The organism is Hymenobacter busanensis (assembly GCF_008727865.1).
Taxonomy (GTDB): Bacteria; Bacteroidota; Bacteroidia; order Cytophagales; family Hymenobacteraceae; genus Solirubrum; species Solirubrum busanense.
Genome location: NZ_VTWU01000008.1, coordinates 1 through 56,674, shown reverse-complemented (window position 1 = coordinate 56,674; position 56,674 = coordinate 1). Strand labels below are relative to the sequence as shown.

Here is a 56,674-nt window from a genome sequence, read left to right as displayed (position 1 = left end):
CCACCATTCAGAAGCTCGCCGATGAAACCGCCACCCTGCGCAAGCAGCTGGAGCAGGCCGAAACCCAGCAGCTCGGGCAGCTGAAGGACCAACTGGCCGGCCAGGTTAAAGCGTTGAATGGCGTGAATTTCCTGGCCGCCAAAGTACCCGCCCGCTCGGCCGACGCCCTGAAAACGTTGGCCTTCGGCCTGCGCCAGGTGGTCGAAAACCTCGTGCTGGTGCTCGGCGCCGAAGTCGACGGGAAGCCGCAGTTGGCCGTGATGCTCGACGACGAGCTGGCGAAAGGAGGGAAGCTCAACGCCACCCAGCTGATCCGGGAGCTGGCCAAGGAAATCCAGGGCGGCGGCGGCGGGCAGCCGTTCTTTGCCACGGCCGGCGGCAAAAACGCGGCGGGCTTGGATGCCGCCATCGGCAAGGCCGAAGGGCTGGTGAGCGGGCTGTTGGGGTAGAACACGTGGCCTTGGAGCTTGCGTCGGCAGCACCGTAACCTTGTACCGTGGGTTACGGTGCTGCCGACGTTTTTTAAGAAGTGGGTCAATTCCCGCAATATTCTGTGGTTCTTTTGCGGTAGGGCAGATGCCTCGTGTTCAACAACTTATCTGTTTGTAAAAATGAAATTAGTTTTGTGCTTCGTAGTGGGTGCCTGCGCGTTAACTGTTGCGGCTACTGCGCAACGTCCGTTGCCGAGTGGGCCGGAGCGCACATTTTCCCTCGACTATTGCTATCAGGAAGCTGCACAGGGGCAAGCCGAGTTGGGTTTTGTTTGCCGACGCTACCGCCTTTCCGCCGGTGGGCAAATTGACAGCATCTACAGTTTGGAAGGCAAGCAGTTGCGGCGGGTGGTGCGCACTACGTGGCGGCCAACGGGCGATACACTCATTGCCGAAACGCACTGGCGGCCCGATGGTAGCCGCGTTCGGTACCAGGAAGCCCTGGGGCGCAAGCTGCACGGGCCGGAACGACTCTACAACGCCGACGGCAAACTGATGCGTCAGACGGTGTATGCGTTTGGGGCACCGAAGGACAGTTCCTGCTACGATGCCCAGGGCCAACCCATAGCCTGTGTAGGTCCCGGTTACTCGGAGCAAATGCCTCGCTACACGGGGGAGTTTAGCGACATGATGCGGTTTTTGGGCAAGAACATCCGGTACCCTACTTTGGCAATGCGCCGGCGGGCGCAAGGCAAGGTGGTGGTGGGTTTCATCGTCGACGAAACGGGCCAGCTGCGCGATGTACGGGTAAAGCAGGGCGTGGCGCCCGACCTCGACGCCGAAGCGGTGCGTGTCATCCGGCTGATGCCGCGCTGGCAGCCCGCTGTGCAGCAGGGCGAACCGGTGCCAGTGCGCTTTGCGGTGCCCGTTACGTTTACCTTGCGTTGAACGTGGCTCGGTAGGGCGGTAGGTTTTGCCCGGGAAATTTTCCTCGATTTCTGCGCGGGGGATTATCTTTCGTTTGCATGGCTCAGATTTCGCCCCACCCGGCTCCGCGCACGATTTCGGAAGTGGTAACGGCCCTGGCCGCCATTGTGCGGCAGTGCGAACAGACGCGCCACCGCGCCGGCTACTTTGCGGCCCTGTACCGGCGCATGACGGTGGCCGTGGCCGAAGGCATTCGGGCCGGCGCGTTTGACGACGGGCCGCGCATGGAGCGGCTGGATCTGGTGTTTGCCGGGCGTTACCTGAGCGCCTGGCAGGCCTACGGGCAGCAAGCTGCGTGCACCGCGTCCTGGAAATACGCCTTCGACGGCTGCCGCGCCCAGCCGCTCATCGTGTTGCAGCAGCTTCTGTTGGGTATCAACACCCACATCAACCTCGACTTGGCCATTGCGGCGGCTACCGTGGCGCCCGGGCCGCGCATTCACGCCCTCGAAGCCGATTTCAACCGCATCAACGCCGTCATCAGCTCCCTGTTCGACGACGTGCAGCAGTGCCTGGAGCAGGTGTGGTTTCCGATGCGCTGGCTGCGGCGCGTGGCCGCCACCCAGCAAACCGACGTGCTGAATTTTAGCATCGGAGCGGCCCGCAAAACGGCCTGGGCCAACGCCGTGCTGCTGGCCCAGATGAGTCCGGCCCAGCAGCAGGCCCACATCGTGGCCATGGACGCCGCTGTGCTGAACGTGGCCCGCCGCATCAGCAACCCCGGGCCGTGGTCGGCGGCACTGCTGCGGCTGATTCGGGCGACGGAATACGACGACGTGGCCCGCACCATTCGGCTGATTGACACCACGCAAGTGGGCTGAAGCCTGCTGCGCCGGCCGCGGCACCCGCGGCGGTGGCAGGCAGTTGCGGGCAGTCCAGTATCTTTCGGGCATGATGAACGCGCTACGTTTTGGGGCGGCGTGCAGCCGCCAAGGGCTCTGGCTGGGAATGCTGCTGATCGGCTCGGCTGCCCAGGCCCAGGTAAAAGTTGTGTCCTCGCTCGAGCAGCTCGACGGGCAGCAGGCGGCCGTGCGCTACCTCGACCGGTATTTGGTGCCGCTGCCCTCGGCCCAGGGCGCCTACGCCTACGACGTGATGCGTCGCGCCGACAGCCTGGGCGTGAAGTGGCGCGTGCGGCGCTATACCGTGCAAGGCCACCAGCAGCTGCTCGACGCGGGCTACAGCAGCGACTTGCCTTTTGGCTCCCTGCACGCCCGCAGCCGCGAGTGGTACCCCAACGGCACGCCGCGCGAAGACGTGAGCTACCGCCTCGGCAAGCCCGACGGCCCCATGAAAACCTTTTACGCCTCGGGCAAGCCGCGCCGCGACCAGCAGAACAAAGCCGGCGTGGTGGTCAAAAGCGAATGTTTCGGACCTACAGGTGCCGCGCTCGATGAGTGCCCCGTGTACCGCACCGCCGCCAAGCTGGCGGGCAAAGGCGCCGGGCAGGCCATCGTGTTTCAGGCCTTGCAGAAGCCCTTCACGCAGTTCATTCCGAAAGGCTACGCCCGCGCCACCGACGGCGTGGTGCACGTGGCATTCGGCGTCGACAGCCTGGGCAATGTGCACGACCCGCGCGTGCTGACCACCGACGACGCGGCCCTGAACGCCGCTGCGCTGGAGGCCGTGCGCCGCCTGCCGCGCCTCGCGCCGGCTACCGAAGAAGGCCAGCCCGTGCCGAGCGTGATGGAAGGCAGCTTCTTTTACTACCCCACGCGCCGCGCCGCTGCCGCTTCCAACGACTAGCCTTCCGAACGAAACCGAAATGCTCCAGCCGTTGGCCGGCTGATTTGCGTTGCGTTTGGCGGCACCAACGGCGTATCCCAAAGCATTAGCGGCCCCGCTGCCGGCAAAAAGCGCGCGGGCTGCTAACTTGCACCCTCAATGCCGGCGCGGCCTGAACGCGGCGCCGACGGCTTATCCTATGGACGAAAACATCAAATCGAAATACCAGCCCGTCATCGGCCTCGAAGTGCACGCACAGCTGCTCACGCGCAGCAAAATGTACTCGGCCGACGAAAACGAATACGGCGCGCTGCCCAACTCCAACCTCTCGGTCATCACCCTTGGGCACCCCGGCACGCTGCCGCGCATCAACCGCACGGCCGTGGAGTACGCCATCAAGATGGGCCTGGCCACCAACTGCCAGATTACGCGCGACAACCTCTTTGCGCGCAAAAACTACTTTTACCCCGACCTGCCCAAGGGCTACCAGATTACGCAGGACAAAACGCCGCTCTGCACCAAGGGCCACGTGGAAATTCGCCTCGCCGATGGCACCGTGAAGCCCATCGGCATCACGCGCATTCACATGGAGGAAGACGCGGGCAAGTCGATGCACCTGGCGGGAGAGACCGAAACGCTGGTCGACTTGAACCGCGCCGGTGTGCCCCTCATCGAAATCGTGTCGGAGCCCGACATCCGCAACGCCGACGAAGCCTACGCCTACCTGACCGAAATCAAGAAGCTGGTGCAGTACCTCGACATCTGCGACGGCAACATGGAAGAGGGTTCGTTGCGCTGCGACGCCAACATTTCCGTCATGCTCCGGGGTGCGGAGAAGTTCGGCACCAAGGTGGAGGTGAAGAACATGAACTCCTTCCGCAACGTGCAGCGCGCCATCGAGCACGAAATCGAGCGGCAGATTGCCCTGCTCGAAGCAGGCGAGGAGGTCATCAGCCAGACCCGCGGCTTCGACGCCGCCACCGGCACCACGCAGGCGCAGCGCACGAAGGAAACGATGAACGACTACCGGTATTTCCCGGAGCCGGATTTGCCCCCGGTCATTGTGGATGATGCGTGGCTGCACCGCGTGCAGGCCGAGCTGCCGGCCCTGCCGCAGCAGCTCTACGCCCGCTTTACCGGCGAGCTGGGCCTCTCGGACTACGACGCCTCGGTGCTGACCGCGGAGAAGGACATTGCCTTGTTTTTCGACGAGCTGACGCGCCTGACGCCTGGAAGCGCCAAAGCCGCCGCCAACTGGATGCAGGGCCCGGTGAAGTCGTTTCTGAACGAGCGCGCCTACACCATGAGCGAATTCCCGCTCACGGCGCAGCACCTGGCCGACATCATTGGCCTCATCGACGCGGGCAAGGTCAACCATTCGGTGGCCTCCAAGCAGCTGTTCCCGCATCTGCTCGACAACCCGAGCCAATCGGCCAGCGAAGCCGCCGAACAGCTGGGTCTCCTGCAGCAAGCCGATTCGGGCGAGCTGGAAGGCTTGATTCAGCAGGTGCTCGACGCTAATCCGGCCAAAGTAGCCGAATACCGCGCCGGCAAAAAGTCGCTGACGGGCATGTTTATGGGCGAGCTGATGAAGCTCACCAAGGGTAAAGCCGACCCTAAGCTGGCCAACCAGCTGCTGCGCGACAAACTGGAGCAGGCCTAGCGCCCAGGCGGTGCAACCGCGCCGGCTGCAACCGGGACTTTGGAAAAATCACTGCCGGGCTTATAGTCGGGCGGTGATTTTTCGTTTTCTTACCACCTCAACCAACCGTAGCTATGTTCCTGAAACCGTATTCTGCTCTGGCCCTGGCGGCCCTGCTGACCACGCCCGCTCTGGCCCAGCGCAGTGCCAAAGCGTCGAAAGCAGCCAGCAAATCCAATGTTGAAATCAGCGGCAAGCTGCAGAACGCGCCGGCTGGTACCAAGGTGTACATCGTCGACCAGAACGCCGGCCGCTCCACGCGCCTCGATTCGGCAACGGTGGACGCAGGCGGGGCGTTTACGTTGCGCGGGCGCGTTGAGGATGCCGCAATCTATTATTTGGCCGTCGACAAGCAGAAAGAGTCGATGGGCTTGCCGCTCGCGGCCGGGGCGAAGCTGCAAGTAACCGGCGACGCCACCAAGCTGGCACAAACCGGCGCCGTGCGCGGCTCGGCCGAAGCCGATACCTACTTAACCTTCCAACAGGCCCGCATGCGTAGCATGATGCAAATGCGCGAACTGTCGACGGCTTACCGCGACGCCAAGGATGAAACCGCCAAGGCCGCCATCGAGAAGCAGGGCGAAGCCTTGGATGCCGCCATGGCCGTTACCACCAAGCGGCTGGCGCGGCAAACGTCGTTTCTGGCACCCTACGCGGCCCTCACCTTGCTCGGCGACGAAGCCCAGGCTGCTTTTCTTGACTCGGTAACGGCTATTTACCAGAAAGTGCAGCCCGCTTCGCGCTACACCAAAACCCTGCTGGAGCACCAGGCCAAGCAAAAGGCCACCGCCGTGGGCGCCCTAGCACCCGATATTCAGCTGGCTGGGGCCGATGGCAAAATCATTCCGCTCAGTAGCCTGCGGGGCAAATACGTGATGGTGGACTTCTGGGCGTCGTGGTGCGGCCCGTGCCGGCAGGAAAACCCCAACGTGGTGAAGCTCTACAACGCCTACAAAAGCAAAGGCTTCGAGATTTACGGTGTGTCGCTGGACCAGGACAAGGGCAAGTGGGAAAAAGCCATTGCCGCCGACGGCCTGACCTGGACCCACGTTTCGGACCTGAAAGGCTGGCAGAGCGCGGCCGGGCAGCAGTACGGCATCCGGGCCATTCCAGCTACGGTGCTCATCGACCCGCAGGGCCGCATCATTGCCAAAAACCTGCGCGGCGAAGAGCTGGAGAAGAAAGTGGCGTCGCTGCTGAACTAGCCTGTTCACCGAACACAACTTCTGCAAAACCCGCCGGGCGTTTGGTCGCCGGCGGGTTTTGTGCTTGTTTCGGGGCCGCAAGCCCCGGTTCGGTTGCTGGCGGCGTCTCGCGTTGCTACTGTTTCATTTCTTCCGCGCGCATGCTCATTCCCATGCTCCATTCGTTTCTCTGCCTCGCCCTGTTAGCCGGCTCGGGTATACGTGTTGTTCCCGACAACCCCACCAACAACCCCTACGAGCTGCGCGGCCACGTGCGCGACATGCCCGCCGGCACCAAGCTGTACGTGAGCCAATACCGCAACCTGCACCACCTGCGGCTCGATTCGGCCGTGGTGGATGCGGCGGGACAGTTTGTCCTGCGGGGGCAGGTGCCCGAACCGGGCATCTATAGCCTGGGCGTCAGTGGCCGCCGCGAAATTGTGAGCCTGCCCCTTGCGCCGGGTGCGCAGCTGCGCTACGAAGCGGCCAGCGCCGAGCGGTGGGCGGCCGGGCAATTGAGTGGTACAGTCGACGTGGCATTCTGGAGGGAGTTTATCGAGTATGTTCCGTACTTGTTTGAGCAGCACAAGGCCGACGACCGGCGCTTGCGCAGGTTGCGCGGCCTGATTCGGCAGAATGCCGGGTCGTTCGTGGGGCCCTACGTGGTGAAAAACTACCTAGCCCGGCAGGAAAGCCAGCAGGCGTTTGTCGATTCGATGACGGCCGAGTACGTGCGCCGCCTGCCCGAATTATCGGCTACCAAGGTCTTGGCCGAGAATCGCACCAAAGTAGTGCCGGTGAACAAAGCCGACTTGGCGCCCGACATCAACCTGCCGGCTCCTAACGGCCAGCCGGTGGCCCTGAGCAGCCTGCGCGGCAAGGTGGTGCTGGTCGATTTCTGGGCCTCGTGGTGCGGGCCCTGCCGCGCCGAAAACCCCGCCCTGGTCAGGCTCTACCAGCAGTATCAGCCCAAAGGACTGGAAATCTACAGCGTGTCGCTCGACGACTCGGCTGCCAAGTGGCAGAAGGCCATTGCCACCGACGGCTTGCCGTGGGTGCACGTCTCGGACCTGAAAGGCTGGCAGAGCGTGGCCGGGCAGGCCTACAACGTAACGGCCGTGCCCTACAGCGTGCTGCTCGACCGCGAAGGCCGCGTGGTGGCCAAGGGCTTGCGCGGGCCGGCGCTGGAAAAGCAAGTGGCCAAGCTGCTGAGCGGAAGGTAGCCGGGAACCAAGCCGGTGGTTTCGGGTTTTGCAGAACGGCCGGGGGCGGCTTCCGCATTCGCGGCCAAAGTGCCAACTTGCAGGTAGAAAATTCCGTCCTTGCCGGGCCAATACGTTTGCCGTTGGCTCGTTACTCTCGCAGATGAAATACCCTATGCTCAGTCTCATGCTGGCCGCCGCCGTATTTGGCGCCACCCACACGTCCTGCTCCGAAGCCTCGTCGTCCGAAACCGCGGCCGCTGGCGGCAAAGGCGGTTTTGAAATCAGCGGGCAGCTGCGCAACGCGGCGCCCGGCACCAAGGTGTACCTCTCCGAACTGATGGATACCCAGTTTGTGACCCGCGACACCGCTACCACCGATGCGCAAGGCCGGTTCACGTTTACGGGTACGGCCTCGGAAGTCGCACTCTACCAAGTGAAAATCAACGAGCCAAACCAAGTGCTGGTGGCCCTCGACAACAAAACCAAGCTGCAGCTGACCGGCGACGCCCAACAGTTCAGCCGCGACTACACCGTGAAGGGCTCCAAGGACTCGGAGATGCTCCAGCAGGTGACGCGCGCCATGGTGCAGTCGAAAGCCACGGAAGCGTCGCTGAACGCCCGCTACCAGGCCAACGGGCAGGCCGGCCGCCTCGATTCGCTGAAAATTCTGGAGCGGCAGTATTTTGCCTCGCAGGCCAGCCACACCGCTGGCATCAAGAAGCTGATTCTGCAAAACCCCAAGTCGGTGGTGTCGGCCTTTGTGCTGACCAACGTGGTAAACCCCGACGAGAACTTCGGTTTTGCCGACTCGGTAGCCACCGGCCTGAAGAAGTCCAACCCCAACTCGCGCTACACCAAAGCCTTGGTGCAGAAGCTGGAGCCCCTGCGCAAAACCGCCCTCGGCTCGGTAGCGCCCGACATCAACCTGACCACGCCGGAAGGCAAAACAGTGGCCTTGAGCAGCCTGCGCGGGCAGTACGTCCTGCTCGATTTCTGGGCCTCTTGGTGCGGCCCCTGCCGGCAGGAAAACCCCAATGTGGTTCGCACTTTCAACAAGTACAAGGACCGGAAATTCACTGTCTACGGCGTGTCGCTGGACCAGGACAAGGGCAAGTGGGAAAAAGCCATTGCCGCCGACGGCCTGACCTGGACCCACGTTTCGGACCTTAAAGGCTGGCAGTCGGCCGCCGGCCAGGCCTACGGCGTGCAATCTATTCCGATGAACTTCTTGCTCGATCCACAGGGAAAAATCATTGCCAAAAACCTGCGCGGCGACGCCCTGGACGCCCGCTTGGCCAAGACCATCAAGTAGCGTTTTCCTTCGCTGCCACCGCCGAGCCCGCCGCAATCCGGCGGGCTCGGTGCGTTTAAGCCCAGCGCGAACGAAGCCGACTCAAACCGCCGGTTTATCTTTGGGGCCAGCTGACAAATACGGCTGACGTGCATGAAAAACCTGCTGTGGTCGGCCGTTCTGCGGAGTGTTTTATTGCTGCTGCCGGTAGCGGCGTGCCAGCGTGGCACGGCCCCGACGACCCGCGCCGGCGCTACCGGGTTTAGCGTTCAGGGCCGGCTAACTTCGGCCGTGCCCGGTACGGTGATTAGCCTCAAATCGTTGGCCAATGCGCCGGTGGTCCTCGATTCGGCCTTGGTCGATGAGAAGGGCCGGTTTGAGCTGCGCGGCCAAGTGCCCGATACCGCCCTGTACCGCTTTGCGGCCCGCACGCCCGGTGCTCCTGCCGATTCTGTCCGTACCCTCACCTTGGTAATTGGCAACGGCTCGGCGCAGCAGATTGCGGGCGACCTACGCCGCTCGGCGGCCACCTATGTGGTGCGAGGATATGCCGAAACCGACCAACTGCAGGAGCTGCAAGTTCTGATTCGGCAGCAGGAGCGGCGCGTGCAGGGGCTGGAGCGCCGCTTGGTGGCGGCAAACTCACACCCCGACACCATGCAGGTGGTGCAGCGGCGGTATTACCAAACCAAAACCCTTTTCCGCCGCGGAGTGCGGCAGTTTGTGCGCGCCCGCCCCGCTTCGCTCGCCGCTGCCTACGCCACCGCCCACCTGCTCGATTACAGCATCGACCTCGCGTTTATCGATTCCATGCGTACGCGTTACGAGCAGTTGCGGCCCCATTCGCCCTACACCAAATACATTGGTGCCAAGATGCGGCTCGACGCCTCCAAGGTAGTGCGGGAGCTGGGCTCCGAGGATTTCGTGCTGCCCGGCGTCGACGGCCGCCCCGTGGCGTTGTCATCGCTCAAGGGGCAGCCGGTGCTGGTGTATTTCTGGTGGCCGGCGCAGCGGCAGTTCCGCACCGAAGCCAAGCAGGTGCACCAGATGTGCGCCGAATACGCCAAGCAGGGCCTGCGCCTGTACAGCGTGTGCCTAGAGCCCGAGCGGGCCGCATGGCAAGAAATAATTGCCGAAGACAGCTTGACGGGCGTGCTCACCTGGGACCCCAACGGCAAGGCCTCGTACGCGCGTTTTCCGCTCCGCAGCATTCCCGCTTCCCTGTTGCTCGATGCGCAGGGCCGCGTCATCGGGCAGGATTTGCGCGGCGAATCCCTGTTTGAAAGTCTAATCGACTTGTTTGACTAACCCGACCAGGTGCGGCTCTAACCCAAAAACATGCGTTGGAGCGCCTGCCAGAGCTGTTTTTTGCGGCCGTTGTCGTACTCAATGATTTCCACTTCGGCCGCCGGCAGGTAGGCTACGTCACCGAGGCGCACGGGTTCGTAGGGCTGGGTGCGCTTGGTGGCTACGTCGAGCAAATTCTTGCCGAAGCCGATAACCTGGGTGGCGGCCAAGCCGCGCGCCCGCAGCTCCTCCACGGCCACCGGGTAGGGGCTGCGCACGTTCACCACCACGCATTCCTCCATCACCTGCCCAATGGCTTTGAGCATGTTGTTGAGGAATACGTTGCGTTGCAGCTTGATCAGGTTTTCGGGCTCCACGCGCACCAGCAGCACAATCCCGCGAGGGTTGCTGCCCAAGGTGTCGAAGGGCACCGGGGCGCGCGTAGCCGGCGGTGCTGGCGCGGGCGCTGCAGCGGCTGCAACAGGCGTAACTGGTTGGGCTGCCGCTGTCGGAGCAGGTGCTGCTTGGGCCTGGGCCGCCAGACGCGCCGCTTTCAAGTCAGCCAACGACGGTAGACGGCTTGGGGCAGGGCTGCCGGCTGGTTCGTCGGCTAGGGCCGCTACAACTGGCGGAACCGGCGCAACGGGCGGTGCCGGTGGTGGCGCAGGTGCAGCCACTTGTGTAACGGCTGCCTGGGGTGCTGGGGAGACGGGGGCCGCGTGGGGCTCGTTCACCACGTACAGCGGCGTGCCGGTGTAGAGCTGTTGGTAGAAGGCAAGCGTTGCGTCGTCCACGAGGAAGAAAGAAGGCTAAACAAAGGAGAAACCGGGCGCGGCAGCAGTCCGAAAGACCAAGGCCCGCTGGCTACCGCCGCGCTACCCGAAGATAAGCGCCCGGTTACGCTATGTCAAACAGGGCTTTCAGCTCCGAGGCTTCGTTGGGCTTCATGCGGCCGGCCAGCACCAGGCGCAGCTGGCGGCGGCGCAGGGCCCCGTCGTAGTGCTTGATTTCCTCCTCGGTTTCGGCCACGGCTTCGGGCACGTCGATGGGCCGGCCCGACTGGTCGACGGCCACGAAGGTGAAGTAGGCTTCGTTGGATTTGACCTTGGTGCCGCTCGGAATGTCCTCGGCCCACACGTCGATGTGCACTTCCATGCTGGAGCTGAAGGAGCGCGTCACTTTGGCTTCCAGCGTCACCACATTGCCCAGCCGAATGCCTTCGCGAAACGACACGTTATCGACCGAGGCCGTGACGACGATACGGTTGGAGTGGCGCTGGGCCGCAATGGCGGCGGCAATGTCCATCAGGTGCATCATGCGGCCGCCCATCAGGTTGTTGAGCGTGTTGGTGTCGTTGGGCAGCACCAGCTCGGTCATCCGAACGAAAGACTCTTGGACGGGTTTCTGTTTGCGCATCACAGGTAAAGGCGTAGGGCTGAAAATCGGCCGCAAAGATAGGGCGCGGCATTTCCCGGTTGCGCATGGCCTGGTATCGGCAGACGACATCAAACAACAACGCCCCGGTACCGAAGCACCGGGGCGTTGCTAGCATGAAGACGCAAACGGCTTATTGCACGACTACTCGGGTGGTGTAACGCTGCTGGCCCAGGGTGAGCTGCACGACGTACACGCCGGCGCTCAGGTGCTTGCCAGCGGCCTGCAACGGAATCTGCTGCTGGCCGGCGCCAAAGTGCTGCGCCTTGGTGGTCAGCACCGAGCGGCCCAGCAAATCGAGCACTTGCACCTGGGCCGTGGTGGGCTGGTCGAGGCGGAAATGCACGGCTGTTTCCTGGGAAAGCGGGTTGGGGAACACGCCGATGTTGCGCGTGGCCATGTCGGCGGCGTGTGTGGCCGCTACCGTGGGGTCGGCTACGCGGAAGTTGTCGAGGTACAAAAAGTTGCCGCCGTTGCTGGTCACGTCGATGCGCACAATCAAGCGCGTCGCGCTTTGCAAAGCCGTGGGAATAGCCAGCGACGTAACGGCCCACTGCGAGGCCTGCGGGAAGAACGAGCCGACCACGTAAGCGCCGCCGTTGCTCACGAGCGACGCGGCGTTGACGGTAGCCGGGCTGGTCCAGCTCTGGCCGCAGTCGCCGCTGAAATAAATGCGTAGCTGATCGGCCGAGGCCGAGTTGCGGCGGGCATACGCGCGGTCGAAGGCTACCTCGTAGGTGCCGCTGGTGGGCGTAGCTGCCAAGTTGATGATGGGCGAGTAGAGCGTAGTGATGGTGCCGTCGGGCAGGCTGTTGGAGCCGAGCGAGAGGCGAATCGACGAGTCGTCGGTGCCGCCTTGGAGCGGCGAGCCGATGCCCGAGATGCGCGCCCATTTGCTGGCCGCGGGCACGTTACTTTCCACGCGCCAGCTCTTGTCGGGGTCCGTGGGGTTGGTCGGCCAGGTTGGGTTAGCAAAGGTTTCCACGTAGGGGGCGCTGAAAGCGGCAGCGGCACCCAGCACGCGCACTACCTGCTGGCGCGTTTCGGTGGTGGAAGCGCCGGCGGCCGTTGTCACGGTCAGGGTCACGTCGTACACGCCGGGCGTGTTGTAGGTAACCGATGCGGTGCGGGTGGAGGCGCTGGAGGGCGTGCCGCCGGGGAAGCTCCACTGGTATTGGGCACCCGTCAGGTCGGCGTTGTAGGAGTAATCGGTGAACGATACCGAGCCGCCCTGACAGATGGTGTTGACGGAAGCGCGGAATGCAATGGTGGGAGTGCAAGGCACCGGCACATAACCGTCGTTGGTGCCCGTGGCCACCAGGTTGGCCTGCGACACCAGCGTAGCGCGGCAGGGCAGGTTCAGGGCCGAGCGCATCACCGCTTTCTGGCCTTCGGTGAACATCTTGATGCAGGAGGCATAGTCCATGTAGTTCTGCACGTTGGCCAGCACGCCGCAGGGGGCGCTGGTGAGCGGGCAGCCGCTGCCACCAGCCGGTGCGCCCACGCCCGTGGTGTTGGGCGTGTCGGCAATGCCGTCGTCGAGGCCGCAGTTGGAGGCCAGGCCGGGGGTGTTGCTACCGCCCCACACGTGCGGCAGCCCAAAGTGGTGGCCCATTTCGTGGGTGAGCGAGCGGGCGCAGAAGTTGGAGCCGCACGAGCGGCCGATGCTGGCAAACTGGGTGTTCAGAATTACGATGCCGTCGTAGAGGCCGCCGCCGCAGGGCAGGATGGCGTAGCCGCCGGCGCCGTTGGCGCGGTCTGTCACCCAAATGTTCACGTAGCGGTTTTGGTCCCAGCGAATCACGTCCTTCACGCTGTTGTCGCCCACGGTGGTTTGCGTGGAGTAGGTGCGCGTGATGCCGGTGGTGCAGTTGCCGTTGGGGTCTTTCCGGGCTAGTCGGAACTGGAAGCCCACGCGGGCATAAATCGGCTGGAACGCGGCAATGACGTCGGCCGTGTCGCGGTTCAGCTTGTTGAAGTCCTCGTTCAGGATGCGGATGGCATCGTACACCTGGGCGTCGGAAATGTTGTTGGCGCCGCCGGTATGAATGATGTGCACCACCACCGGCACGGTCACGTCGGGCAGGGCACGCAAGCGGGCTTGCTCGGCCGGTGCCATTTCGGCTACGCTGCGCAAAAAGCGGCGGTATTCGGCCTCCGCGCCGGGGTGGCGCTGCCACTCGGCCTGCTGCACGCTGTCGAAAGAGCAGCGGAAACCAAAGGTGTGCTCGGGGTGAGCCTGGCGCTGGGCCTGCGCCTGACCGGCCGACCACCAGGCGCTAACGGCCAACAGCAGCGCGGGTAAAAGTTTGCGTAGCATGAAGTGAAATAAGGTGAAAAAGCAACTGAAAGGCAAGTGGGTAACCTGCGAACCAACACGGCATCAGGAAGGTGCGGGTTTGGCTGCCCAATTTACGCCAGACAGCCCGGCTATTCAAGCCAGCCGAAACTAACCGGCCCAACCGGCCGCGCCGCGCAGGGGCACAAACCGAAATTCCTCGAAGGTCTCCTGCGCAAAGCCCTCGGCCGACTCGCGCGTGACGCGCACCATGCGCTGCACCTGCTCGTCGCCGACGGGCACCACCAGCCGGCCGCCGAGGCAGAGCTGGCGCAAGAGGGGGCGGGGCAGGGCCGGAGCGGCGGCCGTTACCAGAATGCGGTCGAAAGGGGCGTGGGCGGGCAGGCCCACCGAGCCGTCGCCGCAAAACAGCTGCGCGCCGCGGTACTGAAACTGCTCCAGCAGGCGCTGGCGGGTACGCTCAAACAGCACGCGGTTGTATTCGATGGTCCACACCTCCACGCCCAAGGCCAGCAGCACCGCGCACTGGTAGCCCGAGCCGGTGCCCACCTCCAGCACCCGCTGGCCGGGGCTCAGGTGCAGCAGCTCGGTTTGGTAGGCCACCGTGTAGGGCTGCGAAATCGTCTGGCCCTCGCCAATGGGAAAGGCCTTGTCCTGGTAGGCGTGCGACTCGAAGGCGCGCTCGAAAAACAGGTGGCGCGGCACCGCACCGATGGCCGCCAGCACCCGCTCGTCGCCAATGCCCTTGCGCCGCAGCTCCTCAACGAGGGCGCGGCGCTGGCCGCGGTGGCGGTAGGTATCGAGGGCAGCAGCGTGCATACTTCGGCTAAGCGGCGGGCGTTTCCGGTTCTGGAATCATGCCCTACCTTTGCGCCCGACCTCGCGGCGGGCCTTTTCGGTCGCGAAGCTACGGCGGCGGTACGATTTTCGCTTGCCCCGGCGTTTATTCCGCGCTTCTATTTTCCTTCCTTGATCCGAAACCTGCAAAAGCTCAAGCTGCTGGCCGCCGACTTTGGCGCGGCGTTGTTGGCTTGGGGCACGTTTTTTCTGCTGCGCAAGTACCTGCTGAGCGAAATCAACGCCGGCTACCGCTTCACCGGCGACCAGCTGTTCACGCTCACCGGCTCGGCGCTGATGATTGCCGCTTTCTGGGTAATTCTCTACGCCCTTATCGGCGAGTACCGCGACATTTTCCGCAAGTCGCGGGTGGCCGAAATCATTCGGCTGGCTCGTATTTCGGTGCTTGGTGCGGTCGTCATCTTCTTCGCCCTGCTGCTCGACGACCAGGGCGTGAGCAACTACCGGCTCTATTACAAGACGATTTCGGCCTACTTCCTGTTGCACTTCACCATCACGGCGGTGCTGCGCACGTGGGCCGTCACCAGCATTCAGGGCCTGGTGCGCCGGCGCATTATCTACTTCAACACGCTCATTGTGGGGGCCAGCACCCTGGCCCGCGACACCTACCGCGAACTGGAGCGCAGCAACCGGCACCTGGGCCTTAACATCGTGGGTTTTGCGCCGGTGGGCGATGTGGTCGACCCCGACCTGGCCACCGAGCTGCCGCAGCGCGGTTCTTTCGAGCGGCTGCCGGCCCTGGTGCGGGCCCTCAAAATCGAGCAGGTAGTCATTGCCCTCGAACCCAGTGAACATCAGATGATTCAGCAGGTGCTCGACCGGCTGGAGGGCACGCCCACCCGCGTGAGCGTGCTGCCCGACGTGTACCAGATTCTGCTGGGCTCGGTGAAGGTCAACCACCTGTTCGGTACGCCGCTCATCGAAATCAAGCACGACCTGCTCCCGGTGTGGCAGGAGGTGGTCAAGCGCGTGATTGACGTGGTGGGCTCGGCCGTGTTTCTGCTGCTGGCCTGGCCGGTGTACGCCTTCACGGCCATCATGGTGCGGCTCTCGTCGCCGGGGCCGATTTTCTTTGCCCAGGAGCGCATCGGCATTCACGGGCAGCCGTTCAAAATCTACAAGTTCCGCTCGATGTTTGTCGATGCCGAGCGCCTTGGGCCGGCCCTGTCGAGCAAAAACGACCCGCGTATCACGCGCTGGGGCCGCTTCATGCGCAAAGTGCGCCTCGACGAGCTGCCGCAGTTCTGGAACGTGCTCAAGGGCGACATGAGCTTGGTGGGCCCGCGCCCCGAGCGGCAGTTCTTCATTGACCAGATTACCAAAGTGGCGCCCCACTACCGCCATTTGCACCGCGTGCGCCCCGGCATCACCTCGCTCGGGCAGGTGAAATACGGCTACGCCGAAACCGTCGACGAGATGGTGCAGCGCCTCAAATACGACATCCTCTACATCGAAAACATGAGCCTGGCCATGGACTTTCGGGTGATGCTCTACACGATTAAAATCATCGTGGAAGGAAGAGGTAAGTAATGTGAAGGAATGTGCTTGAATGTGGCCGTTCTAGATACGTTAAGAAACGGCCCGTCAAACATTTTGGCATTCAATCACATTAAGCACATTCATCATATTCCGCACATTAAAAAGATGTTCACCGGCATCATCGAAGCCCTCGGCACCATCACGGCGGTGCGCACGGAAGGCACCAACCGCCATTTTACGGTGCAGTCGCCGTTTTTCAGCGAGCTGCAGATCGACCAGAGCGTATCGCACGACGGCGTGTGCCTGACGGTGGTGGCGCTGGACGCGGCCGCCGGCACGCATACCGTCACGGCCATAGCCGAGACGCTGCAGAAAACCAACCTGGGCAGCTGGGCCGAAGGCCGGCAAGTGAACCTGGAGCGCTGCCTGGCCGCCAACGGCCGCTTCGACGGCCACATTGTGCAGGGCCACGTGGATCTGGCGGCCGTGTGCGAGTCGGTAGAAGACCAGAACGGCTCGTGGCTGTACCGCTTCCGCCACGAAACCGGCCCCGGCCGCGTGACGGTCGAAAAAGGCTCCATCTGCATCAACGGCGTGAGCCTGACCTGCTTCAACAGCACCGACGACGGTTTTTCCGTAGCCATCATCCCTTATACCTACGAGCACACCACCTTCCAGCACCTGCGCCCCGGCGACGCGGTGAATTTGGAGTTTGACATCGTAGGCAAGTACGTGGCGAAATTGCTAGGGCGGTAAGACATTCGTTTTCTAAGGGATAGAACACTGATTAAGTTGAACAAGCAGTACTGAATGATGAATATGGATTACCTAGAGAGGTATCAAGAATTTTGGAATTGGTTTGCAGAGAATGCAAACCGTTTTCATACAATAGTCAAAGACCAAAGAAATATAGAACAAGAGTTTTTTCCTGAATTGGCAGAAAATCTGAGCAAGGTCAGGGAAAATTTTTTCTATTTGGTTGGAATGTACGATGACGACACCGTTGAACTGATAATTACAGTTGATGGAGCCATTGAAAACATCGTGTTTGCGGAAGAGCTAATTAATGCTGCTCCTCAACTCTTAGGATGGAGGTTTGTTGCGCTTAAACAAGCTACGGATATCAGTGATGTGTCAATCAATATTGGTAATTACTGTTTTGATAGCAATTCTATTCAATTTGTTCCGAGAATAGAACCCAGCTATCCTGATGACATAGACTTGAACATTGTCTTCGATTCCCAGTCCGGTGAGGACTCAAACGCTATTAGTGTAGGCGTTTCGCTCTTTCTGGAAAATTATCTGGGTGAGCTTCAGCTGGCTACTCAAGTAGACAGCTTTACGGTATTAAATCGTTCAGAATTATCGAAAGAGCCAGTTCCAATCAGCAAGCTGGATAGCTACTTGACTTGGCGACAGGCTGAGTTTGTGGAGAAATACGAAGGGGTATGGCATGATTCTGAAAATGACAGCTATGCTGCCTTCGAGGGGAAATTGAGCGAAAAAAAAGCGTTGATAGCTGTGCTCAATACGGACTTGTTGGATTGGGATAGAAAAGCATCACACTCTTGGATAGCGGTGTTAGAATTGCATTTTGATGGTGAACAGCGAAACGGCATGCCGGATGAGGAAACATATGCATTGCTTGAGGAAATTGAGGATAAGCTGCTAGCCCAACTAGTAGACCATGAAGGATACCTGAATGTAGGACGACAAACTGCTGATGGCGTGCGGGAAATATATTTTGCGTGTAAGGAGTTCAGACAGCCTTCCAAAGCTTTCGATCAAATCCGGCAGGTGTATTCTGAGCAGTTTGAAGTAGACTACTATATCTACCAAGATAAATATTGGCGTCTTTTTGATCGGTTTGGCAGGTAATACCTGTTAATGGCTAAAATAAATTATCCACCCATATATGAGGGTATTACGTAAAGAGAAATCTAAACTAAAGGCCTCACCATCATGTCGAAACGCGAATTAAACGAACCCACGCCCGGCGACAAGCGCTACGTGCGCCGCGACGAGCAAGGCCGCTACACCAGCTCCGTCGACCTGCACCGCTCCCTTTCGCAGGACGACAAGCACAACTCCCACGTCACCAGCAAGCCCGGCCAGGGCGACCGGGGCGACGGGCACACCGGCAACCGAAAGCCCAGCCGATAGTCGATATTCGCCAAATAAAAAAGCCCTGTAGCACATGCTGCAGGGCTTTTTTGATGTTGCTAAGGGGCCACGGTTCGAGCCGGCCACCAGCGGGCTTCGCCTTGCCGGTAGAGCCAGTAGCACAACCAGCCCAGCGCCGCGCCCAGCGTGGTGCCGGCCAATACATCGGAAGGGTAGTGGGCCGCCAGGTAGATGCGGCTGTAGCTGAGCACGGCCGCCCACACCAGCAGCAGCACTTTCACCGGCCAGAACCGGCGCGGCAGCACCAGGCACAGAAACACGGCCATCGAAAACGAGTTGGCCGCGTGCGAGGAAATGAACCCGAACTTGCCGCCGCAGCCGTGCACCAGGTTTAGCGTTTCCGAGAGTTCGGGGTCGTGGCAGGGGCGCAGCCGGGCGAAATAGGGCTTGAAGAAGCGGCTCGACACCGAATCGGCCAGGGCCACGCTCAGGCCCAGCAACGGCAGCAGCAAGTAGGCTCGCCGGCCGAAATAATAGATCAGGGCCACGATGATGACCAAGTAGGCCGGAAACCACACGAAGCGGTCCGACATGAAAATCATGAACCGGTCGAGGGCGGGCGTGGCGGTGTTATTGGCCGTTACCAGCAGCCAACGGTCCAGGTTCTGCAGCGAATCAATCAAGCGCGGGGAGGGGATTTTCCAGCCAATTTACGCCCTTCCGCAGCCACTGCAGGGTGCGGGCTTCAGCCGAGCCGGGCGCGGGCTGCTGGTTGTAGTGCCACTCGCAGCGCGGCGGCAAACTCATCAGGATGCTTTCGGTGCGGCCGCCGGTTTCCAGCCCAAACCGGGTGCCGCGGTCGATGGCCAGGTTAAACTCGGCGTAGCGGGCCCGGCGCAGCAAGTGCCACTGCACCTCGCGCTCGGTAAACGGGCGGTCGGCGTTTTCGCGCAGCAGCTCGCAGTAGGTCGGCCCGAAAGCGTCGCCCACGGCCTGTACAAAGGCAAACAACTCCTCACGCGAGCCGTCTTTGCCCACGGTGAGGCGGTCGAAGAAAATGCCGCCGATACCGCGCGTTTCCTTGCGGTGGGTAATGAAAAAATAACTGTCGGCCCAGGCTTTGAAGCGCGGGTAGTAAGTAGAGTCGAAGCGCTGGCACACGGCATACAATTGCTCGTGAAACCAGCGGGCCTGCGCCTCGTCCACGTAAATCGGCGTCAGGTCGATGCCGCCGCCGAACCACGCCTCGCCGTTGCCGGCCTCGAAATAGCGCACGTTCATGTGGGCAATGGGTACCATGGGGCTGCGCGGGTGCTGCACCACCGACACGCCCGTGGCAAAGTAGTTGGGGTCGGGCATGAGCAGCTGCTTGGCCGCGCGTTCGTCCATCTGGCCCCACACGGCCGAGAAGTTTACGCCGCCTTTCTCCAGAATGCGCCCGTCCTGAATCACGTTCGAGAGCCCGCCGCCGCCGGAGTGGTGTTGCCAGGCATCGGGCTGAAAGCGGGCACCGCCATCGGTGGCTTCCAGCTGCTGAATGAGGCGCTGCTGAAAGCCGCGCATCCAGGATTCTACGTCGTGCCGGAAGGCGGTAACAGGGGCAGAGGGTTCGGGCATGGCCGCAAAAATAAGCCACAGCCGACGAAGCCCACGCGTTTGGCTGGCCGAGTCGGACCAAATCTGCCGGGCGGGCGGGCTACCGAGCCGGGCAAGGTGCAGCGGCATCTGGCCCCGATGGCGTAATTTCGCATTCCCGCTCCACCGCTTTCCCTCCCGAATGCAAGCCTCTGCCACCCTGGAAACCCCCGAAGCTGCTTTTACGCCGGCCCCGGCCGCGCACCCCGACCGTGCCACGCTGTTGCGCGCCTACCGCCTGATGCACACCTCGGCGGAAATGGCCCGGCTCTACGAAGAAAACAAGGCCGTGACGGCCAAGTACGTGCACGCCTCGGCCCGCGGCCACGAAGCCATTCAGCTGGCCGCCGCCTTTCAACTGCGCGAAACCGACTACTGTGCCCCGTATTACCGCGACGACGCTTTCCTGCTCGGTCTCGGCCTGACGCCCTACGAGCTGATGCTGCAGCTCATGGCCAAGCGCGACGACCCGTTTTCGGGCGGCCGCACGTACTACTCGCACCCCTCGTTGCGCCGGCCGGGCATTCCCGTAATTCCGCACCAGAGCTCGGCCACGGGCATGCAGGCCATTCCGGCCACCGGCATGGCCCACGGCGTGAAATACCTGGAAAGCCAAAACCAGCTGCCCAGCGCCGCGCAGCAGCCGGTGGTGGTGTGCTCCATCGGCGACGGGGCCATGACCGAGGGGGAAGTGGCCGAGGCCTTGCAAATGGCCGTGCTGCACCAGCTGCCCATCATTTACCTGGTGCAAGACAACGAGTGGGGCATTTCGGCCACGGGCCGCGAGATGCGCGCCATGAACGCCTACGAGTTTGCGGCCGGTTTCAAAGGCCTGCACCGCCTGCAGTGCGACGGCGCCGATTTTGTGGATAGCTACGCCACCATGACGGCCGCCACGCAGTACGTGCGCGAGCGGCGCGGTCCGGTGCTGGTGCACGCGCGTTGTCCGCTGCTGGGCCACCACACCAGCGGCGTGCGCCGCGAGTGGTACCGCGGCGACAACCTGACTGAGCATCAAACCAACGACCCGCTGCCGCGCCTGCACCAGCAGCTGCTCACCGAAAGCTTCGAGGAAGGCGAACTGGGCTACGCCGCTGCCGCGGCCCAGGCCACGGTGCAGGAAGACTACCAACGTGCCCTGGCCGCGCCCAATCCCGACCCCGCCACCTTCGCCGACCACGAGTTTGCCGCGCCTGTGGTAACCCAGGAAGCCGGCCAACGCAGTCCCGCCGGTGCCGACAAAGCCCTGATGGTGGACGCGGCCCTGCACGCCGTCGACGATATTCTGCAGGAGTTTCCCGAGGCCTTATTCTACGGCCAGGACGTGGGCGGCGAGTTGGGCGGCGTGTTCCGCGAAGCTGCGCTGCTGGCCAAAAAGTACGGCGACGCCCGGGTGTTCAACACGCCCATTCAGGAGGCCTACATCGTGGGCAGCACGGCCGGGATGTCGGCCGTGGGCGCCAAGGCCATTGTCGAAATACAGTTTGCCGACTACATCTGGCCCGCCCTCAACCAGCTGGTAGAAGAGCTTAGCAAGTCCTGCTACCTGAGCATGGGCAAGTTTCCAGTGCAAAGCCTGATTCGGGTGCCCATTGGGGCATACGGCGGCGGCGGGCCGTACCATTCGGGCTCCATCGAAAGCACGCTGCTCACCATTCGGGGCATTAAGGTGGTGTATCCGTCGAACGCGGCCGATATGAAAGGCCTGATGCGGGCGGCCTTCCTCGACCCCAACCCGGTGGTGATGCTGGAGCACAAGGGCCTGTACTGGAGCAAAGTGCCCGGCACCGAAGACGCCAAAACCGTGGAGCCGGAAGCGGGGTACGTGGTGCCGCTTGGCAAGGCCAACGTGGTGCAGGAAGCTGCGGCCGACAAGTTGGCCGAGGGCGACACCTGCGTGGTGGTGACCTACGGCATGGGCGTGTACTGGGCCAAAACGGCCAGCAAGCAGCTGCCCGGCCAGGTCGAAATTCTGGATTTGCGCACCCTCAACCCGCTCGATTGGGAGGCCGTAATGGCCGCCACGCAGCGGCACGGCAAGGTGCTCATCCTCACCGAAGAGCCGCTGATGAACTCGTTTGCCGAGTCGTTGGCGGGCCGCATTCAGCGCCATTGCTTTCAGCAGCTCGATGCGCCGGTGTTTACCCTAGGTGCCGTTAACCTGCCGGCCATTGCCCTCAACGTGGAGCTGGAAAAGCAAATGCTGCCCTCGGCGGATAAAGTGCTGACGGCCTTGCAGGAACTGCTGGCCTACTAAACCAGTCCTCGGTTCCGCGAGGTAGTTCCGCCGTCGGCCAAAAAAAGCCCGCTCTTTTTACAAGAGCGGGCTTTTTTAATGTTTAGAGACCAATAGGTTAGAATGGGTAGCCGATGCCCACGTTCAGGGCGGGCGTGTTCAGCCAGGGCTTGGCGTTGCTGGAGAAGAAAGCGAAGTTGCGGAGCGCCCACCGGTCCTGCGTCACGGCGGTCGGGTCGTACACCTTCCAGGCGAAGTCGAGGCGAACGATGAGGAACGTGAAATCGAAGCGCAGACCGGCGCCGGCGCCCACAGCAAACTCGCGGTAGAAGCGCGTGGGGCTGAAGCGGGCCGAGCCGTTGGTGAAGCCGGTGGTGTCGCGGCGGGCGTCTTTCTGCAGCGTCCACACGTTGCCAAAGTCGGTGAAGAGCGCGCCGCGGATGTAGTCGTAGACCGGAAAACGGTACTCCACGCTGCCTTCCAGCAGCAACTCGCCCGGCTGCTCGATGTTTTCGTCGCGAATGGGCAGGCCGCGGCTGTCTTTTTGCAAGACCCCGTCTTTGTAGAGGTAGGTCGGGTATGAGCCAATGCCCAGGCGGCGCGGGCGCCAGGCCCGTACGCTGGAGCCGCCGCCGGCAAAGAAGTATTTGTCGTAGGGAATCAGGTAGGCACTGGACGTTTGTCCGTCGCGGGTTACTTCGGTGGGCGTAAGGGCCTGCACCAGGCCGCCGTTGAGGCGCCAGGCCAGAAACTGGTTTGGCGTGAGCTTGTGGTAGCGGCGGTAGTCGGCGCTGAAGCGGGCGTAGTCGAGCACCAGCAGGTTGCCGATGAGCGTTTCGATTCGCTCGTTGCGGTCGGTGCCAATGAGGGTGCGGGTACCGGGGCGGGTGTAGAACTGCCGAAACGGCGCGCCCATTTCCGCAAACAGGCGCAGGTACTGGGCGTCGAGCGTCTGCACGAAATCGTTGGAGTTGTAGAGCGACGTGGCGTTGACGCTCGGAATCAGCAGCCGGTCGAAGGAGCGGAGCAGGGCGCCGGAGTTCGACTGGTTCAGCAGCGTGGTGCGGAAGGCTTCGCTGATGTTGGGCGTATTTACCAGGCTGATGTTGAGCGGCGTGAGGACGTATTGGTGCAACACACTGCGCTGCCAGATGTAGTCGTAGGTGCCTTCGAGCGTGGTGCGGGTGTACTCGGGCCGGTTGACGTAGGTGTAGCTGGTGGTGATGCGCGTGCGCGGGCTGTAGCGCGTGAAGAGCCGGTTGGTGCGCCACGGCACTAGAAACTGCGGTAACGACAAGCTGGCGTTGGCCCCAAGCTGCAGCGTGTATACCGACTCCGGATTCTGGTTGTTGCCGCCGCTGCTGGCTTTGTACTGGCCTTCCAAACCGGCGCGCACGCCCAGATCCAGCACTTCGGCGCCGCCAAAGGCGTTGCGCACCCGCAGGCGGAAGTTGCCGAACGGACCAGCTTTTTCGGCCACGAATGTGCCGCCCAGTTCGTCGGTCAGCTGCAGTCGTTTTTGGGGCGAGGCCAGCACCGTGGCGTCCAGAATAGCTGCCGCGGTGTCGGTAGGCAGGCGCACTTTCTGGTAGTTCACGCCCGTGAAGCGAAACACGTCCAGCTCGGCCAGCTGCCGCTGCGTGATGATGGAATTGGCGAGGCTGTACGGGTCGCCGGGGCGCACGGCCACCTTGCGGTCCAGAATGCGGGTGCTGAAGCGGTGGTCGTAGGCCAGGAAGTTGATGCCGTTGCGCCGCACGGTGTCGCGCTGCACGCCAAAGCGGTTCACGCCCGCGTCGGTAATCACGCTCACGTTGCGCACGGTGTAGGCGCGGTGGGCGGTCTGCTCGGGCGGGTTTTCCACCATCACCAGCAGCCGCACGGTGGCCGGGGCAAAGCTGGTATCGGCTTCCAGGGTGATGTACTGCTGGCGAAAATCGTAGTAGCCGCGGTTTTTCAGCATGTTTTCCAGCCGCGTCCGCTCGCGCCCAATCAACTCTTCGTCGTAGGGCTGGCCCACGCGAATCAGCGCCTGGGCAGTATCGGCCCGAATAAGGCGGGCCACCGTGGTATCGGCCACGTCGTAATTGAGCTGGGTGACGCGGAACTGCGGGCCTTCCTGCACGTTGTAGATAACAGCGGCCCGGCGGCAGCCCAGGGTGTCGTTTTTGGCGCTTTTGCCCAGCTTGCTCAGCAGGCTGGTGGGGCAGTCGGTGGTATCGACGGCCGACACCCGGGAGCGGAAAAAGCCCTTGGAGCGCAGGAAAATGCCAATCTGCGTTTCGGTCACGCGCGTCAGGGCCGAGTCGTAGATGACGGGCGGGTCGCCGAGGCGCATGATGGCGTTGCCCTTGTCGAGGGCGGCCTGCAGGCGCTGGATGCGCCGCTCGCGCTTCTGCAGCAGCCGGCCCACGGCCACCGAGTCGGTGCCGGCGGCTCGAATGCGCCGGTTGAAGTCGGCGCGGGTGGTGTCGAGCTTGCGCTGGAGGCGCTGGGGGTCGTAGAAGGTGTAGCCGAGGTCGTAAATTGCCAGCTTCGGCAGCGGGAAGTTGTCGTTGGGGCGTTGGCGAAACAGCTCCTGTACCCGTTCCTGGTCGGCTTCCTTTAGGCCCTCGAGCTGTACTTTCGTGAGCAGCCGCTGGCGCGGGCCCAGCAGGTGCAGCGGGGAGCAAGCCGCTGCGGCCAGCAGCAGGCCCGCCGTCAAACACTTCAGCACCAGCCGATAAAGCCGCGCCCATTCACTCGTCATTACCGAAACAGATGGTCTCAAAAGCCGTTGCGAAATACGTGCAGTCCTTGCATCAAAAGAAATACCGGCAGCGCCACGGGGCCTTTCTGGTGGAAGGGGCCAAAAACGTGCGGGAGCTGCTAAGTTCGGCACTGACGGTGGAACGCTTGCTGTATACGGCGGAGTTTGCGGCGGAAAACGACGTGAGCCGCGTGCCCGCCGACCTGGCCACGCCCGACGAGCTAACCCGCCTCGGCACGCTTCAGACCAACGACGCAGCGCTGGCCGTGGTGCGCATCCCCGACGAAACGCCGCTCGATGCCCGCCCCTGCCAGCTGCTGCTGGCCCTCGACCAAGTGCGCGACCCCGGCAACGTGGGCACGCTCATTCGCCTGGCCGATTGGTACGGCCTCGGCGGCGTGGTGTTGTCGGAAACCTGCGCCGATGCCTGGAACGCCAAGACGGTGGCGGCCACCATGGGCTCCTTTACGCGGGTGCCCGTGTGGCAGCGCGACCTGCCCGCCTGGCTGGCTGGCCTGCCCTCGGCGCTGCCCGTGTACGGCGCCGACCTGCACGGCGACAACGTGCACCGGCTTCGTTTGCAGCCCACCGGTGTCCTGGTGATGGGCAGCGAGTCGCACGGCCTGACGCCCGAGGTGGAGGCCCACCTCACGCAACGCCTGCACATTCCCGGCCGCGGCGGCGCCGAAAGCCTGAACGTGGCCCTTTCCGCCGCCATCCTGCTCGATAATTTTTTTCGGAACGAGTAGAAGGAAGAGCCAAATGGCTGGATGGATAAATGGCTGGCCGTTCTGGAGTTTTCCAGAACGGCCAGCCATTTATCCATCCAGCCATTCAACAAATCAGCCTAAATGTCGCTGAAGGTGATGCCGAAGCTCACGACCTGGGCTTTGGGGCCGCGGTTTTCCTTGAACAGGTCGTTCATGTTGTACTTGGCAAACAGGTCGAAGCCGCGGATGCCGAGGGTGCCCTGCACCCCGTACTGGAAGTCCTCTAGGTTGTAGCTGCCGCGGTCTTTGTCTTTGTGGGTGCGGCCGTCCTGCTCGTACTTCACCTTGGTGTGTGCGCCAATGCGGTAGCCGACAAAGCCCCCGGCCCCGATGCGCATAATCTCGTCGTGCTTCTCGTTGCGGAACTTCAGGGTGAAGCCCACCGGCAGGTTCAGGTTGGTGGTGGCCAGCTTGCTTTTCTCGTACTGCACGTCGCCACCGGCGGCAATGTTGGTGCGCTGGTCGGTCTGCACGAAGCGGCGGTTGCCCTCCAGCATGTAGTTGTTGAAGGCTACTTCCGGGCCGAGGTGGAAGTACAGCGGGCTGTTTTTGCCGGCGCGGGCCCAGAAATTCCAGTTCAGGCTGATGTAGCGCGAACCGAACGGCCGCAGATCAAACGCCTGCTCCTGGCCGGAGGTGGGGTCGAGGTAGGGCTTGCGGTTCACCAGTGCGTTCAGGCCCAGGTCCACGCCGAAGTCGGAGCCGGTGAGCTTGTCGCGCTTCACCTGGCGGCGCACCTGCTTGAGGGAGTCGCGCTTGGTGTCGTCGTCATCGTCGTTGTTCCACTTGATGGACACGTGCTCTTTGCCAGTATCGATTTCTTGGTCCGACTCCACCTTGATGCCCATTTTGCCCATCATCACCTCCACGCGGTCGGTTTTGGTTTGGCCGCCGCGCACCGTCACGCGCACTTGCTCGGGCGCGGCCTGGCTGCTGGGTTTGTCTTTGGCGGGGTAAAATTCCATTGTCACCTGCCCGTTGCTGGACTTGCTGCCGGCAGCTTCGGCCTGGCTGATGTAGCCCGAGAGCATAATCATCAGCGAGTCGAGCTTGTATTCCTTCAGCTCGCGCAGCTGCTTTTTGTCGCGGGCCACAATGGTCATCGACACCTGGTTGGGCAGCTTCACCAGAATGGTGTCGTCGTTGCCGGCAGCGGGGGCGTAGGGGCGGGCCGAGGCAGCGGCACCGGAAAGCAGGAGCGCGGCGGTGGCGGCGCAGAAGAAAGCGGGTTTCATAAACGTAGGAAGCAGAAAGTCGGAGGAAGGGAGAGGGCGGAACCGGGCCGGAAGGCCGCTGGCTACAGCGAAATGGTTTTGGAAAGCGTGTGGCTGCCGATGCGCGCTTGCACCGTGAGGCCGGGGTTGGCCGGTAAGCCTACTTCAGTCAGGTTAGGTTTCTCGCCGCGCACCACGCGGCCTACTTGTTTCACTACCCCCAGCAACCGGCTCCGGCGCGTCAGCTCCGGTTCGGTGGTAGCCACGGCGGCTACCGCGGGCAGCTCCGGCGACTCGCGCACTTCCACCTCAATGGTACCTTGAGGCGCCCGGCCCGCTCCAGCAGCGGCCAGGGCTTGTCCGCCCACCACCGGTGCTGGAACCGGCGTAGCTGACGAAGGAAGTTGCGAAGTCGTTGCCGAGCCCGTAGGCACGGCGGCTACCATTTCCGGCTGCGCTGGGGAGCGGGGCGCCGACGGCTGCTCCGGAGCAACCACCGGGCGCGCCGTGCGGGCGGCCATCCGGATGGCTTCCCGCTGACGAGCAGCTGGCGTGGGGGTGAAAGAATCGGGGTTGGCTGGGTAGGTAGGAGCGGTTTCGGCAGCCGCGTCGGCGGGTACTGCCGGAGTAGTAGCAGAGTTGGGGTGCGGGGCCGAAGCCAGCAGTTCGGGCGAATTGGGGCCGGCAGGCTGAGCTGCTGGGGTGTGGGCCGGAGCTGCCGGTTGCGTGGCTGAAGCCAGCTCGCCGGTGGCTGCGCTGCCCTGCGGGGTGCTGGGGCGCCACAGCAGCCAGCCCGTGCCGGCTACCAGCAGCAGCGTAACGGCCGCCGCCACCGCGTACATCCAGAAACCGCCGCGGCGTTTCCGCTCTTCGGGCTCCAGGCGATCCTGCAGGTCGTACCACAGGCCGGGAGGCGGGGGCGTTACGTGCTGCTCCAGCTGGTCCCGAAACAGCTTATCAATATCTTCCGGTCGCATAATATTCTTTCGGTGAGGAGGTGGAACTGGCCTGGGTGCTGGCGGAGCCGAGGCGGCGCTGGAGCATGGCCCGGGCCTTGCTGAGCTGTGACTTGCTGGTGCCCTCCGAAATGCCCAGCAGCTCGGCTATTTCGGGGTGGTTGTAACCTTCTACGGCGTAGAGGTTGAACACTGTGCGGTAGCCGGCCGGCAGTTCGCTCAGCAGCTGCATGAGGTCGGCCGCGGCCAGGTTGCTTTCCGCGTCGGCCTGGGTGGCGGGCACGTCGGTCACCATGTCGTCGATGGCCAGGTGCAGGGGCTCCTTGCGGCGCAGCTGTCCGAGGGCTTCGTTGACCATGATGCGCCGGATCCAGCCTTCAAACGAGCCTTCGTGGCGGTACTGGTCGAGGGCCCGAAACACTTTCGTAAACCCCGTCAGCATGGCTTCTTCGGCGTCGGCGCGCTGGCGCAGGTAGCGCAGGCACACGGTCAGCATCAGCCCGGCAAACCGCTCGTAGAGCTGTTTTTGTGCCCGGACGCTGCCTTGCCGGCAGGCACTGATGAGGTCGACGTCGTTCACAGCTCGGAAAGGTAGAAGTAGGGCAGTAGTAGTGGTGTTTGGAGGGGTAGATGGAAACGTGCGGAGCAGCGTTGCCTGCCAACCAGGAAAAAGTTGCAAGGAATTTAAACCTTTGGTTTAATGTCTTGTAAATCAATGATAAAACAATGTTGCGTCACTAGGCTAAACTGCGAAAACCAGGCAGCTATCCAAAGCAAAAAGCCCCTGCAACTCCGGTTGCAGGGGCTTTTTGCCGAGAACAAGCGCTAGTAATTGCCAATCGAGAGCATTACCAGCGTGCAGGCTTCCTCGGTGCGGATGCCTTGCTGCTGGGCGCGGCGCTCCAGCTCGTCGTTTTCGGTGCCGGGGTTGAAGATGATGCGCTTCGGCTTCAGATCGAGAATGTAGTCGTACCAGGCGGGCTGGTTTTGCGGGCCCACATACAGCGTCACGGTGTCCACGTCTTCCACGGTCGGTTTGTCGGTGGCAATGTCGATGCCGGCTACGGCGCCTTTGCGGATGCCGACCGGCACTACCTCGTGACCGTGGGCCTTGAGGCGGTGCACGGCTTGGTAGGCGTAACGCGAAGGATTATCGGAAGCGCCGATGACGACGGTTTTTTTGCTGGCCATTGCGAATCAAAATGAAGTGGAGGGTCCTATAATACGCAATGGCGCCGGCAAAGGCTGTAGGGGTATCGGCTGGGCGACAGGCTAGGAATGCTGGCCCCCCGTGCTGAGCCGCGCCAACGCCCAGGCCCCGATGGCCATAACCACGTCGCGCACGGCCACATCGAGGTAGTGGCCGCTGGCCAGCAAGGAGGCGGCAACGGCCAGCAGCCACGCCATAACCACCCAAGCCCCGATGCGCGGACGGAAAAGCACCAGCACACCGGCCACTATTTCGATGAGGCCTACCAGGTGCATAAACGTGCCGGCCGAAAACGGCAGCGCGTGCACCAGGGCCGGATTCAGGTATGCCGACCAGTCGGTGAGCAGGTGCGTGAATTTGTCGAGGCCGGCCACGATGGGCACCAGCCCGTAAGTCAGGCGCAGCACCTGCGGTACCGATACCGTGGCCGGCGACGTGGCGGTCTGGTTCAGTTCGATTTGCGAAAGCATGGCAGTGAGGGGTTGAGGTGAACAATGGAATCTTGCTCATTGGATACCGTTGCCCGAAATCGGTTACACCGGCCGCCTATCTTCGAGTGCTGTAACCTTTGGCGGCCTTGTGCATCTAATTCCCACCAAGGCTGCCCAATCCCGGGCGCTTTGCCGTCACTGTTTGCTGCTATGTCGACCACCGTTTTGCCTTACGCGCCGCTGCCCGATGCCGAAGTCATCCGGCGGGTGCTGGCCGGCGAAAAACAACTCTACGAGTTGCTGCTGCGGCGCTACAACCAACGCCTGTACCGCGTGGGCCTGGGCCTGCTGCACGATGCCGATGCCGTGGAAGAAACCATGCAGGCCGCTTGGGTGAAGGCCTACGAGCAGCTGGCCAGCTTTGAGGGCCGCGCCGGCTTTGCCACCTGGGTTACGCGCATCCTCATCAACGAATGCCTGCTGCGCCAGCGCCGCCAGCGGCATTACGCTACCCTGGGCGTTGGCGCCGAAGAAGATGCTGACGACCATCCGGCTTTGCCTATCGAAGACCGAACCCCGTTGCAACTCGTGCTCAACGACGAGCTGCGCGCGGCGCTGGAAACCGCCGTGGCCGCCTTGCCGGCTGGCTACCGCAGCGTGTTTGTGCTGCGTGCGGTGGAAGGCCTGAGCGTGGTCGAAACCGCCGAATACCTTCGCCTGACCGAAACCAACGTGAAAGTTCGCCTCGCCAGAGCGCGTGAGCGGCTGCGCCAGCAATTGCAATGCTTCGACCCGCAGCGCACGTTCGCCTACCTCGGCCCGCGTTGCGACCGGATGGTGCACCTGGTACTGCGCGAGCTGTAGCGCGAAGGGTGCAATTCGCGCTACAGCCGTCTTTTTAGCGACTCAGCTGAACCGCAATGGCCTCGGCGCACCGCTCGCCGTCCATGGCCGCCGAGACGATGCCGCCCGCAAAGCCCGCGCCTTCGCCGCAGGGGTACAGCCCCGCCACTTCGGGGTGTTGCAGCGTGGCCGGGTCGCGCGGAATGCGCACCGGCGCCGAAGTACGGCTTTCCACGCCCACAATCTGGGCTGCGTTGGTGGTGTAGCCGGGAATCTTGCGCCCAAACGCCTGAAAGCCCTGCCGCAGCCGGTTGGCCAGGTTCGGGCCCAGCACCTCATCCATCGGCAATGAGGTGAGGCCGGGTTGGTAGGAGGTTTCCAGCAAACTGCGCGAGGTTTTGCGCTGCATGAAGTCGCCGAGCAGCTGCGCCGGGGCCAGTTGGGTGTTGCCGGCTAGCTGGCAGGCCCGCTGCTCGATTTCCTGCTGCAGCTTGAGGCCGGCCAGCACGCCGTGCCGCTTCAAGTCCATGTCCTCGGGCTCGATGGCCACCACAATGCCGGAGTTGGCAAAGCGCGAGTCGCGGCGGCTCGGGCTCATGCCGTTCACCACCACTTCGCCCTGCGCCGTGGCGGCTGGCACAATAAAGCCACCGGGGCACATGCAGAAAGAAAACACGCCGCGCTGGCCGCCGGGCCCGTCGGTTTGCTGCACCAGGGCGTAGGAGGCCGCCGGCAGCTGGCCGCGGTCGGTGCGGTGGTACTGGGCCTGGTCGATGAGGCTTTGCTGGTGCTCCACGCGCACACCCAGGGCAAAGGGCTTGGCTTCAATGCGCACTTTCTGGCGCAGCAGCAGCTCGTAAATATCCCGCGCCGAGTGGCCCGTGGCCAGAATCACCGCGTCGGCTTCGATGCTGGTGCCATCGGCCAACACGGCGCCCCGGGCACGGCCGCCGTCGAGCAGCAACTCGGTCATGCGCGCCTCAAAGCGCACCTCGCCGCCGTGGTCGACGATGCTCTGGCGCAGGGCCTGTACCACCGTGGGCAGTTTGTTGGTGCCGATGTGCGGGTGAGCGTCCACCAGAATTTCGGGCGTGGCGCCGTGCTGCACCAGCAGCCGCAGCACCCGCTGCACGTCGCCGCGCTTTTTGGAGCGGGTGTAGAGCTTCCCGTCGGAATAGGTGCCCGCGCCGCCCTCGCCGAAGCAGTAGTTGGAATCGGGGTCGACGATGTGCTCCTTGTTGAGCGCCGCCAAGTCGCGCCGGCGGCTGCGCACGTCCTTGCCGCGCTCCAGCACCACCGGCCGAATGCCCAGCTCAATGCAGCGCAAGGCCGCAAACAACCCAGCCGGCCCCGCGCCCACAATCACGGCGCTCTGTTTGGCCTGGCTGACATCTTGGTACTGCACCCACGGCCCAAACAGCTCCCGCGGCGGCGGCGTGCGGTAAATATCGGCCCGCAGGCGCACGCCCACGTTGCGGCCCCGTGCGTCGATGGAGCGGCGCAGCAAGTGCACAAAATCGGCTTGGCCGGGTTTCAGGCCCGCGGCCTGCAGCAGGGCCCGGTAGCGGGCCAACTCGTCGTACGCCTCGGCGGGCGCCAGCACGAGTTCAACTTCGTATTTATCCATAAAGTGGGCGGCAGGGAGTTAGGCCTGCAAGCCGGGTAGGGTTCAGACCGCAAAATTACGGCGGGAGTTCCGGATGTGGGTACTTGACACCGAAGGCAGCCGCTTTCTCATGAGTGGCGGGCAATGAAAAAGCGGCCGTAGCTGGAGAGCTACGGCCGCTTTTCGGTGTCTCAGAAGGCTTCGGGTAAAGCCTTAGGTGAGGATATTAGCCGAGACGTCGGCCTGCTTGTTGCGCAATTCGGCCAGTCGTTCGTTGTACTTGGCTGCGCCTTGGTTTTTCGGGTCGCGGCGCTGGGCTAGGCGGAAATACTCGCGGGCGGCCTTGGCGTCGCCCTGCAGGCTCAGGCAGGCGCTGAAACCGTAATACACGTTGCAGTTGGTCGAATCGAGCAGCCAGGCCTGGTTGAAGCGCTTGATGGATACCGCCGGATCCTGCTGGGCCAGGTGCTGCCACCCCAGCTCCACGCTCACTTCGGAGGCGGCGTGGGCGTCGCGGCGGTACTTGCGCAGCTCCGAGGCTATGAAGTCCTGGTCAATTTTCTGAAGGGCTTTCGACTTGGCCTTGCCGCCGTAGCGCGGCAGCGTATTGATGGGCCGGGGCCCGTCGTGGTTGCCGTAGGAGGCCGCGGGCAAACCCAGCAGCAGGCACAGGCCCGCGAAGGAGGCTACAACGAGATGCTTCATGGCAGGGAGTCGAAAACCAAAAATAGCCAGTCGAACCACAAGAACGACTGGCTACCCCGGATTATTTTTTAACACCGGCCGCCGCAGCGGCTACTTCTTCCAGCACTTGGTCGACCCAGCTTTTGCCCCAGTCTTCGAGTTCCTGCTCGGTCCAGAGCTGCGGGTAGAAGATGCGCTTCTGAAACTTGGGTGGCAGGTACTTGCGCCAGTTGGTGCCGCCGGTGGCCGGTACGGCGTCGCCGGCCTGGCGCTCCAGGTAGCGCACCGCCGACTTGTAGTGCATCAGCGGCCAGTTGATGTTCACGTTCACGTCGAGCTGCTTGAGCTGGCGCAGCAGGCGCGGGTGGCGCCGGTCGTCGACGGGCAGGCGCTCCACCACGGCCCACACGTTGCGCTGGCGGAACTGGGCGGCGTGGTCGATGAGTTTTTGGTGGTATTTCTCCTCAAACTGCAGCAGGGTGAGGGTTTTGGCACCGTCGTGCTCCTGGGTGGCGCCGGCCTTCCAGTAAATGCAGCCCATCAGCTCCTCGTGGTCGTCCGACTCGCCCAGCAACCGGTGCTTCTCCTTGTCGAGCAGGTTGTCGAGGGAAGTCGAGGCAATTTCAATCATGCGGTACTGCACGCTCTGAAAGCCCGAGGCCGGCATCAGCGACAGGCGGAACTGCAGAAACTGCTGCCGGTCCATGCCGTCGACCATCACATCGAACGAGTCGATCAGGTTTTCGAAGTAGCGGTTGATGCGGCCCAGGCGCAGCACCAGCTCGCCCAGCGTGGGGTTTTGCAGGTTGCCGATCTGTTCGTATTCCACCAGGCAGAGCTTGAAGTACAGCTCCGTAATCTGGTGGTACATGATGAAAATCTGCTCGTCGGGAATCTTGGTCAGCGGCCGTTGCAGCGAAAGCAGCGTATCCAGCTCAATGTAGTCCCAGTAGTTGACGTAGTCGGCGTGGTACAGGCCTTCGAGGTAGGCGGCCAGATCCTGGCCGTCGGCAGCGTATTTCTCCTGCAAACGCCGCAGCTGGGTGAGGACCGCGGGAGAGAATTCGTCGTGATTCGACATTGGGGTGGGTGGGGAAATCTGGGGGAGGGGTTACAAAGAACGAAAAAGCCGGGAAAAAGACAGCCATTCGGGGCAACCTATTCGGCAAGCCGCGCATCTACCGGGCAGCCGAGCGTGCGGCAAAGTACGCTGCGCGCGTTTGGGCCGTTGTTTTTGATTGCTGAGCCAGTACCTTTAGCCCATCTTATGGCCGAAAAAAGCAGCATATTCGACATGATTGGGCCGGTGATGATTGGGCCCAGCTCCTCGCACACGGCCGGGGTGGTGCGCATCGCGCGCGCCGCCATCCGCGTGCTGGGTTCGCAGCCCACCCACGCCACCATCACGTTCTACAATTCCTTTGCCCGCACCTACGAAGGCCACGGCTCCGACCGCGCCATCGTGGCCGGGCTGCTCGATTACCCCACCGACGACAAGCGCATCCGCGAGTCGTTCGACCACGCCAAAGAAGCGGGGCTGAACTTCACGTTTCAGGGGGTGGGCAACGCCTCTACCATGCACCCGAACACCATCCGGCTGGAGCTGCGCGACGAGCGCGCCGGCACGCAGGTGGAGGTGATTGGGCAAAGCCGGGGCGGCGGCGTGATTCGCATCGTGGAGGTCGACGGGTTTCCGTGCGACTTCTCGGCGGCGCTGCACACGCTCATCATCGATGCCGACGATGTGAAAGGCTCCATTGCCTTCATTGCCGACGTCATTGCCCACGACGACTGCAACATTGCCACCATGAACGTGAGCCGCCAGGGCAAAAACCAGGTGGCCCGCCAATTCATCGAAATCGACTCTCCGCTGACCGAGCTGAGCCTGCAATACCTGCGCCACCTGCGCTGGGTGCACCAGGTGCGCTACATCCCGGCCATCGACTAACGCCGGCCGCTGCAGCGGCCGGCACAAGCGGCCGCTGCGGGTTCCTGTCTCTTTTTTCTGCTCGAAAAACACCCTTAGCCCGATGACTACTCTTGCCTCGTTTTTGTCGCGCCACACAGCGGGTCCGGCAGGTGCGCTGCTGCTCGCCTCGCTGGGGCTGGCTTTGCCCGCGGCGGCCCAGACTACGCCAGCGGCCCCGCCCGCCGCGGCCGTGCCCCAGGCGGCTCCTTCCGGGCCGTGGTCGTTGCAGCAGGCCGTCGACTACGCCCTGAAAAACAACCTGCAGGTGCGCCAGTCGCAACTGACGTCGGAGCTGAGCGACGCCACGCTGCGCCAGAGCCGGGCGGGCTTGCTGCCCACGGCCAACGCCAACGCCTCGCAGAACTGGAACTTTGGTACTTCCATCGACCCGCTGACCAACGAGTTTAAAACGAGCACCATTCGCTCGAACAACTTCTCGTTGTCGGGCCAGGTGAACCTGTTTTCGGGGTTTCAGGTGCGCAACACCATCAAGCGCGACGCCCTCGACTACCAGGCCAGCCTGAACGACATCGAAAAAGCCCGCAACGACCTGAGCTTGAACGTGGCCTCGGCCTACCTGCAGGTGCTGCTGGCCGATGAGCTGCTGCGCACCAACCAGCTGCGCGTGAATTCTACCCAGCAGCAGGTAGAGCGCACCCAGAAGCTGCTGCGGGCCGGCTCGGTGGCCGAAAGCAACCTGCTCGACAGCCAGGCCCAACTTGCCTCCGACGAACTGAACGTGGTAACGGCCCAGAACCAGCGCAACCTGGCCCTGCTGCAGCTGGCGCAGCTGCTCAACCTCGACGCGGCCGGCAGCAGCAATGTAGCCATCGTCACGCCGCAACTGCCCGACCCCGACGAGGTGCCGCTCGAAAACGACCTGAACGGCATTTACGAAACGGCCCAGGGCCGCCTGCCCGAAATCAAGGCCGCCGACCTGCGGGTGCAAAGCTCCATGCGCGGCGTGGAAGTAGCCCGTGGCGCCTACTACCCGCGGCTGAGCTTTGGAGCGGGCATTTTTACCGGCTATTCGTCGGCGCGCTCGTCGTTTATTCCCACCGGCGAAGTCGATTTCAGTTACGCGCCGGTGTTCATCTACAACCCCGCCGCGCCTACCACGCCGCCCATTCCCACACAGTACGTGACCGGGGTGGCGCAGCCGCGCTTTGAAACCAAGCCCACCGCCTTTTCCAACCAGCTGGGCGACAACCTGGGCAAGCAGCTGCAGTTCAACCTCAACATTCCCATTCTAAACGGCTTTCAGGCCCGCACCAACGTGCAGCGGTCCGAAATCAACGTGAAGCGGGCCGAACTGAACCGCGAACAAGCCCGCCTGACGCTGCGCCAGAGCATTCAGCAGGCCTACGCCGATGCCCTGGCCGCCCAGCGCCGCTACGCCTCCAGCAAGCGGCAGGTAGAAGCCTTGGCCACGGCCCAGCGCAACGCCGAAATCCGCTTCAACAACGGCCTGATGAACGGCACCGACTACAACATTGCCAAGAACAACCTGAACGCGGCCGAGTCGACCATGATTCAGGCCAAGTACGAGTACTTGTTCCGCAGCAAGGTGCTGGATTTCTACCAAGGCAAGCCGTTGGCGCTGTAAGCTGATTGTCAGTGCGAAAACGACAGTTTTTCTCCTTTTAGGCCGGCTGCCACGAAACCGTTGCTGAAACGGCGCACGTGGCAGCCGTCTTTTTTACTTCTTTTGCTCCGCCGGCGCTCCTGCCGGTCATTGCTGACCCTTCTTTGTAGGTACTATGCGCAACAACCGTCTGTTGTTTATTCTGCTCGGCGTGCTGGCGTTGCTGCTCGCCGGTTTTGTGGTGGCCAAAAAGCAGGGCTGGGTGGGCAAGCCCGCCGGTGTGGAGGTGCTGGCTGAAAAAGCCGGCCCGGCCAGCATCGTGGAGAAGGTGAGTGCCTCGGGCAAAGTGCAGCCCGAAACGGAGGTAAAAATCTCGCCGGACGTATCGGGCGAAATAACCGAGCTGTACGTGCGCGAAGGCGACTCCGTGCGCAAAGGCCAGTTGCTGCTGCGCATTCGGCCCGATAACTACCAGGCCATGGTCAGCCAGCAGTCGGCCGTGGTGGGCACGCAGCAGGCCAACGTGGGCCAAAGCCAGGCGCGCCTGCAGCAGCTCATTGCCTCGGCCAAGCAAACCGAGCTGACGTACCGCCGCAACGCCTCGCTCTACAAGCAGAAGGTGATTTCACAGGCCGAATATGAGCAGGCCAAAGCCGCTTACGACGCTTCACAGGAAGAAATCAACTCGGCCAAGGCCAGCATTCGGGCCGCTCAGAGCTCGGTGCGCTCGGCCCAGGCCGGCCTCGAAGAAGCCCGCAAGAACCTCAACAAAACCACCATCTACGCCCCCGTGAGCGGCACGGTGAGCAAGCTGAACGTAGAGAAAGGCGAACGAGTGGTGGGTACTTCCCAAATGGCCGGTACCGAAATCATGCGCATTGCCAACCTCAACTCGATGGAAGTGCGCGTGAACGTGAACGAAAACCAGATTGTGAACGTGAACCTGGGCGACTCGGCCGACGTGGAGGTGGACTCTTACACGAGCAAGGGCGAGAAGTTTCGCGGCATCGTCACCAGCATTGCCAACAGCGCCAAGGATGCCCTGACGGCCGAAGCCGTAACCGAGTTTGAGGTGCGCGTGCGCCTGCTGCCCGAGTCGTACCGCCAGCTGGTGCGCAACGTGGCCGGCCGCACCATCGTGCCGTTCCGCCCGGGCATGACGGCCTCCGTCGACATCATTACCGACCGCCGCACGGGCGTGTTGGCCGTGCCGCTGAACGCGGTGACGACGCGCACCGACAGCGTGATGCTGGCCGATAAGGAAAAGCAAAAAGGCGGCGTGAAGGTGCGCGTGGGCGGCCGCGGTGGTTCGGGCCCCAGCGAGGAGCAGGCCAAACCTAAGGGCGACGTGCAGGAAGTCGTGTTCGTGATTCGCAACAGCAAGGCCGTGCTGGTGCCCGTGAAAACCGGCATCAACGATTTGGAGCACATCCAGATTCTGGAAGGCATCAAGGCCGGCGACGAAGTGGTGAGCGGGCCCTACGGCGTGGTATCGAATGCGCGGCGCCTGAAAGACGGCAGCCTGGTAGTGGTGAAAGACGCTAAGAGCCTGAACCGCGCCGCCTTGAAGGAAGACGCGGCCGACGACAACGACTAAGCCAAACGCCACTGCAACCGGCAAGAGGAGAGGCCGGGGCTGCTTGCAGCCCCGGCCTCTCGCTTTTTTTGCCTAAACTCGGCCGCCGGGCGGCCTGCGGGCCACGTTGCCCGTTGAGCGCCGCCTTTTCTTTTCTGCTTCCCTGCCGCACCTCCGGTGCGGTTGCTGACCTTTTCCCCGTGGATAAAATAGCCATGATTGGCGGCGGCTCGTGGGCCACCGCGCTTGCCAAGATTCTCTCCGAAAACGGCGCCCGCGTGAGCTGGTGGATGCGCAACAAAGCCGACGTGGAGCACCTGCGCAGCACCCGCCACAACGCCCGCTACCTCTCGTCGGTGCAGTTCGACCTCACCCGCGTCACGCCTTCTACCGACATCGGGGAGGTGGTGAAGGACGCCGATTGGGTGGTGCTGGCCGTGCCCGCAGCTTTCGTGAAGGAAGCCCTCGACAAGCTCGACCGCGACGCGTTCAAGAACAAGCGCATCATTTCGGCCATCAAGGGCATGATTCCGGGGCGCAACGAGCTGGTGACCGACTACGCCATGGAGCGGTTTAAAGTAACCCGCGACCGGGTAGGGGTAGTGGCCGGCCCCTGCCACGCCGAGGAAGTGGCGCTGGAAAAGCAGAGCTACCTCACCATCGGCTCGCCCGACCTGGCCCTGGCCGAGGATTTCTGCCAGCGCCTGCGCAACCGCTACGTGAAGGCGCACCCGGCTGCCGACCTCGACGGCATCGAGTACTGCGCCGTCATGAAAAACATCATTGCCCTGACCGCCGGCGTGGCCCACGGCCTCGGGTACGGCGACAACTTCCAGGCCGTGCTGGTGGCCAATGCCGTGCAGGAAATCCGCCGTTTCCTCTACGCCCTCAGTCCCCAGCCCCGCGACCTGTCGGCCTCGGCTTACCTCGGCGACTTGCTGGTGACGGCCTACTCGCAGTTTTCGCGCAACCGCACCTTCGGCAACATGGTGGGCCGGGGCTACTCGGTGAAGTCGGCGCAGATGGAGATGAACATGATTGCCGAGGGCTACTATGCCGTCAAGAGCATTTACGAGCTAAACAAAGACCTGCGCGTGAACATGCCCATCACCACGGCCGCCTACCACGTGCTCTACGAGAAGATTTCGCCGGCCGTGGAGTTGGAAATTTTGAAGGAGAAGTTTAGATGAGTGGCCGCTGGGTCGTTGGGCTGTGGTACTGCTCCCTTGGCGCTGCGGTGGCGGCTTTTGGGGCCATTGTCGTCAGTTATATCTGGTTCGACGGCGCCCTGTGGCTGCGCGGGGCGGAACTGCAAGGCTGGACCATATACCCGCCGCTTTCGGCCTTGCCGCAGGCCATTCCTGAATCGGAGAACAGCAATCCGTTCAGCTTTATGATGTACGTGGGTACGTTGTCGGCTTCTGCAGCGGCGGGTGTCTTCTCGCTGCTGTTTTGGGCGGTGGCTTTCAGAGGACGGCTGGCATTACGTGAAGCGGGCTTTTCGCCGGCACTGGCGTGGTTGCCGCTGCTGCTGCTTGGGCCCACAGTGTTGCACGGGGCCAGTGTTGTATACCGGCAGTATGGGAATGCAACCAAAGCAGACCAACTCACCTCGGAGCGGCAGGTGGGCAACGTATACGAAGTGTTTGGCACCGGGCCGATGCCCGATTCGGTAGCCCGCAACGGGGCCAACCCAACTTTCCCGATGCCAACCGACAGCTTGCACACAAGATGATGCGGACGGCGCTGTCAGCCGTTTTTGCGTATTAGCTTCCTCTCTCCATTTAAACACGAGCTAGCTCTATGGCCACCTGGGACTACCACAATTTCGACAACGACGCGGCGGCTGACTTCGCCGAGGATTTTCGCCAACGCCCCAACGAAGCCGTGCTCTACGAAGCCCTGGCCACGGCCGCCGAGGAAGAAGGCCAGTTGGAAGCTGCCGAGGCCAGCCAAGCCCTGGCCGCTGCCGAGCTGGTGGCCGCCGTCATCGGCAAGCCCGCTGCCGACATGCCCGTGGGCCTGCTACCGGCCACAACCCAACTCGATGCCGACGGGCAGGAAGACCTGCAGGAGCTGGCCATTGAAGCCGTGCAGGCGGTGCTGCGCAAGTCGGAGCTGCAGGAGTTGTGGGCCGAAAACGAGAATTACGCCGCCTGGCAACAGCTGCAGCAGAACCTGCTGACGCGGTTGGGGCTGGAAGAATAACCTTATGCCCTGGCTGCTTCTGGCACTGCTTACCGCCCTGAGCCTTGCCTTCTACAACTTCTTCATCAAGCTGGCTGCCGACCACGTGCCGGCAGCCGTGGGGGCCGTGGTATTGCAGCTGGTGGCCGCCGCGCTGGGTGGGGTGTGGCTCGTGCGCCTCAAGCTGCAGGGCCAGCCGCTGCCCATTAGCAGCCAAGGGCTGTGGCTGGCGGCGTTGGCCGGGCTAGGCGTGGGGCTGGCCGAAATTCTCACCTTTGTGGTCTTCAGCCGTGGGGTGCCGTCGTCGGTGGGGACGCCGGTAATTGTGGGAGGCTCGGTGCTGCTGACGGCCGTGCTGGGGCTGGTGGTGTTGCGCGAAACCCTGACGCTGCCGCAAGTGCTGGGCTTGCTGCTGATTGTGGGCGGCATTGCGTTGCTGGCCCGCGGCCATTAATGTCTTCCAACAAAGTAAATAGCCCGCTGCAGCCCGCCCTCCAGCGGGCTTTTTTACGGCTCTACTGCAGGGCACCTTCCTCGCTCACATACTTATGCGAGGCGCAATACATCGTTGTGTGATTGTGCTGAGCGAATCCCAGGTGGTTCTTTGTACTGCTGCTGCTTGCCGACGCAACAGGAGCCAATGAGCGGCCAACGGGCCGCTATGGACAAGGTCGCGTCAGCCGCAGCTATTACCCACCAATCGATTGGTAGTATGAACAATCTTCACTGGATAGCCAACGGCCTTGTGGTAGTGGCCGGCTTACTGACCGCTCAGCCCAAAGCTGCAACTGCCCACACCGAGTGGTCGGTGCCGCAACTACAACCAGACGTATGGTGGCATCCCAATTCGGATGCGCTGCGCCGCTCGACGGCCTATGCGGCGCGCGACGCGGCCCGCAAAGTGCCCGAAGGAGCCCGCGCCTCGGCCGTGCGGGCCATTGGCCGCTTGGTACGGGCCTACGCCGAATCCAGCGAAACCAAAACGCCTCACCGGTACCGCCTGCTGGGCCGCACCGGCCTACTCGGCTAAGAACATTCCCATAGGACAAGCGAAGCAAATTATTCTTCCGCTTCGCAATCGATTTTCTGTCTTGGTGAGCTGGGTTCAGCCTTTTTCTTGCGTTGAGTCGGCGACACCGTAGCAACGGGTAGTACCGGGCACCCGTATCTTCGGGGCGCGCAAGCAGGTCGTCCCCTCGGGCCTGTTCGTGCGTTTGCGCCACCGCCAGAAGGGCCGCTGGTGCGTCGATTGTGCCACCCAAAGCCGTTGTTGGCGGTTTTGCAGAAGGAGGGAAGCTATGATTTCTATGACTACCGCAGCCGCACCGGCTGCGCCCCGCACGCACCGTTTAGCGGTAGCGGCCTGGTTTTTCCTGCAAGGACTGATCTTTTCCAGTTGGGCTTCGCGCATTCCCGCCATCCAGCAGCGCATGGGCTTTTCCGACGCCACGCTGGGCCTCCTGCTGCTGGCTATTCCGCTGGGCCAACTGCCGTCGTTGCCGCTCACGGGCTGGCTGATTCACAAATACGGCAGCCGCCACACCGCCATTGCCGGGGCCGCGCTCTACAGCCTGTCGCTGGTGGGGCTGGGCTGGGCCGAGGGGCCGTGGCTGCTGGTGCCGTGTCTGGTGGCGTTTGGCTTCGCCAGCAACCTGATGAACATTTCCATCAACACGCAGGCCGTGGGCGTGGAGGCGCTGTACGAGAAACCCATCATGGCCTCGTTTCACGGCGTTTGGAGCTTGGCCGGCTTCACCGGTGCCCTCATCGGCACGGCCATGATTGGCTGGGGCGTATTGCCGGAGTTCCACTTTCTGCTGATTACGGGCTTGGTTGCGGCGGGCGCCCTGCTTACTTCCGGTGCTCTGTTGCCCCACGCCGCAGCCGACGATGAAGAACAGCCCGCCTTTGTGATGCCCGACCGCACCCTGCTGGGTCTGGGAGCCATTGCCTTTTGCGCCCTCATTTGCGAAGGCGCCATGTTCGACTGGAGCGGCGTCTACTTCAAGAAAGTAGTGCACGCCGAAAAAGCCTGGGTGGGCGCTGGCTACACGGCCTTTATGAGCACCATGGCTTTGGGCCGCTTCGGCGCCGACCGCCTTACGGCCCGCTTGGGGTCAAAGCGGGTGATTCAGCTGAGCGGCATGCTCACGGCTTTTGGCCTGCTGGTGGCGGTGCTGTTTCCCACGCTCATCACGGCCGTGCTGGGCTTTATGCTGGTGGGCTTCGGCACGTCGTCGGTGGTGCCGCTGGTGTACAGCGCGGCCGGCCGTTCTACGGTGATGCCGGCGGGTATGGCACTGGCGGCCGTGTCGACCATCGGTTTTCTGGGTTTTCTGGTTGGCCCCCCGATCATCGGGATAGTGGCCGGCGCTACCAGCCTGCGCGTTTCCTACGCGCTTATTGCGGTGATGGGCGTGTGCGTGGCGGCGGTGGCTTCGCGCGTGAAGCTGTGAGGAGGTAAGTAGCTGGCAGTACGGCTTGTTATTGTCTGGCGGGTTGAGTAGCATAGCCGGCCGTTCCAGCGGGCTGCGCGCACTGCCTAATTGTCTAGTGGAGAATAATTCTCCGAAAGGCAAACAGAAGTCGGGGCTTGTTGGTATAGCTTACGTCACCATTTCAACCAGCCCGCCTATGACTCCCAACCCCCAAAATCCCCAGGACCACGGCTCGAACGGCCACAACGGTCACCCAAACGGCAACGGCCACACGCCCGCCGACGGCACCGGCACGGCCGTAACGGGCTCCGGCTCGTCGCGCGACCCGCGCACGGCCGAGGGCGAGAATGCCCAAACGCTGACCACCCGGCAGGGCCACCCGCTCACCAACAACCAGAACATCCGGACGCTGGGCAACCGCGGCCCGGCTACGTTGGAAAACTACGCCTTCATTGAGAAAATCAGCCACTTCGACCGGGAGCGGATTCCCGAGCGCGTGGTGCACGCCCGCGGGGCCGGGGCCCACGGCGTATTCGAAGCCTACGGCACGGTAGGCGGGGAGCCGATTGCGAAGTACACCCGGGCCAAACTGTTTCAGCAGAAAGGCAAGCAGACGCCGGTATTCGTGCGCTTCTCCACGGTGGGCCACGGCGGCCACTCGCCCGAAACCCTGCGCGACCCGCGCGGCTTTGCGGTGAAGTTCTACACCGAGGACGGCAACTGGGATTTGGTGGGCAACAACCTCAAGGTGTTCTTCATCCGCGACGCCATGAAGTTCCCCGACCTGATTCACTCCCAGAAGCCCGACCCGGTAACCAACCGCCAGAGCGGGGAGCGGATTTTTGACTTCATCTGCAACACGCCGGAGGCCATGCACATGGTGGCGTTCCTGTTTTCGCCGTGGGGCATTCCGGCCAACTACCGCCAGATGCAGGGCTCGGGCGTGAACACCTACAAGTGGGTGAATGCCCAAGGCGAAGCCGTACTGGTGAAATACCACTGGGAGCCGCTGCAAGGCATAAAAAACCTCACGGCGCAGGAAGCCGAGGCTATTCAGGCCAAAAACTTCAACCACGCCACCCAGGACCTGTTCGACAACATCAAGGCCGGCAACTTCCCCGAGTGGGAACTGTGCGTGCAGATTATGTCGGATGATGAGCACCCCGAGCTGGACTTCGACCCGCTTGACGACACCAAGATTTGGCCGCAGGATCAGTTCCCGTTCCTGCCCGTGGGCAAGATGACCCTGAACCGCAACCCCGAAAACTACTTCGCCGAGGTGGAGCAGGCGGCCTTCGGTACCGGCGTGCTGGTCGATGGCCTCGATTTCTCCGACGACAAGATGCTGCAGGGTCGTACGTTCTCGTACTCCGACACGCAACGCTACCGCGTGGGCACCAACTACCTGCAACTGCCTATTAACGCCCCCAAAAAGCACGTGGCCACCAACCAGCGCGACGGGCAAATGGCCTACCACGTCGACTCGGCGCCCGATCAGAACCTGCACATCAACTACGAACCCAGCAGCCTGAACGGCTTGAAAGAGGCGCCCCGCTCGGCTCCCGACCACATGCCACAATACACGGGCCGCGTGATGCGCCAGACCATCGACCGGCAGAACAACTTCAAGCAGGCCGGCGAGCGGTACCGCCTGCACGAAGACTGGGAGCGAAACGACCTCATCAACAACATGGTGGGTGCCCTGGCCGATGCCGACCGCCGCGTGAGCGACAAAATGGTGGAGCTGTGCACCAACTGCGACCCAGACTGGGGCAAGCGCCTTGCCGACGGCCTGCAAGCTGCCCGCAGCGGCAAGCAGAGCGAAGGAGGCAATCAGCAGAACGAAGCCAAACAGGAAGCAGCCGTGGCCCAGGCCGAAGCGCAAAGCCACGAAGCCAAGCCGTATTAGTACGCTTTGTTTAAGTAGTAAAAAGGCCGGTAGCAGCGTCTACCGGCCTTTTTTTGTGGGCGCCCATTTGGCCCAGGCAGGCTTCAGCAATAACGATGACAGCAACTGCCCACGCAGAAATTTTTAGGATATACTGCCACATGAATATGTTATAGAATTAATGTTTTTCGTGCAATACATTCAGGTCGGTTAGCCGGCCGCTTGGGCCTTGGTGCGTCGGGTCTTGTACATCCGCTTGGGGTTGCATGGATAACAGGCACGGCGATGTAGCGTAAAGTTCTGCCGAAACGTGATGGTTCAACCTCTACTGTACTGCGATGAAAGCCCTGTTCGTATTCCTGATTTGCGTAGTCGGTGCGGTAGTGCCAGGGAGGAGTCAGGTGCACTGGGAAACAGCCCGGGCGCTCAACCAAGTGGCTGTAACCAGCGTGGCGGCTGATCCAGCCAGCGGCGACACCTACGTCACGGGCAGCTTTTCCACGCAGATCAGTTTTACCTCGCCTTATCCCGGCGGGAAAAAGACTATGGTGCCGGTGGGCCGGGCAGACCTGTTTGTGGCCCGGCTGGATGCGGCCGGCAATCTGATTTGGGTGCGCCAGGTAGGCGGAGCCGGCGCCTCGGCGTATGGGTCGCGTATTGCATTCGACGGCATCGGCAGTGTGTATGTGGTGGGGTCCTTCACCGGCACCCTCACGGTCAATACCGGCGCCGCCAGTACCGTGGCATCCCCGATTTTCGCGGCGGTGCTCGTTCTGCGCTGCTCCGCTAGCTCCGGTACCACCCTCTGGAGCCGTGGCATTGGCAACGACCTGGATTACTCAGAAGGGAAATCCATTGCCATGAAACCGGGCGCTTCCATATTTTACATCGGCGGGCGTTTGGGCGGTGGCAGCACCATCGATTTCGGGCCGGTTCGGGTTTCGCCGGGACGGCGGACGGGCTTTGTGGCCGCTTACAACGTGGTTGGGGAGGCGCAGTGGGTCACGTTGGGCAACCACGACGGCGGCGTGTACGGCTCGCGAGTAAACGAAGTCGCCGTCGACGATGCCGGGAATTGCTTTGCCACCGGGTTTTTCAGCTCGGCGCTGGAGCTTGGCGGGTTGCGGCTGCCGGATAGCAACTCGCCCAGCCAAACGTTTGTGGCGCGCTTGCAGGCTGCTACCGGAGTTGCCAGCTGGCTGAAAGCCAGTAAAAAACCAAGCCTCGCGTTCGGGACCAACGATGTGTCGATGGGCACCGGCCTGGCCGTGTATGGCAAGGAATGCTACCTCGCGGGCACGTTCAAAGGCAATGAAATTTTTGACGGAACAGCCCTATTTGCCGGCACGACGATGACTGGTTACGTGGCGCGTCTGAACGCCGGCAGCGGCTCGCAGACGTGGATTCAGCCGGTGGGGAATGTCAGCACTGCTTTTGGCTACACCAATACCGGGGTGACGTTGGCCGCCAATGTCAACCGCGTGGTTGCTGCATGGGGCACAGAAACAGTTTCGCGTTATTCGGTGCTGGCTGCATTTTCTCCCGCCGGCGCGCTGCAGTGGCGCCTCGCCTCCGGCGGTCCGGGTAGCAATGGGGCTTCGGATGTGGCTTTGCTGGGCGACCAGGCCGTGTACTGGACCGGTAATTTTGAGTCGAGCGGGGTGTTTGGGCCGTTCACCCTCACCGGGCCGGCCAGCCCGGTCAGCGGGTTCTGGGCCCGCCTCACACTTGATCCGCTCCGAACCAGCAGCCCCAGGCTACCGGCCGCACCACTGGCTTTGTTCCCCAATCCCGTGGTAGACGAACTACACGTTACGGGCGCAGGATCGGCCACTGATCCTGTCAGGTTGACGGTGTACTCGGCTTTGGGCAAGCCCGTGCTGCTGCACGAATTGAACGAAACCGACTACAAGCTGAACGTGCGGAGCTGGCCACGGGGCACGTACTGGGTTGCTCTAGAAAGCAACTCAATGCACGAACTCCGGCAAATTCACTTGAAATAAGGTGGAGGCGGCAGCCTAGAGCGCTTGCACTCCAAAGCCCAGCTTTTCCAGCTCGGCGTACACGCGGTGTACCGGCAGCCCCATCACGTTGAAATACGAGCCTTCCAACCGCGTCACCGCCACCAGCCCAATCCAATCTTGGGCACCGTAAGCGCCGGCTTTGTCGAATGGCCGGTACTGCTGCACGTAGTAGCGGATTTCGGTTTCGCTGAGCGGGCGGAAATGCACCCGGGTCTGGTCGGAAAACACCACTTGCTGGCCCTCGCCGGTGAGCAGGCACACGCCGGTGTAAACGTCGTGGGCGCGGCCTTGCAGGAGCGTGAGCATGCGCACGGCGTCGGTTTCGTCGGTAGGCTTGTTGAGCACCTGCTCGTCGAGGCACACTATGGTGTCGGCGGTGAGCAGTACGTCGCCAGGCAGCAGCTCGGTGCGGTAGGCGCTGGCTTTGTGGGCGGCCAGGTACTCGGCCACGTCGGCGCGGTGCAGGTCCGGTGGGTAGCTTTCGTCCACATCCTTCAGGCGCACTTCGTAGGGCAGGCCGAGGTCGGTGAGCAGCTGACGCCGCCGCGGGGAATTAGAGGCCAGCAGTAAACGGGGCATACGGCACGGGTTCGTCGTCGCGGATGCTGGTGAAAAGCAGGCCGCCGAGCGTTTTGGGGTAGAAGAAGGTGGACTTGGGCGGCATCACGGCGCCCGACTGGCACACGCGCTCTACTTCGTCCATGGTCACTTCGTTGGTAATAAAGGCGGCACGCGCCTCGCCCGAGTCCACGCGCTGCAGGCATTCGGGGAAGTTGCGCACGTAGGTAATGCCCGTCCATTGCCGCTGGGCATCGGGCCCCACAATGCCCAGGGCGCGCTCCAGCACGAAGTAGTGCAGCACCGTCAGGTCCAGCGCCTTCACTTCGGGCGTGGTGTTCCAGGCAAGCTGCTCGTGCACCTCGGGCCGCAGCCGCAGCTTGTAGGGCTGGCCGCCGAGGTAGAGCCCAAAGGCCCAGGGCTTGCCGGCAATGATTTCGGGCATGGAAAACGCATCGTCGAGCGGCCGGATGGTGAAGTACGGCTCCAGGCGCGCGAGCAGCTCGGCATCGGTCAGGTTGCCGGGCAGCTCCAGCAGCAGGCGGTGCGTGGGCAGAATGCGCAGGTCGTCGGCCGCCGCGTTGGTCAGGTACATCAGGTGATAGTTCCAGGCTTCGTGCCCGGTGGCCTGCGGGTTGGCCGCCAGGCGGGCCTGCCGGTAGGCCAGCGAGCCTTCGTAGCGGTGGTGGCCGTCGGCCAAAATGACCTGCCGCTGGCTGAGCACCGCTTGAAAACGCTGGATAACGGCGGCGTCCTGAATCACGGCCAGCACGTCGCGGGCGCCCTGGTAGTCTTCCTCGGTTTGGCAGAGCGGGTCCTGAATGGCTTCGTCGCAGTAGCGCTCCAGCTCAAAGTCCTCGTCGCGGTACAAGCCGTGGGTGGCGCTGGTTTGGAACTGGGTGCGGGCCAGCAGCTCGGCGCGGTCGTTCACAGCGGTGGGCAGCGTGTTTTCGTGACGCAACACCACGCGCTCCTGCCAATCGTAGGCCCGAATGTGGCACATGAAGCCTTTGCGGCAGTATTCGTGGTGGCTGCCCGGCAGCCGGAAATACTGGTAATACACGTAAATGCCCGCCAGCGCGTCCTGCTCCAGCACGCCCGTTTGTTCCCATTCGGTGAGGCGGCGCAGGGCCTCGCCGGCCGCGTCGTCGCCGCGCGGCACCGAGAGATGGATGCTGTTAAGCGGGTTCTGGTAGAGCTGTTCCCGCTGCTTGGCCGACACCACGTCGAACAAAGGCGACACGTACCGGTCGATCTGCTGGTTAAGCTCGGGATTGTAGCGCCAGGCGCGCACGGGTTGAATTTCAGCCATGAAAGAGCGTAAGCAGGGGCTTGCGCCGACGCGCCAACGTCGGGAAAAGGAGGGACCGGTCAGATGAAAACGGCCCAATGGCAGCGCAAGCTAAAAATTACCCTTCACTCTTCACGGCGCCAGCCGGCTGCGCTGCCAGCCCGTGGCCGTTTTTTCGTACAGCAGCCGGTCGTGCAGGCGCGAAGGGCGGCCCTGCCAGAACTCGATGCGGTGAGGCCGCACCACGTAGCCGCCCCAGTGTGGCGGGCGCGGCAGCGGATCTTGGCCGGCAAAGCGCTGCTCGATTTCCGCTTCGCGCTGTTCCAGCACTTCGCGGCTGGCAATGGGCTGGCTTTGCGGCGAAGCCCAGGCGCCTACCTGGCTGCTGCGTGGCCGACTCTGAAAGTATTCTGTCGACTGGGCTTCGGGTGCTTTTTCTACCGTGCCTTCCACGCGCACCTGCCGTTCCAGGCCAGGCCAGAAAAACGTAAGGGCGGCCTTGGGCGTAGTGGCCATTTCCTGGCCCTTGCGCGAGTCGTAATTGGTGTAAAACAGAAACCCCGCGTCGTCGGGCAAGCCTTTCAGCAGCACAATGCGGGCCGAGGGCTGGCCGTCGGGGCCCACGGTGGCCACGGTCATGGCGGTGGGCTCGTCGAGCTGGGCCTGCAGGGCTTCGTCGAGCCAGCGGCGGAACTGCCGCAGGCCGTCGGCGTCGGCCGCGGCTTCGCTGAGTTCGTGCTGGGCGTAGGTCTTGCGCAGGTCGGCGAGGGACTGGTCTTGCATACAGAATCGAAATTCGCCGCGGCAGCCGGGCGCTGTGGGCCCGCAAAGTAACACAGCCCCCGCGGGAACCCGCAGCGCCCTGCCCAACGTAAGCAAAAAGCACGGGCAACCTTGCGCGGCACATATTGCCGCGCATCTTTGCGCCGCCGCACCGCGTCAGTGTCCCTATTATCCACTCTCCAGCCCCGCGCCATGCCCCAGCTTCGTAGTGGCAGCTTGCTGATTTCGCAGCCCTTTCTAGGCGACCCGAACTTCGAGCGGTCGGTGGTGCTTTTGTGCCGCCACGACGAGGAAGAAGGCTCCTTTGGCCTTTTGCTCAACCGGCCGACCACCGTGGCCCTCGGCGACGCGCTCAACTTGCCCGAAGGCGAAGACCACCCCGCCGCCAGCCTGCCGCTGCACGTGGGCGGCCCCGTGCAGCCCGATACGCTCCACTACCTGCACCGCCGCGCCGACATTCCGAATGCCGAACCGTTGGGGCAGGATGTGTACTGGGGCGGCGACTTCGAAGTGCTCCTGGGCCTTGTGGCCAGTGGCGAGCTGACCGCCGACGACCTGCGTCTGTACGTGGGCTATTCGGGCTGGACCAGCGGCCAGCTGGCGGGCGAAGTGCAGGAAAATACCTGGATTGTCCACCCCAATGCTGCCGGGAAAGTGTTTACTTTGACTACCGATGCCTTCTGGCAGGCCATTTTACGCGAAAAAGGCGGCCGGTTCCGGGTCATGTCCAACTACCCCGTCGACCCGCGCTTGAATTAATTTCCCTCCGTTGGCCCGGCCCGTTGTGCCGGGCTCTTTATGCTGAGCAGCCATGCAACCCGAGAACGAGAACACCGCCCCCAACCGTCCCGATGACGCTTCGGATTCGCCCATGAGCATTCTGGAACGCCGTCTGGCCGAAATTGCGCGCAGCAAAGCCGCCGACTCTCCGGCGGCCGACGCGCCGCAACCGCAAGCTGCCGCTTCAGCGCCTGCTGCCCCCGAAGCACCCATAGTGCCCCAGCCAGCCGAAGTAGGTACAGGCTTGCCCTCGGCCGCCGATTTGCCCGTCACCGCTCCCGCAGTAGCCACCGAGCCGACTGCCACAACGCCTTCGGAGCCGCTTCAGCGCGCCGAGGAACACTACGGCACGGCCAACGAAGGTGTGCGTACCGCCGAAGCTGCCCTGGCAACCGGTCCCGAACCAACTGAGCCGGTTCCGGCCGCTGCTGTAGTCTCCGAACCTGCTTCCGATGCTCCTGCAACTGCTGCACCAGCCACCGGAACGCCTTCAGCTTCTCAAGAACAAGCTCCAGTTGCGGCGACTACCGAAGAACCCATTGCCGTAACGCTGCCTGCGCACGAGCTGGCCCAGGCCGCCGACATCGAAACCGCGCCCGAACCGCTGGCGGCCCTGCCGACTTCCAACAACGAATCGGCCACCGAAGCTGCCCACGCCGACGCCGCGCACCATGCTGCGCCGGCTGCAATGGGTCTGAGCGAAACGCCCGGCGAAGCGCAGCCCGGCGGCTCCACCAATGCTCCGCAAGCTGCGGCCGCCGCTCACCACGAGGAAGACGAAGAGTACGTGCCCGAAACCCCGGCGCCCGATTTTGCTACGCTCGACGTGACGGCCCAGGGTGCTTACATCCTGGAGCTGCTGCGCCGCCCTGATGCCCGCCAGAACCGCAAGCAAATCAACGACCTGCACCGGCTTTACGAACAAAGCGTAAACGTGGAGCGCCAAGCAGCCCGACAGCGTTTCGTGCAGGAAGGCAACGAGGCTGACGCTTTTTCCTTCGCCGGCCCCGATGGTTACGCTGAGGTGAGCAAGGGCATGCAGGACTACCGCGACGCCCGCGTGCGCGACGCCAAGCAGGAAGACGAGCAGCGCGCCAAAAACCTGCTTCACAAGCAGCATTTGTTGTCGCAGCTGCGCCAGCTGGTCGAGTCGGCTGAGACCAAGGATTCTTCGGCTCGCATCAAAACCCTGCAGGCCGACTGGAAAGCCACCGGCCCGGTGCCGCAGGCGCAGGCGCAGGAGCTGTGGAACTCCTACCATGCCCTGCTCGACATCTATTACAACAACCGCGGTCTGTTCTTCGAGATGAAAGAGCTGGACCGCCGCCGTAACCAGGAAGCCAAGGAGGCTCTGATCCAGCGCGCCGAGGCGCTGGCCGGGCAGTCGAGCATCAACAAGGCACTGCAGGAGTTGCGCCAACTGCACGAGGAGTGGAAAACCGTGGGCCCCGTGCCCAACGACATGCGCGAGCCACTCTGGCAGCGTTTCCTGCAAGCCTCCGAGAAAGTGCATGACCGGAAACGCAGCTTCCTCGACGCCCGCTCGGCGCAGGAAAATGCCAACCTGGCCCGCAAGCAGGAAATCCTGACTCAGATTCTGCCCTACGGCGAGTTCAAAACCGAGCGCGTGAACGAGTGGCGCGCCAAAACCGACGAGCTGCAGGCCCTCAAAGAGCAGTGGGACAGCGCCGGCCTCGTGCCGCGCAGCCAGGCCGAGAGCATGAACAAGCAGTTCTGGGCCGCCTACAAAGGCTTTTTCCAGCACAAAAACCAGTTCTTCAAGGCCCTCGACGAAGAGAAGTCCAACAACCTGAAGCAGAAAATTGCCCTCTGCGAGCAGGCCGAAGCTGCCCTCGAAAACCCCGATTGGGAAGCCGGCCGCGAAACCGTCATTCGGGTGCAGAAGGAGTGGAAACTCATCGGCCGCGTGCCCGAGAAGCAGTCGGACAAAATCTGGCACCGCTTCCGTACTGCCTGTGATGCTTTCTTCGAGCGGAAACACCAGGAAGTGCGCCACCGCGAGCAGCAGGTGCAGCAAGCGTCGGCCGAGCAGTCGGCTTTCCTCGACCGGATTGCCGAGCAGGTAGCCGCGCTGTCGGCCGATACCCCCGGCACGCAGGAAGGCCTGCAGGCGCTGGTGCAGGAGTGGGCGCAGTTCGACAGCCAAGGCAACCGCCGCGGCAGCGCCCAAGCCGAGGAGAAATTCCTGAGCCTGGCCGGCAAGTACATCGACACCATTCCCGGCCTTTCGTACCAGGAGCGCGAGGAGCAGCAGTTTCAGCTGCAGGTGCAGCGCATGAAGGCCAACCCCGATGCCCAGCAACTGCTCTACCGCAAGGAGCAGCAACTGCGTCGTGACATCAACGAGTTGGAAAACGACATTGCCACGCTGCAAACCAACCTCGACTTCTTCGCTCGCTCGAAAAATGCCGGGCAACTGCGTGAAGAATACCAAGGCCGCATCGACGAAACCAAGGTGCGCATTGAGCGCATGAAGCGGCAGCTGCGCATCGTGCGCAGCTAGTCAGGTTCCTGCTTCAGCTTACCAAAGCCCCACGCCTGGTTTGGCGTGGGGCTTTTTCGTGGGGACCAAGAAGGGCGGCACGACCGACGGAGCGCCGATGGCTGCGCCTTATAGCGTCAGCGGCACGAGTTCCTGCAGTTGCTGGTGCAACGTGCGCACGCACCGCGGGGCGGTGGCGCCGTGGGCGCCCCACACCACGCGCACGGGCTGGCCGCTGGCGGTCTGGCTTTCCAGGAAATAGTAGTGGTTGCCCGAGGCCTCCACGCACAGGCTGTCGATGGGCAGGCTGTCGAAGCGCCGGAAGCAGGCGCGGGCCTGGCCGGAGGGTACCTTGAGCGTGGTCCAACTGCCGGCCTTGGACGACACGAAGCCTTGCTTGTGTGCCAGGCGGCCATTGGCTTGCAAGGCGTAGACTTCCTCGTAGCCGGTGTAGGTACTGCCGCTGCCAAAGCGCAAGGTGCGTGGTGCAGAAGCTACCGGAGCAGAGGAAATGGACGGCGGCGTCGGGCCCGAAAAGGAACGTTGGCAGGCCGAGAAAAGAGTCAGCAAGCCGCTGGTCAGCAGGAGAGAGGGTGCAAAGTGGGTTTTCATAGCGCAGAAAGGAAACGGAGCAAAACCGGCCGTGCCGATTGGTGCTGGCAAAGCTCCGGCAACCTTGGTGTGCATTCAATAGCATGATAGTGTGTGGTTTATACCGCTACGATTGGAATATCACGAGGCTGGGGCGAATTGGTACGACAGGCCGGGTCGGACAATCAGCTGATAAAACCAGGTGTGGGCCGCGCCACGGTGCCGTTTTGGAAAGCGCCCTTTCAAAATGGAAGGGTAGTGGCAAGGGCGGAGCGGCCGGAAAAGCGGTTGTTAGAATATTTTATACTGAAAATCATGTGGTTATGAGGGATTGGTTGAGTTGAGCGAGTTGGGCGGCACTGGGATTGGCAATAGGTCCGCGTCACCAAACACCAACCCGACCCGCTTATGGACCTTTTCGACAACCTCGCCAAAGCCGCCAAAGACTTCTTCGTCGAAGGCGACGACCCCAGCGCCCCCGGCGCGGCCGGCAAAGGCCCAGCCACGCCTCAGCCCCCGACTGCCGCTACTGCCCCACCGCAACCGCCGCTGGCGGGCCCGGCCGGTCCGGCCACGTTTGTGCTGAGCACGGCCGTAACCCAACCCGAGCAGCGTCACCTCGACCACGTGGCCGCCCTGCTGGCCGGCGACGGCCGCGACTTTGTGGCCTACACCAAAATGGTGAAGAGCATGGCCGCGAGCGGGCTGACCGGGCCGGTGCTCTACCAAACAGCCTACAACGCTTTTGCCGCCGTCACGGGCCTCGATGCGCCCACGCTGCTGGCCTCAGCCGAGCAGTTTGAGCAGCGCCTGCAAGCCGACCGCGCCAAGGTGCTGGAACGTCACCGCGAAAAGCTCGGTGAGGTGAAAGCGTCTGGCGGCAAGCCCAGCGCCATTGTGCAGCTGGTGGGGCAGGAGCAGCAACTACAGGCCGACCTGGCCGAGCTGACGCGGCAGCTGGAAGCTAAAAACGAGCAGTTGCAAGCCACCCAGCAACAGCTGGTGGCGGAGCGGCAAAAGGCGCAGGCCGCGCTGGCATCCTACGAACTGGCCAACACCACCGCCGCGGCCGACTTGCAGGCCCACCGCCAGGCTGCGCAATCCTTCCTGCTTGGCCCCACTTCCTTCAACACCATTCACCCCCGCTAACCGATGAACACGCTTCTTACTACCCACAACCCCTCTGACTTGCCCAAGTGGCAGCGGCCCGAAAAGGTAGCGGGCTGGATTTTCCTGGTCGGTGCCGTGGGGGCCGGCGTGTACTTCTGGGGCGCCATTGTGCCGTACCTGGTCGACATCGTGTTCGACACCGTGAAGCTCGGTATTGGGCTAGGCGCACTGTTCGCGCTGTTTCTCATCGTCACGAGCAAGCGCATCAAGGCCGGGCTCTGGTACGCGGGGCAGCGCATCTTCCGCACGGCGGCCGGCATTTTCGTCGAGACGGACCCCATCGGCATCATGCAGGACTACATCCGCAACACCGAGAAGGAGGCCGAGAACATGGAAGGCGAGGTCGGCCACATCGAAGGTGCCCACGAGCTGGTGAAGCGCAAGATGGACGCCAACAAGCAGCAGGTGCAGGAGTATTTGCGCCTCGCCGACTCGGCTGCCCGCAAGGGCGAAAAGGACTTCGCCGAGTCGTACGCCTCGCGGGCCGCGCAGCTGGAGGATTACAACAACCGCCTGCAGCCCATGCTCACGACCACGGCCAACGTGTCGGTGGTGATGCGCCAGATTCTGAAAGCGGCCCTGCGCCAGATCGACAACTCCAAGTTCAAGGTGAACCTGCTGAAGGACGAGTACGAGCTGGTGAAGCGCACGAGTTCGGGCATGCGGGCCGCCATGAACATCCTGCGCGGCGACCCCGACAAGAAGTACTTCTTCGACATGGCCACCGACCGCGTGGCCCAGGACATGGCCCAGCAGCTCGGCCAGATCAAGCAGGCCATGCGCTACTCGCAGGAGTTCGTGAAGGAAATGGACATCCAGAACGGCGTGATGAGCGAGAAAGGCCAGCGCCTGCTCGAGAAGTACCAGAAAGGCGACTTCAACACCCTGCTCAACGAAAAGCCCCTGAGCCAGCCCAGCGCCGCTACGGCCACTACCAAGGCCATCAACGACGCCTACAGCAACCTGCTCGACTAAGGCCTCGCAACGGTCATGCTGAGCGAAGCCGAAGCATCTCTACCGCTTCGCCAGATAGCTGATTCGCTACCTAACATCAGCACGCGAGATGCTTCGACTGCGCTCAGCATGACGGCCTGAATGGACCAGAAAAATCAACCCCCCGAAAACTCTTTCTCTCATACCCAACATGACTACTCGCGGTAAAATTGTCATCGGCGTCCTGATTGTGGCGCTGCTGTACTTCGGCATCAACAAGCTGGTTTCCAGCGGGGCCGTGTTCAAGAAGGCGGCCACCGAATCGGTGCTGCTGAACACCATTGAGCTGCCCGCGCAAACGGCCGGCAGCCGCACCAACATTGCCGTGCCGCTGGCCCCGCTGCCCAGCAGCACACCCGCCGAGAAGGGCACCCCCGTCACCTGGGAAGTAATGGCCTGGAACTCGCAGATGGCCGGCATGCTGGCCAACGGCGGTCCGCGCGCTACCACCGGCTCGGCCATGGCCGCCAACGGCATCGACCTGCAGATTGTGCGGCAGGACGACGTGGCCAAGATGCAGGCCGACCTGGTGAAAAACGCCCTCGACCTGCAAAACAACCCCGCCACACCGGGCCTTATCGTGAGCATCATGGGCGACGGGCTGCCGGCCTTCTCGGCCGTGCAGAGCCAGCTCGAAAAAACCGGTACCAGCCTGCAGATTCTGCCCTACAGTTGCGGCAAGTCGTTTGGCGAAGACAAGCTGATGGGTCCGAAGGAATGGCTCGACAACCCCAAAGCCGCCTTGGGCAAAACCATTGCCTGCTACCTGCGCGACGGCGACCAGAACATTGCCCTGAAGTGGTGCGCCGACAACGGCCTGAAAGTGAACCCCGACGAAACCACCTACGACCCCGAAGCCGTGAACTTCATGGCTGCCCCCGACTTCCTGGCCGCCGCCGAAAAGTACATCCTCGGCAAGCCCGAGCAGCGCACCAAAGTGGTGAAGGGCAAGGAAACCGGCGTGAAAGTAGACGTGACTGCCGACGGCGTGGCCACCTGGACCCCCGGCGACGTGAACATTGCCCAGCAGAAAGGCGGCCTGGTGAACATCGTCTCCACGAAGGATTACTCCAACCAGATGCCCAACATCATGGTCACGACCAAACGCTGGTACGAAGCGCACCCCAAGCAGGTAGAAGGCATCATCACGGCCCTGGCCGTGGCCGGCGACCAAGTGAAAACGCACCCCGAAGCCCTCAAGCGCGCCGCCGATATTTCGGCCGAAGTGTACGGCGACAAGGACAAACCCGGCTCGTACTGGCTGCGCTACTACAAGGGCGTGAGCGAAGCCGACCGCAACGGCGAAGTGGTGGAGCTGGGCGGCAGCAAGGCCTTCAACTTCGCCGACAACCTGGCCCTGTTCGGCCTCGAAGAAGGCGGCACCAACGTCTACGCCTCCGTCTACAAGACCTTCGGCGACGTGCAAAGCAAGCTCTACCCCAAAGAGCTGCCCAGCTACGTGCCGCTCGATCAAATGCTCGACCTCTCGATTCTGAAAAAGCTGCAGGCCCAGTACAAAGGCAAAGCCATTGCCCCGGCCGACAAGCAGCAGTTTGCCGCCGACGATGAAATCCGCCAGAGCGTGAGCCGCCGGGCCTGGAACATCGAGTTTGAAACCGGCCGCAGCACCTTCACGCCGGCTGCCGAGCGCGACCTGAACCAGCTCTTCGACGACCTGGTGGTGGCCGGCCGCCTGAAAGTGGCCGTGCACGGCCACACCGACAACCAGGGCGACCCGCAAAAGAATCAGCAGCTCTCCGAAGACCGCGCCCTGGCCGTGCAGCACTGGCTCAGCCGGAAAAGCGCCAGCGCCTTCCCCGACGGGCGCGTGCAGATCTACGCCCACGGCGCCACCGAGCCCCTGGCCTCCAACGCCTCCCCCGACGGCCGCGCCAAAAACCGCCGCGTGGAAATTGTGCTGGGCAACTAACCGGCACCCGAACGTCATGCTGAGCGCAGTCGAAGCATCTCTACCGCTTCGCGTGACCGTCATGCAGA

General features: G+C 62.8%; 51 protein-coding genes (1 of these 51 cut by a window edge). 32 read left to right on the top strand and 19 right to left on the bottom strand.

What is annotated here, in order from left to right; genetic code table 11:
• The 9 genes from alaS to F0P96_RS18960 form a co-directional block, all read left to right on the top strand.
• Window positions 1-449, top strand: partial view of an alanine--tRNA ligase gene (gene alaS / locus F0P96_RS19000; RefSeq protein ID WP_151080567.1) — the 3' portion only. 2,236 nt of this gene lie to the left of the window's left edge; only the last 449 of its 2,685 coding nucleotides appear in the window; the start codon falls outside the window, past its left edge; the stop codon is at window positions 447-449.
• Window positions 450-611: 162 nt separating this feature from the next.
• Entirely contained in the window at window positions 612-1,379 is a 768-nt protein-coding gene (locus tag F0P96_RS18995; RefSeq protein WP_151080566.1) for an energy transducer TonB, read from the top strand.
• Between the two features lie 77 nt (window positions 1,380-1,456).
• Entirely contained in the window at window positions 1,457-2,239 is a 783-nt protein-coding gene (locus F0P96_RS18990; protein ID WP_151080565.1) for a DUF5995 family protein, read from the top strand.
• Window positions 2,240-2,309: 70 nt separating this feature from the next.
• Window positions 2,310-3,164 carry a toxin-antitoxin system YwqK family antitoxin gene (locus tag F0P96_RS18985; RefSeq protein WP_151080564.1) on the top strand — a complete coding sequence of 285 codons (855 nt, stop codon included), beginning with the start codon at window positions 2,310-2,312 and terminating at the stop codon, window positions 3,162-3,164.
• A gap of 178 nt (window positions 3,165-3,342) precedes the next feature.
• The gene (gatB, locus tag F0P96_RS18980; protein ID WP_151080563.1) at window positions 3,343-4,806 is read left to right on the top strand and encodes an Asp-tRNA(Asn)/Glu-tRNA(Gln) amidotransferase subunit GatB; all 1,464 of its coding nucleotides are present in this window, start codon (window positions 3,343-3,345) and stop codon (window positions 4,804-4,806) included.
• A gap of 113 nt (window positions 4,807-4,919) precedes the next feature.
• Window positions 4,920-6,050 carry a TlpA disulfide reductase family protein gene (locus F0P96_RS18975; protein ID WP_235917532.1) on the top strand — a complete coding sequence of 377 codons (1,131 nt, stop codon included), beginning with the start codon at window positions 4,920-4,922 and terminating at the stop codon, window positions 6,048-6,050.
• Between the two features lie 152 nt (window positions 6,051-6,202).
• Complete coding sequence (locus F0P96_RS18970) at window positions 6,203-7,252, top strand: TlpA disulfide reductase family protein (protein ID WP_160619937.1); 1,050 nt, start codon at window positions 6,203-6,205, stop codon at window positions 7,250-7,252.
• Window positions 7,253-7,394: 142 nt separating this feature from the next.
• Window positions 7,395-8,546: a TlpA disulfide reductase family protein gene (locus tag F0P96_RS18965; protein ID WP_151080561.1), complete on the top strand. Its 1,152-nt coding sequence runs from the start codon at window positions 7,395-7,397 to the stop codon at window positions 8,544-8,546.
• A gap of 132 nt (window positions 8,547-8,678) precedes the next feature.
• Complete coding sequence (locus F0P96_RS18960) at window positions 8,679-9,833, top strand: TlpA disulfide reductase family protein (RefSeq protein WP_151080560.1); 1,155 nt, start codon at window positions 8,679-8,681, stop codon at window positions 9,831-9,833.
• A 17-nt stretch (window positions 9,834-9,850) separates the two neighbouring features.
• Here F0P96_RS18960 and F0P96_RS18955 read toward each other — a convergent pair whose 3' ends face one another.
• The 4 genes from F0P96_RS18955 to F0P96_RS18940 all read right to left on the bottom strand — a co-directional run bounded on the left by F0P96_RS18955 (window position 9,851) and on the right by F0P96_RS18940 (window position 14,364).
• Window positions 9,851-10,606 (bottom strand): hypothetical protein, encoded by a 756-nt coding sequence (locus F0P96_RS18955; protein WP_151080559.1) that lies wholly within the window; start codon window positions 10,604-10,606, stop codon window positions 9,851-9,853.
• A 103-nt stretch (window positions 10,607-10,709) separates the two neighbouring features.
• A complete protein-coding gene (locus tag F0P96_RS18950; protein WP_151080558.1) occupies window positions 10,710-11,228 on the bottom strand; it encodes an acyl-CoA thioesterase in 519 nt (172 codons plus the stop codon).
• A gap of 151 nt (window positions 11,229-11,379) precedes the next feature.
• Window positions 11,380-13,566: a M43 family zinc metalloprotease gene (locus tag F0P96_RS18945; RefSeq protein ID WP_151080557.1), complete on the bottom strand. Its 2,187-nt coding sequence runs from the start codon at window positions 13,564-13,566 to the stop codon at window positions 11,380-11,382.
• 129 nt (window positions 13,567-13,695) lie between these two features.
• Window positions 13,696-14,364, bottom strand: coding sequence for a protein-L-isoaspartate(D-aspartate) O-methyltransferase (locus F0P96_RS18940; RefSeq protein WP_151080556.1), 669 nt, complete (start codon window positions 14,362-14,364; stop codon window positions 13,696-13,698).
• 150 nt (window positions 14,365-14,514) lie between these two features.
• On the opposite strand from F0P96_RS18940, the gene F0P96_RS18935 reads away from it, so the two are divergent.
• The 4 genes from F0P96_RS18935 (at window position 14,515) to F0P96_RS18920 (ending at window position 18,045) form a co-directional block, all read left to right on the top strand.
• Window positions 14,515-15,933 carry a sugar transferase gene (locus tag F0P96_RS18935; RefSeq protein ID WP_151080555.1) on the top strand — a complete coding sequence of 473 codons (1,419 nt, stop codon included), beginning with the start codon at window positions 14,515-14,517 and terminating at the stop codon, window positions 15,931-15,933.
• A gap of 114 nt (window positions 15,934-16,047) precedes the next feature.
• Complete coding sequence (locus F0P96_RS18930; protein ID WP_151080554.1) at window positions 16,048-16,638, top strand: riboflavin synthase; 591 nt, start codon at window positions 16,048-16,050, stop codon at window positions 16,636-16,638.
• Between the two features lie 63 nt (window positions 16,639-16,701).
• Entirely contained in the window at window positions 16,702-17,760 is a 1,059-nt protein-coding gene (locus F0P96_RS18925) for a DUF695 domain-containing protein (protein ID WP_160619939.1), read from the top strand.
• An 84-nt stretch (window positions 17,761-17,844) separates the two neighbouring features.
• Window positions 17,845-18,045: a hypothetical protein gene (locus F0P96_RS18920; protein ID WP_151080552.1), complete on the top strand. Its 201-nt coding sequence runs from the start codon at window positions 17,845-17,847 to the stop codon at window positions 18,043-18,045.
• A gap of 59 nt (window positions 18,046-18,104) precedes the next feature.
• Here the strand turns inward: F0P96_RS18920 and F0P96_RS18915 are convergent, their stop codons facing one another.
• Both F0P96_RS18915 and hemF read right to left on the bottom strand, forming a co-directional pair.
• Entirely contained in the window at window positions 18,105-18,689 is a 585-nt protein-coding gene (locus F0P96_RS18915; protein ID WP_151080551.1) for a phosphatase PAP2 family protein, read from the bottom strand.
• Window positions 18,682-19,623, bottom strand: coding sequence for an oxygen-dependent coproporphyrinogen oxidase (hemF, locus tag F0P96_RS18910; RefSeq protein ID WP_151080550.1), 942 nt, complete (start codon window positions 19,621-19,623; stop codon window positions 18,682-18,684). The genes F0P96_RS18915 and hemF overlap by 8 nt, the downstream gene beginning before the upstream one ends.
• Window positions 19,624-19,783: 160 nt before the next feature.
• Between hemF and F0P96_RS18905 the strand changes: the two genes are divergently transcribed.
• Entirely contained in the window at window positions 19,784-21,898 is a 2,115-nt protein-coding gene (locus F0P96_RS18905) for an alpha-ketoacid dehydrogenase subunit alpha/beta (protein ID WP_151080549.1), read from the top strand.
• Between the two features lie 97 nt (window positions 21,899-21,995).
• Here F0P96_RS18905 and tamL read toward each other — a convergent pair whose 3' ends face one another.
• Entirely contained in the window at window positions 21,996-24,593 is a 2,598-nt protein-coding gene (tamL, locus tag F0P96_RS18900; protein ID WP_160619941.1) for a translocation and assembly module lipoprotein TamL, read from the bottom strand.
• A 71-nt stretch (window positions 24,594-24,664) separates the two neighbouring features.
• Between tamL and F0P96_RS18895 the strand changes: the two genes are divergently transcribed.
• The gene (locus F0P96_RS18895; RefSeq protein WP_338074403.1) at window positions 24,665-25,375 is read left to right on the top strand and encodes an RNA methyltransferase; all 711 of its coding nucleotides are present in this window, start codon (window positions 24,665-24,667) and stop codon (window positions 25,373-25,375) included.
• Window positions 25,376-25,473: 98 nt separating this feature from the next.
• On the opposite strand, the gene F0P96_RS18890 is transcribed toward F0P96_RS18895, so the two are convergent.
• From F0P96_RS18890 to F0P96_RS18870, 5 genes are all read right to left on the bottom strand, one after another.
• Entirely contained in the window at window positions 25,474-26,631 is a 1,158-nt protein-coding gene (locus F0P96_RS18890; protein WP_151080546.1) for an outer membrane beta-barrel protein, read from the bottom strand.
• Between the two features lie 62 nt (window positions 26,632-26,693).
• The gene (locus tag F0P96_RS18885) at window positions 26,694-27,587 is read right to left on the bottom strand and encodes a hypothetical protein (RefSeq protein ID WP_151080545.1); all 894 of its coding nucleotides are present in this window, start codon (window positions 27,585-27,587) and stop codon (window positions 26,694-26,696) included.
• Complete coding sequence (locus tag F0P96_RS18880) at window positions 27,568-28,146, bottom strand: RNA polymerase sigma factor (protein WP_151080544.1); 579 nt, start codon at window positions 28,144-28,146, stop codon at window positions 27,568-27,570. The genes F0P96_RS18885 and F0P96_RS18880 overlap by 20 nt, the downstream gene beginning before the upstream one ends.
• A gap of 245 nt (window positions 28,147-28,391) precedes the next feature.
• Window positions 28,392-28,757, bottom strand: coding sequence for a CoA-binding protein (locus tag F0P96_RS18875; protein WP_151080543.1), 366 nt, complete (start codon window positions 28,755-28,757; stop codon window positions 28,392-28,394).
• Window positions 28,758-28,838: 81 nt separating this feature from the next.
• The gene (locus tag F0P96_RS18870; RefSeq protein WP_235917531.1) at window positions 28,839-29,246 is read right to left on the bottom strand and encodes a DoxX family membrane protein; all 408 of its coding nucleotides are present in this window, start codon (window positions 29,244-29,246) and stop codon (window positions 28,839-28,841) included.
• Between the two features lie 171 nt (window positions 29,247-29,417).
• On the opposite strand from F0P96_RS18870, the gene F0P96_RS18865 reads away from it, so the two are divergent.
• Window positions 29,418-30,071: a sigma-70 family RNA polymerase sigma factor gene (locus F0P96_RS18865; protein ID WP_160619943.1), complete on the top strand. Its 654-nt coding sequence runs from the start codon at window positions 29,418-29,420 to the stop codon at window positions 30,069-30,071.
• Window positions 30,072-30,105: 34 nt separating this feature from the next.
• Here F0P96_RS18865 and F0P96_RS18860 read toward each other — a convergent pair whose 3' ends face one another.
• From F0P96_RS18860 to F0P96_RS18850, 3 genes are all read right to left on the bottom strand, one after another.
• Entirely contained in the window at window positions 30,106-31,677 is a 1,572-nt protein-coding gene (locus F0P96_RS18860; RefSeq protein ID WP_151080541.1) for an NAD(P)/FAD-dependent oxidoreductase, read from the bottom strand.
• Between the two features lie 192 nt (window positions 31,678-31,869).
• Complete coding sequence (locus tag F0P96_RS18855) at window positions 31,870-32,361, bottom strand: tetratricopeptide repeat protein (protein ID WP_151080540.1); 492 nt, start codon at window positions 32,359-32,361, stop codon at window positions 31,870-31,872.
• 61 nt (window positions 32,362-32,422) lie between these two features.
• On the bottom strand, window positions 32,423-33,421 hold the full coding sequence (locus tag F0P96_RS18850) for a tryptophan 2,3-dioxygenase family protein (protein WP_151080539.1): 999 nt from the start codon (window positions 33,419-33,421) through the stop codon (window positions 32,423-32,425).
• Between the two features lie 186 nt (window positions 33,422-33,607).
• Here F0P96_RS18850 and sdaAB point away from each other — a divergent pair, with 186 nt between their 5' ends.
• The 11 genes from sdaAB to F0P96_RS18795 all read left to right on the top strand — a co-directional run bounded on the left by sdaAB (window position 33,608) and on the right by F0P96_RS18795 (window position 45,986).
• Window positions 33,608-34,288 carry an L-serine ammonia-lyase, iron-sulfur-dependent subunit beta gene (gene sdaAB, locus F0P96_RS18845; protein ID WP_151080538.1) on the top strand — a complete coding sequence of 227 codons (681 nt, stop codon included), beginning with the start codon at window positions 33,608-33,610 and terminating at the stop codon, window positions 34,286-34,288.
• An 82-nt stretch (window positions 34,289-34,370) separates the two neighbouring features.
• Complete coding sequence (locus F0P96_RS18840) at window positions 34,371-35,915, top strand: TolC family protein (RefSeq protein WP_151080537.1); 1,545 nt, start codon at window positions 34,371-34,373, stop codon at window positions 35,913-35,915.
• Between the two features lie 154 nt (window positions 35,916-36,069).
• On the top strand, window positions 36,070-37,491 hold the full coding sequence (locus F0P96_RS18835) for an efflux RND transporter periplasmic adaptor subunit (RefSeq protein WP_151080536.1): 1,422 nt from the start codon (window positions 36,070-36,072) through the stop codon (window positions 37,489-37,491).
• A gap of 179 nt (window positions 37,492-37,670) precedes the next feature.
• Window positions 37,671-38,660, top strand: a complete 990-nt coding sequence (locus F0P96_RS18830; RefSeq protein ID WP_235917530.1) for an NAD(P)H-dependent glycerol-3-phosphate dehydrogenase — start codon at window positions 37,671-37,673, stop codon at window positions 38,658-38,660.
• Window positions 38,657-39,205: a hypothetical protein gene (locus F0P96_RS18825; protein ID WP_151080535.1), complete on the top strand. Its 549-nt coding sequence runs from the start codon at window positions 38,657-38,659 to the stop codon at window positions 39,203-39,205. Before F0P96_RS18830 ends, F0P96_RS18825 begins: the two co-directional genes overlap by 4 nt.
• A 68-nt stretch (window positions 39,206-39,273) precedes the next feature.
• Window positions 39,274-39,678 carry a DUF4259 domain-containing protein gene (locus tag F0P96_RS18820; RefSeq protein ID WP_151080534.1) on the top strand — a complete coding sequence of 135 codons (405 nt, stop codon included), beginning with the start codon at window positions 39,274-39,276 and terminating at the stop codon, window positions 39,676-39,678.
• 4 nt (window positions 39,679-39,682) lie between these two features.
• Entirely contained in the window at window positions 39,683-40,111 is a 429-nt protein-coding gene (locus F0P96_RS18815) for an EamA family transporter (protein ID WP_151080533.1), read from the top strand.
• Between the two features lie 258 nt (window positions 40,112-40,369).
• Entirely contained in the window at window positions 40,370-40,687 is a 318-nt protein-coding gene (locus F0P96_RS18810) for a hypothetical protein (RefSeq protein ID WP_151080532.1), read from the top strand.
• 277 nt (window positions 40,688-40,964) lie between these two features.
• On the top strand, window positions 40,965-42,113 hold the full coding sequence (locus F0P96_RS18805) for an MFS transporter (protein ID WP_151080531.1): 1,149 nt from the start codon (window positions 40,965-40,967) through the stop codon (window positions 42,111-42,113).
• 178 nt (window positions 42,114-42,291) lie between these two features.
• Window positions 42,292-44,004, top strand: coding sequence for a catalase (locus F0P96_RS18800; RefSeq protein ID WP_151080530.1), 1,713 nt, complete (start codon window positions 42,292-42,294; stop codon window positions 44,002-44,004).
• Between the two features lie 317 nt (window positions 44,005-44,321).
• The gene (locus F0P96_RS18795; protein WP_151080529.1) at window positions 44,322-45,986 is read left to right on the top strand and encodes a T9SS type A sorting domain-containing protein; all 1,665 of its coding nucleotides are present in this window, start codon (window positions 44,322-44,324) and stop codon (window positions 45,984-45,986) included.
• A 15-nt stretch (window positions 45,987-46,001) separates the two neighbouring features.
• On the opposite strand, the gene F0P96_RS18790 is transcribed toward F0P96_RS18795, so the two are convergent.
• The 3 genes from F0P96_RS18790 to pdxH form a co-directional block, all read right to left on the bottom strand.
• Complete coding sequence (locus F0P96_RS18790) at window positions 46,002-46,586, bottom strand: Maf family nucleotide pyrophosphatase (protein WP_151080528.1); 585 nt, start codon at window positions 46,584-46,586, stop codon at window positions 46,002-46,004.
• Entirely contained in the window at window positions 46,561-47,877 is a 1,317-nt protein-coding gene (locus F0P96_RS18785; RefSeq protein ID WP_151080527.1) for a DUF1015 domain-containing protein, read from the bottom strand. Before F0P96_RS18785 ends, F0P96_RS18790 begins: the two co-directional genes overlap by 26 nt.
• Window positions 47,878-47,988: 111 nt before the next feature.
• On the bottom strand, window positions 47,989-48,639 hold the full coding sequence (pdxH, locus tag F0P96_RS18780; protein WP_151080526.1) for a pyridoxamine 5'-phosphate oxidase: 651 nt from the start codon (window positions 48,637-48,639) through the stop codon (window positions 47,989-47,991).
• 192 nt (window positions 48,640-48,831) lie between these two features.
• Here pdxH and F0P96_RS18775 point away from each other — a divergent pair, with 192 nt between their 5' ends.
• Together F0P96_RS18775 and F0P96_RS18770 are read left to right on the top strand one after the other, a co-directional pair.
• The gene (locus F0P96_RS18775; protein ID WP_151080525.1) at window positions 48,832-49,398 is read left to right on the top strand and encodes a YqgE/AlgH family protein; all 567 of its coding nucleotides are present in this window, start codon (window positions 48,832-48,834) and stop codon (window positions 49,396-49,398) included.
• A gap of 52 nt (window positions 49,399-49,450) precedes the next feature.
• On the top strand, window positions 49,451-51,943 hold the full coding sequence (locus F0P96_RS18770; protein WP_151080524.1) for a DUF349 domain-containing protein: 2,493 nt from the start codon (window positions 49,451-49,453) through the stop codon (window positions 51,941-51,943).
• 108 nt (window positions 51,944-52,051) lie between these two features.
• On the opposite strand, the gene F0P96_RS18765 is transcribed toward F0P96_RS18770, so the two are convergent.
• A complete protein-coding gene (locus F0P96_RS18765) occupies window positions 52,052-52,534 on the bottom strand; it encodes a hypothetical protein (RefSeq protein WP_151080523.1) in 483 nt (160 codons plus the stop codon).
• A gap of 387 nt (window positions 52,535-52,921) precedes the next feature.
• Between F0P96_RS18765 and F0P96_RS18760 the strand changes: the two genes are divergently transcribed.
• The 3 genes from F0P96_RS18760 to F0P96_RS18750 all read left to right on the top strand — a co-directional run bounded on the left by F0P96_RS18760 (window position 52,922) and on the right by F0P96_RS18750 (window position 56,606).
• Window positions 52,922-53,662 (top strand): hypothetical protein, encoded by a 741-nt coding sequence (locus F0P96_RS18760; protein WP_151080522.1) that lies wholly within the window; start codon window positions 52,922-52,924, stop codon window positions 53,660-53,662.
• A gap of 3 nt (window positions 53,663-53,665) precedes the next feature.
• Window positions 53,666-54,658 carry a PspA/IM30 family protein gene (locus tag F0P96_RS18755; RefSeq protein WP_151080521.1) on the top strand — a complete coding sequence of 331 codons (993 nt, stop codon included), beginning with the start codon at window positions 53,666-53,668 and terminating at the stop codon, window positions 54,656-54,658.
• A gap of 169 nt (window positions 54,659-54,827) precedes the next feature.
• Complete coding sequence (locus tag F0P96_RS18750) at window positions 54,828-56,606, top strand: OmpA family protein (protein WP_151080520.1); 1,779 nt, start codon at window positions 54,828-54,830, stop codon at window positions 56,604-56,606.
• The last annotated feature ends 68 nt before the right edge of the window (window positions 56,607-56,674 follow it).

Bases quoted from the DNA above. Each gene is read 5' to 3' on its own strand.
- F0P96_RS18890 (WP_151080546.1), bottom strand. From the start codon at position 26,631: ATGAAACCCGCTTTCTTCTGCGCCGCCACCGCCGCGCTCCTGCTTTCC.
- F0P96_RS18975 (WP_235917532.1), top strand. From the start codon at position 4,920: ATGTTCCTGAAACCGTATTCTGCTCTGGCCCTGGCGGCCCTGCTGACC.
- F0P96_RS18875 (WP_151080543.1), bottom strand. From the start codon at position 28,757: ATGGCCAGCAAAAAAACCGTCGTCATCGGCGCTTCCGATAATCCTTCG.
- sdaAB (WP_151080538.1), top strand. From the start codon at position 33,608: ATGGCCGAAAAAAGCAGCATATTCGACATGATTGGGCCGGTGATGATT.
- F0P96_RS18960 (WP_151080560.1), top strand. From the start codon at position 8,679: ATGAAAAACCTGCTGTGGTCGGCCGTTCTGCGGAGTGTTTTATTGCTG.
- F0P96_RS18775 (WP_151080525.1), top strand. From the start codon at position 48,832: ATGCCCCAGCTTCGTAGTGGCAGCTTGCTGATTTCGCAGCCCTTTCTA.
- F0P96_RS18755 (WP_151080521.1), top strand. From the start codon at position 53,666: ATGAACACGCTTCTTACTACCCACAACCCCTCTGACTTGCCCAAGTGG.
- F0P96_RS18940 (WP_151080556.1), bottom strand. From the start codon at position 14,364: ATGCACGCTGCTGCCCTCGATACCTACCGCCACCGCGGCCAGCGCCGC.
- F0P96_RS18795 (WP_151080529.1), top strand. From the start codon at position 44,322: ATGAAAGCCCTGTTCGTATTCCTGATTTGCGTAGTCGGTGCGGTAGTG.
- F0P96_RS18800 (WP_151080530.1), top strand. From the start codon at position 42,292: ATGACTCCCAACCCCCAAAATCCCCAGGACCACGGCTCGAACGGCCAC.
- F0P96_RS18750 (WP_151080520.1), top strand. From the start codon at position 54,828: ATGACTACTCGCGGTAAAATTGTCATCGGCGTCCTGATTGTGGCGCTG.
- F0P96_RS18760 (WP_151080522.1), top strand. From the start codon at position 52,922: ATGGACCTTTTCGACAACCTCGCCAAAGCCGCCAAAGACTTCTTCGTC.
- F0P96_RS18820 (WP_151080534.1), top strand. From the start codon at position 39,274: ATGGCCACCTGGGACTACCACAATTTCGACAACGACGCGGCGGCTGAC.
- F0P96_RS18855 (WP_151080540.1), bottom strand. From the start codon at position 32,361: ATGAAGCATCTCGTTGTAGCCTCCTTCGCGGGCCTGTGCCTGCTGCTG.
- F0P96_RS18885 (WP_151080545.1), bottom strand. From the start codon at position 27,587: ATGCGACCGGAAGATATTGATAAGCTGTTTCGGGACCAGCTGGAGCAG.
- F0P96_RS18770 (WP_151080524.1), top strand. From the start codon at position 49,451: ATGCAACCCGAGAACGAGAACACCGCCCCCAACCGTCCCGATGACGCT.
- F0P96_RS18965 (WP_151080561.1), top strand. From the start codon at position 7,395: ATGAAATACCCTATGCTCAGTCTCATGCTGGCCGCCGCCGTATTTGGC.
- F0P96_RS18860 (WP_151080541.1), bottom strand. From the start codon at position 31,677: ATGGATAAATACGAAGTTGAACTCGTGCTGGCGCCCGCCGAGGCGTAC.
- F0P96_RS18985 (WP_151080564.1), top strand. From the start codon at position 2,310: ATGATGAACGCGCTACGTTTTGGGGCGGCGTGCAGCCGCCAAGGGCTC.
- pdxH (WP_151080526.1), bottom strand. From the start codon at position 48,639: ATGCAAGACCAGTCCCTCGCCGACCTGCGCAAGACCTACGCCCAGCAC.
- F0P96_RS18925 (WP_160619939.1), top strand. From the start codon at position 16,702: ATGGATTACCTAGAGAGGTATCAAGAATTTTGGAATTGGTTTGCAGAG.
- F0P96_RS18765 (WP_151080523.1), bottom strand. From the start codon at position 52,534: ATGAAAACCCACTTTGCACCCTCTCTCCTGCTGACCAGCGGCTTGCTG.
- F0P96_RS18825 (WP_151080535.1), top strand. From the start codon at position 38,657: ATGAGTGGCCGCTGGGTCGTTGGGCTGTGGTACTGCTCCCTTGGCGCT.
- gatB (WP_151080563.1), top strand. From the start codon at position 3,343: ATGGACGAAAACATCAAATCGAAATACCAGCCCGTCATCGGCCTCGAA.
- F0P96_RS18930 (WP_151080554.1), top strand. From the start codon at position 16,048: ATGTTCACCGGCATCATCGAAGCCCTCGGCACCATCACGGCGGTGCGC.
- F0P96_RS18945 (WP_151080557.1), bottom strand. From the start codon at position 13,566: ATGCTACGCAAACTTTTACCCGCGCTGCTGTTGGCCGTTAGCGCCTGG.
- F0P96_RS18970 (WP_160619937.1), top strand. From the start codon at position 6,203: ATGCTCCATTCGTTTCTCTGCCTCGCCCTGTTAGCCGGCTCGGGTATA.
- F0P96_RS18835 (WP_151080536.1), top strand. From the start codon at position 36,070: ATGCGCAACAACCGTCTGTTGTTTATTCTGCTCGGCGTGCTGGCGTTG.
- F0P96_RS18870 (WP_235917531.1), bottom strand. From the start codon at position 29,246: ATGCTTTCGCAAATCGAACTGAACCAGACCGCCACGTCGCCGGCCACG.
- F0P96_RS18850 (WP_151080539.1), bottom strand. From the start codon at position 33,421: ATGTCGAATCACGACGAATTCTCTCCCGCGGTCCTCACCCAGCTGCGG.
- F0P96_RS18920 (WP_151080552.1), top strand. From the start codon at position 17,845: ATGTCGAAACGCGAATTAAACGAACCCACGCCCGGCGACAAGCGCTAC.
- F0P96_RS18995 (WP_151080566.1), top strand. From the start codon at position 612: ATGAAATTAGTTTTGTGCTTCGTAGTGGGTGCCTGCGCGTTAACTGTT.
- F0P96_RS18815 (WP_151080533.1), top strand. From the start codon at position 39,683: ATGCCCTGGCTGCTTCTGGCACTGCTTACCGCCCTGAGCCTTGCCTTC.
- F0P96_RS18810 (WP_151080532.1), top strand. From the start codon at position 40,370: ATGAACAATCTTCACTGGATAGCCAACGGCCTTGTGGTAGTGGCCGGC.
- F0P96_RS18805 (WP_151080531.1), top strand. From the start codon at position 40,965: ATGACTACCGCAGCCGCACCGGCTGCGCCCCGCACGCACCGTTTAGCG.
- hemF (WP_151080550.1), bottom strand. From the start codon at position 19,623: ATGCCCGAACCCTCTGCCCCTGTTACCGCCTTCCGGCACGACGTAGAA.
- F0P96_RS18990 (WP_151080565.1), top strand. From the start codon at position 1,457: ATGGCTCAGATTTCGCCCCACCCGGCTCCGCGCACGATTTCGGAAGTG.
- F0P96_RS18790 (WP_151080528.1), bottom strand. From the start codon at position 46,586: ATGCCCCGTTTACTGCTGGCCTCTAATTCCCCGCGGCGGCGTCAGCTG.
- F0P96_RS18865 (WP_160619943.1), top strand. From the start codon at position 29,418: ATGTCGACCACCGTTTTGCCTTACGCGCCGCTGCCCGATGCCGAAGTC.
- F0P96_RS18905 (WP_151080549.1), top strand. From the start codon at position 19,784: ATGCAAGCCTCTGCCACCCTGGAAACCCCCGAAGCTGCTTTTACGCCG.
- F0P96_RS18840 (WP_151080537.1), top strand. From the start codon at position 34,371: ATGACTACTCTTGCCTCGTTTTTGTCGCGCCACACAGCGGGTCCGGCA.
- F0P96_RS18785 (WP_151080527.1), bottom strand. From the start codon at position 47,877: ATGGCTGAAATTCAACCCGTGCGCGCCTGGCGCTACAATCCCGAGCTT.
- F0P96_RS18950 (WP_151080558.1), bottom strand. From the start codon at position 11,228: ATGCGCAAACAGAAACCCGTCCAAGAGTCTTTCGTTCGGATGACCGAG.